Genomic DNA, 49,220 nt, shown 5'->3' with positions numbered 1-49,220 from the left:
CAGGATACGGCCGGTCCGAGAGGGTGCGGGGATTAAAGTTTTAGGTCAGGGATTCCAGCGGCTTGGCCGCCGCAATGACGGGGACATGCCCTTGCGGCGCGTCCCCGACCGCCTGGCTCCGTGCGAAACCGGGGGACACGCCGCGAGGGCGTGTCCCCGGCGGCGGGCATCGCCCCGCCCTCAGTCCTTGATCACGAAATAGCTCAGGGTCTCGGTGTCGCCCCACTGACTGCAGGTGGCCAATCCGGAGATCTCGATCCGCTTGTGCGCGGCGAAGGCGGTCAGCAGGGCCGACAGGCGCGCCTGACCGCCGGCGCCGGAGGCGTTGAACGCCCAGCGTTGCGGCAGGGTGGCGCAGGCCGGCCGGGGCGAGCGCGACCCGTCGTGATCGAACAGGATCACGCCGCCATCACCGAACGGGATGATGTTGGTGATGTAGCCCGCCTGGGCGTCGGACGCGTGGGCGGCCGGGGCCAGGGACAGGAAGGCCGCGCACAGGGCGGCGCCGAACAGACGCATGGGGTTCTCCTCCGCGCCCGGCGGGCGCGCTTCGACAGCTTGACCATTGAAGCCGATGAGGTCGCCGGATGCAATCTTGCCGCGAACCGGTCGTCAGGGACGCGGCGTCCCGGTCGGAACCGCCCCGCCCTCCCCTTGTGTCGCCACCCACCGCATCCGGTAGGCCATCATCGCCGTCTTCCCCAGGTGGGCCGTCAGCCGCCAGTTGACCACGGCCCCGACCGGGGCGCCGACCACGGGCAGCAGCTGGGCCAGCTTGGCCAGGTCGATGTGGTCGCGGTACTGCTGCTGGAACGAACGCCAGTCAAAGCCCTTCAGGTCGGTCGGATGCGCGCGCGCGTCCCAGTCGTCCATGGCCTCCAGCACCTTGACGCGGTGCTCGACGTCCGAGAAGGCCAGCTCGAAGACGTGCAGGATGTAGAGCCGCTCGCTCAGCACGCTCCCGTCATGGCCGTAGAGGGCGGCGATCTCGAACAGCAGCTTGAGCTTGAAGCTCATCAGCAGCGGAAAATCGGCCGCCGCCAGCAGGAACCCGCCCGCCCCAGCGAACCCGCCCTCGGCCCCGGCGGCGGTCTTCCAGCCCTGGATCGCGGCCGCCACCCTGGCCTCGCGCTGCTCCAGCGTGGCGTCCCGCAGCGGCGAGGCCGTGGCGAAGTCGGCCCCGGTCAGGATCGCTCGGGTCATGCCCTCCATGGCGGCGGTGATCGCGGCGTGGACCTTCTCAGGAATGATCGTGTTGATCTTCCGCTGCACGGCCCGCGAGGCCTTGCCCAGCGGCCCGGCGGGTTTGGTGATGCGGGCGCGCCAGGCGGCGAGGTCTTGGGAGGTGGGGGGCATAGCGGTCATATATGCCTGTCTCTGGCTATCATCACTCGCAACTAGATTGTCCATAGTCCTAGCAAGGCCCAAAATGGATGGTGAGATCGGAAAGATCACATCATACAGCGTCGTTGGTTGGGGGATTTAGCATGACGAACAATCCGATAGTGCCGCCGCAAGATCAACATGACGATTTATTCCAGAGGTTGATATGGACAGGAACCGCCACAAACGGCGCATCGTTTCTGGCGCTCTCTAATATTGTGGCGAATGCTCCTAATCAGGACACTGCTCTAGCAGCTCTAACAATTCCGATGTTTTTGCTCGGATCAGGCCTTGTCGTTGGTGGAATAGCCATATGGAACCTCCTGTATATGAGGGCTTTAAGAATGAGTGAGGCCATATATTTTCGAAAATCTATGAATGCCATGGATCGTTCAAAACTGATCAAGCCAGCAGTCTCCGAAATGCCTATATCCCTCGAGCTGGCCAAAATTGTATACGGCGATCAAGCGGAAGATGAGATACGGCGGCTCTACAAAAATATCGTTGATGTGCACATCAAAGGGCATGCCGAGGCTGATGCAGATTTCAAATCCGCCCAGGGTAAACAGAAAGATCTTACAGTCGAAATATCTAGGGCGAACGAAGGCGCCAAGCTTTGGCACAATATGTCGCTGGCGCTCTGCGCCGCAGGATTGGTGTGGGCGTTGGCCCAGCAGAATTTTGGCGTCTATTTGAATGGGCCAACCAAGAGTGCAGGCAAAGTCTCTCAAGAATCTCCAATCGAGAAGGAGCGTATAGAATCCAAGCCTCCATCTCAAAATGTCGGGTCGGCGCCAAAGAAGATTGGCCCCACTCCCTAGCCCATCCACACCTCCCCGCCCCTCATCCCCAGCCAAACCGTCCGCCCACCTCGCCCTGCCCGCTTCCCGGCCCTATATCTCCGGTAACCGAGTAACCCTGTCCGGACGCCGCCTTGCCTCGTCAGTTCCGACTGCCGCTGATCGTCCCGCCCCGTTGGGACCGGGAGTCGTTCGCGTCGTCGCCGACCAATGCCGAGGCGCTGGAAAGCCTGGACGCCTGGCCGGCCTGGCCCGACGGGCGGCTGGCCCTGGTCGGGCCGGCGGGGACGGGCAAGACGCACCTGGCGCGGGACTGGGCGCGGCGGACGTCGGCCGTGGTCGTCGAGGCGGCCTCCACCGGCCGCGGGCCGCTGGACCTGGCGTCCCTGCGCGGCCGGCCGCTGCTGGTCGAGGACGCCGACCGGCGCGCCGAGGGCGACCTGGTCGACGACGAGACCCTGTTTCACCTGATCAACATGGCCGGGGTCGACGGCGGCAGCCTGCTGCTGACCGGCCGCCTCTCGCCCGTGGCCTGGGAGGCGGCGGTGCCCGACCTGCGATCACGGCTCAACGCCCTGACCGTGGCCCGCATCGAGGAGCCCGACGACGTGGTGCTGGAGGCGGTGCTGCGGCGCGGCTTCGAGGCGGCGGGCATCCGGCCGGCGGCGGACCTCTATCCCTACCTGATGGCCAGGCTGCCGAGGTCGGCGCCGGCGGCCCTCGCTGCGGTGGCGGCCCTGGACGAGGCGTCCATCGACCAGGGGCGCGAGGTCAACAAGGCCCTGGCCCTGGCGGTGCTGGATTTCGGGGGTCCCGAAGACGACGAAGACTGAGGCGGCGGCGCAGCCCCCTCCGGCCCTCCGGGCTGCCTCCCCCAGAGAGGGAGTATCTACGCCGTACAGATGCTCCCCCTCTGGGGGAGCTGTCGCGGAGCGACTGAGGGGGCCTTCGGCGGCGGCAGTACAATGGAGTGAACCCCCGCCCCCTTTGTCTTGCTCCTGTCACCACCGTCCGTCACTCTGTACACAGCTGACCGGAGACCCCCATGACCGACGCCGCCGCCCTCGACCTGCCCGCCGCGCCCTCGCCGGCCGCGCCGGACCTGGCGGGACTGCGGCTGGACGAGGAGCTGCTGGCCTCGCCCGAGCGGTTCTTCAACCGCGAGACCTCGTGGCTGGCCTTCAACCAGCGGGTCCTGGAGGAGAGCGCCAACCCGCGCCACCCGCTGCTGGAGCGGCTGCGGTTCCTGTCGATCTCGGCCAACAACCTCGACGAATTCTACATGGTCCGGGTGGCCGGCCTGAAGGGCCAGGTGCGCGAGGGCGTGCGGGTGGTCAGCCAGGACGGGCTGACGCCGGGCGAGCAGCTGGCGCGGATCAACGCCTCGGCCGCCGAGCTGATGGCCGAGCAGCAGCGGATCTGGCGCGAGGTGCGGGCCGAGCTGTGGGGCGAGGGCCTCAAGCTGCTGGACGCCAAGGACATCGCCGGCCCCGACCGCGAGCGGGCCGAGGAGATCTTCCTGACCCGGATGTTCCCGGTGCTGACGCCCCTGGCCATCGACCCGGCCCACCCGTTCCCGTTCATCCCGAACCTGGGCTTTTGTCTGGCGCTCAAGTTGCGGCGGATCGCCGACGACAAGCACCTGTACGCCCTGGTGCCGGTGCCCAGCCAGGTGCAGCGGTTCTGGGAGCTTTCCCAGGCGCCGGCCAAGAGCACGCGCAAGCGCGAGCGGCGGATCGTGGCGCTGGAGAGCTTCATCATCCTGTTCCTGGGCCACCTGTTCCCCGGCTACGAGGTCGAGGGCCGCGGCCTGTTCCGCCTGATCCGCGACAGCGACCTGGAGATCGAGGAAGAGGCCGAGGACCTGGTGCGCGAGTTCGAGGCGCGGCTGAAGAAGCGGCGCCTGGGCCGGGTGGTGCGGGTCAAGATCCAGACCACCATGCCCGACGACCTGCGCGACTTCATCATCGAGGGCCTGCGCGCCGCGCCCGAGGACGTGGTGCTGGTCGACGGCAAGCTGGGCCTGGCCCAGATGGCCGAGCTGATCCCGCCCGACCGTCCGGACCTGAAGTTCAAGCCGTTCAACGCCCGCTTCCCCGAGCGCATCCGCGACCACGGCGGCGACTGCTTCGCGGCGATCCGCGAGAAGGACATCCTGGTCCACCACCCGTTCGAGAGCTTCGACGTGGTGGTGCAGTTCATCCGCCAGGCGGCGCGCGACCCCAATGTGCTGGCGATCAAGCAGACCCTGTACCGCACGTCCAAGGACAGCCCGATCGTCGCGGCCCTGATCGAGGCGGCCGACAACGGCAAGAACGTCACCGCGCTGGTCGAGATCAAGGCGCGGTTCGACGAGGAGAATAACCTCAAATGGGCCCGCGACCTGGAGCGGGCGGGCGTGCACGTGGTGTTCGGCTTCGTCGACTGGAAGACCCACGCCAAGCTGTCGGTGGTGGTGCGGCGCGAGGGCGAGGCCCTGCGCACCTACTGCCACTTCGGCACCGGCAACTATCACCCGCAGACGGCCCGGGTTTACACCGACCTGAGCCTGTTCACCTGCGACCCGGCCCTGGGCCGCGACGGCGGCAAGCTGTTCAACTTCATCACCGGCTACGCCCAGCCGCACGGGCTGGAGAAGCTGTCGTTCTCGCCCGAGACGCTGAAGCCGGACCTCCTGACCATGATCGCGGCCGAGGCCAAGAACGCCCGCGAGGGCCGGCCGGCGGCGATCTGGGCCAAGATGAACGCCGTGGTCGACCCGCAGATCATCGACGCCCTCTACAGCGCCAGCCAGGACGGGGTGCAGATCGACCTGGTGGTGCGGGGCATCTGCTGCCTGCGCCCGGGCATCAAGGGCCTGTCGGAGAACATCCGGGTCAAGTCGATCGTCGGCCGGTTCCTGGAGCACGCCCGCGTCGTGGCCTTCGCCAACGGCGGAACCATGCCCGGCCCGCAGACCCGGGTGTTCATCAGCTCGGCCGACTGGATGCCGCGCAACCTCGACCGCCGGGTCGAGAGCCTTGTTCCCGTGGAGAATCCGACCGTGCACCAGCAGGTGCTGAACCAGATCATGGTCGCCAACCTCAACGACGAGGCCCAGAGCTGGAACCTCGATCCGGAGGGCCACTACGCCCGCGACCCGGCCTGGGACCGCAAGGGCGCCTTCTCGGCCCACGAATATTTCATGACCAATCCCAGCCTGTCGGGCCGGGGCCACAAGGTGAAGGACCTGCCGCAGGCCTTCGACCACGTGGGGCCCCGCAAGCGGGGGTGAGGCGCGGGCTCGTCGTCCTGGCCGCGCTGAGCCTGACCGCCTGCGGCCCACGTCCAGCCGAGCAGGCCGACATCTGCGCGATCTTCGCCCTGCCCGCCGTTCCCGGCGACACCGAGGCGGGCGACTCGGCGGACCAGGCCTGGGCCAAGGCCCACGAGCGGGGGCTGTTCAGGTCCGGGACGGTCTACCGGCCCGGCTGGCGGATCATGGACCACGGCCGGTCCTGGGGCCGCTGCCCGGCGCGGCCCAAGCCGGTGGAGCATCTGCTGATCAGTCCCGACGGCGCTTACGCCATGACCAAGGGCGGACGCCGCGAGCACGGTCGGCCGGTCAGCTTCGGGTCCTGCTATTATCAGAAGGATCCGGCGGGTTGGCGGCTGCGGGCCTGCCGCAAGACCCTGAACGAGCCGCTGCCGATGGTCACGCCGCATCCCCTGTCCTAGGCGCATGTGGACCGGCGAAACCTTTTTGCGCGCGCCGCCTTCCCCTCCCCGCCCAATGCGCTAAACCAAGCCCATGCCTTTTGCGGCGCCGCGCGACGCGGCCGTTATCGATATCGGCTCCAACTCGGTCCGCCTGGTGGTGTACCGGCTGGAAGGCCGCGCCATCTGGACGGTCTTCAACGAGAAGGTCCTGGCGGGCCTCGGCCGTGACCTGGGCGATGGCGGCCGGCTGAATCCCGAGGGCGTGGCCCAGACCCTGGCGGCGCTGAAGCGCTTCCGCGCCGTGCTGGAGGCGGTCAAGCCGGCCGAGACCTTCATCGCCGCCACCGCCGCCGTGCGCGAGGCCAAGGACGGGGCCGCCTTCGTCGCGCGGATCAAGGCCGAGACTGGCTTTTCCACCCGCGTGCTGTCGGGCGAGGAAGAGGCCCGCTACGCCGCCGTCGGGGTCCTGGCCGGCACGCCCGACGCCACCGGCGTGGTCGGCGACCTGGGCGGGGCCAGCCTGGAGCTGATCCGCCTGGAGAGCACTGGCGCGGGCCTGGGCGTCACCCTGCCTCTGGGCCCGTTCAGCCTGGGCCTGTCGGACGGCTTCGACCTGGAGAAGGTGCGCCGCCTGTGCGCCCAGCGCCTGGCGCCGGCGGCCCAGGCCTTCAAGGCCGACGTCTTCCACGCGGTCGGCGGCGCCTGGCGCAACCTGGCCCTGCTGCACATGCGGCTCAGCGACTATCCGCTGCACGTCGTTCACCAGTACAGCATCAGCCGGAACGAGGCCCTGGAGGCCGCCCGCCTGGTCGCCCACCAGTCGAAAAGCTCGCTCGACCGCATCGAGGGCATGAGCCGCAAGCGCTCGGAGACCCTGCCCTACGCGGCCGTGGTTCTGGAGCAGCTGATCGAGAGCCTGGACCTCAAGCGCATCGAGATCTCGGCCTACGGCGTGCGTGAGGGCCTGCTGTTTGAGGCCATGCCGCCCGGCGTGCGCCGGCTGGACCCGCTGATCGAGGGCTGCGCCTCCCTGGGGGCCAGGCAAGGCGTGGCCGACGAGCTGGGCGCGGCGCTGGACGCCTGGCTGGCTCCGGCCCTGGCCCAGCTGCCGCCTTGCTTCGGCGAGCGCGACCCCGTCCTGGCCTCGGCCGCCTGCCGCCTGGCCGATCTGGGCGCGCGGCTGCATCCAGACCATCGCGCCGACCTGGTGTTCGAGCAGGTGCTGCGCGCGCCGATCGCCGGCCAGACCCACGCCGAGCGGGCCTTCCTGGCCGCCGCGGCCTTCGCCCGCCACGCCACGGCCTTCACCCCGCCGGAGATGGAGGTGCTGGAGCGCCTGTTGTCGCCCGGCCGCCTCAAGCGGGCCCGGGCCGTCGGGGCCGCCATCCGCCTGGGCTGCGACCTGTCGGGCCGCAGCGCGCCCCTGCTGGCCCGGTCGCGGCTGGCCATCGACAAGGGCGACCTGCTGCTGGCCGCCGAACCGGGCTACGCCGACCTGCTTTTGGGCGAGCAGACCGCCAAAAGAGCAGGCGCCCTGGCCGCCTTGCTGGGCCTGAAGCTCAAAATTACCGCGCTCTGAGAGCCTGACGTTGATGCATGTAAAAGGTGTATTGCGTCAGAAGAGCGGCGCTGTTCAACGCTGGCGCGTTGGCGCCTATCGACAAACGATAAGGTTGTTCATGTTTCTATCGTGAAACGATATGCCTGCATAAGTGACCGAATAACCACGTTACATTTCATTAATGCAAGGGTGCTTGACCCAGAGTCTCAATAGTCTGTAGCCCTGCTGCCCTCGGAATCAGAAAATCTGAACACCGACATTCCGCCGCGTCACGAACTGCGCGGCCATGCAGTGGGGACACGCCTTTGACGACTAAACTCCTTCGCGAGCGCCTGCTGGCGTCTTCGATGATCTGCGGCGTGGCCGCGACCCTGTTCGCCGCCAGCCAGGCCGCCGCTCAGACCGCGGCGCCGGCCGCTCCCGCCGACCAGACCGAGGTCGAGGAGATCGTCGTCACCGGTTCGCTGTTCCGTCGCACCGACACCGAGACTCCTTCGCCGGTCACGGTGATGACCTCCCAGAACCTGCAACGCGCCGGCATGACGACGGCGACGGACGCGATCCGTTCGGTCTCGGCCGACGGCGCCGGCTCGATCGGCACCGGCTTCCAGAGCGGCTTCAGCGCCGGCGGATCGGCCGTCTCGCTGCGCGGCCTGGGCGTCTCCTCGACCCTGGTGCTGGTCGACGGCCTGCGCTCGGCCAACTTCCCGATCAATGACGACGGCCACAACGCCTATGTCGACCTGAACTCGATCCCGTTCAGCCTGATCGACCGTATCGAAGTCCTCAAGGACGGCGCCTCATCGAGCTACGGCGCGGACGCCATCGGCGGCGTCGTCAACCTGATCCTCAAGAAGCAGTTCGAAGGGATTTCGGGCAGCGCCGAATTCGGCCAGAGCCAGGAACGCGACGCGCGCCATCAGCGCTTCGACCTGACCCTGGGCTATGGCGACTACGCCGAGAAGGGCTGGAACTTCTATGTCAACGGCGAGTACCAGAAGGACGGTCGCGTCACCAGCCACAGCCGCGGCTTCCCCTACAACACCCAGGATCTGCGCCCGATCGGCGGCCTGGACAACAACACCGCCGACAGCTCGCTGACGACCGCCACGCCGACCGCGGTCGTCGTGCGCACCACCCAAAGCGACCTGAATAATCCACTGTCGGGCGGCGTGCAGCCTTTCCCCGACGGCACCTATATCGACTCCAAGGGAGCCACCCAGCCCTACAGCAACTACACGTCGCTCGGCCTGGGAACCTGCCTGGCCGGGACCTACACCTCCACCAGCGGCGGCTCGCGCGGCACGGGTTGCAAGTATGATCTGGTGGATCTCTACAACCAGATCCAGCCGAAGCAGGAGCGCTACGCACTCAACGGTCGCCTGAGCTTCAAGCTCGGAGAGAACGTCGAAGGCTACGTTGCCGGCAGCTATTCGTACGACTTCGTCAGTATCAAGAACCAGCCGCGCGCCCTGCGCAACACCCAACCCTTCGGCGGGTCAGCGAGCCTGGCCTCGACCAACCCCGGCATCGTGCTGCCGGTCTGGATCTGCACCTCGGGCGCAAACTGCGCCGACCCGACGGCGGCGGGCCGTCGCCTGAACCCGAACAACCCCTATGCCGCAACCTTCGCTGGCGATCCGTCGAACGGCGCGGCCCGCATCTACTACCTGTTTGGCGACATTCCGGCCGGCAGCGACCGCACCAATGAAGTCTACCGCGGCACCGCGGGCTTGAAGGGCGACTTCGGCGGCGACTGGAACTGGCGCATCGACGCCGTCGCCGCCCGCGACAACCTGAAGATCGAGCAGTACGGCTTCCTGAACATCGCCAACCTGCTGAAGTCGATCAACACCGGCAGCTACGACTTCGTGAACCCGGGCAACAACACCCAGACGGTCCGCGATTTCATCTCGCCGACCGTGACCACGCCGTCGCACTCGACGATGTACTCGCTGGACGCCTCCATCACCAAGGAGCTGTGGGAGCTGCCGGGCGGGACCATGCAGCTGGCCGTCGGCGGCCAGGTTCGCAAGGAAGAACTGGTCAACAACAACCAGAATGCCAAGCTGAACACCTATTCGCTGACCACCTCGTCGGCGTTCGGCAAGCACACCGTCACGGCCGGCTATTTCGAAGTGCTGGCGCCGGTCCTGGACCAGCTTGAGATCAACGCCTCGGGCCGCTACGACCACTATTCGGAAGGCTTCAGCCACTTCTCCCCGAAGATCGGCGCGAAGTACACGCCGCTGCGTCAACTGGCGTTCCGCGGCACCTACTCCAAGGGTTTCCGGGCCCCGACCTTCGCGGAATCGGGCGCGCGCAGCCAATATGCCGGCTTCTCGACCTTCACCCCGCCGGAAACCTTCCAAAACGCCCACGGCGGCCTGACGGCGCCGCCGACCAGCAATACCAACCCCTACGCCCAGGCCTATTCGCTGGGCGGCGGTTATGTTGGCAACCCGGACCTGAAGCCGGAAAAATCGCGCAGCTTCACCGTGGGCGTGATCGCCGAGCCGACCCCGTGGCTCAGCCTGACCGTCGACTATTACGACGTGAAGAAGTCCGACCTGATCGTGGCTGGTCCTCTGCTGTCCAAGGCCCGCAACGCCTATTACACGGGCACCGACGTCACCAGCGCCTGCGCCGCCGTGGCGGCCGTGGGCCCGGGCTATTCGTGCAACCTGGTCGACGCCATCGACCCGCTATTCCCGACCGCCCTGCCCCGCGTGCTGATCATCAACGCGCCGTTCGTGAACGCCGACTTCTCCAAGACCTCGGGCGTGGACTTCTCGGCGACGGCCAAGGCCAACCTGCCGTTCGACGCCAAGCTGACCAGCCGCGTCGAGGTCACCCACGTGCTGAAGTACGATCTGCACACCTCCGGCGGTGTGCAGAAGTACGCTGGCACGCTGGGCCCGTATCAGCTGTCTTCGGGCAACGGCACGCCCGACTGGCGCGGCAACTGGCAGAATACGGTCGAGTGGGGTCGCTACAGCCTGTCGGCCACCGCCTACTATGTCGGCAAGATCAAGTCGGTGGCCGCTGACCAGCGGACCAGCACCGACTGCGTCACCGCCAACCAGTACGCGACCGGCGACAAGGTCCTGGGCCAGCGATTCTGCTATATCAAGAAGTTCGTCAACGTCGACCTGAACGGCACGGCGCAGATCACCGACTCGGTCCAGGTCTACGGCCACGTCGGCAACCTGTTCGACGAAAAGGCCCCGGTCGCGCCGGGCGCCTATGCCAGCGCCCCGAACTTCCTGACCACCTTCCACTATCCCGGCCTGATCGGCCGGACCTTCAAGGTCGGCGTGCGCTTCACCTACTAAGCGCTTCGACTGGAAAGATGGGCGGGCCGGTTCCGAAAGGAGCCGGCCCTTTTCTTTTGGCCGTTCGCCGCGCCGCGACACCCCGCCGCAACCGAACCACGCTCGGCGAGCACGGTTTGTTATCCACGGCCCCCGCAAGCTCGACCTCATAAACGGGGAGAGCATCCATGCAGAAGCAGCGGATCGTCGAAGTCGAACACGTCGAAGACCACATCGTCGCCTTTCCAGCGCCCCGCGCGCGGCCCGAACTGAGGCTGGCCGACGCCAGCGACATGTCGGTCGTCGGTCCGGCCCGCCGCCTGCAGAACGACCTGGCCCGCGCCTTCGCGGCCGACGCCGGCTGGTCGGTGAAGCGCACCGTGATCGTCGGCGGCGTGTTCCACGCCGTGGTGCTGGGCGCGCTGGCCATGGCGGCCAGCAATTTCATCCCGCACATCGGGCTCTAAACTCGCGTAGCTAGGCCCGGACTGGATCCAGGACCCGCGACAGGACCTGCCGCAGGGTCGCCGCCTGGAACGGCTTTTCGACCCAGTCGTCCATCCCGGCGGCCCGGCAGGCCGCGCGCTCGGCGTCCGAGACGCCGGCGGTGACGGCAATCACCGGGGTGGCGCTGTTGGGCCCTTGGGCGCGCAGGCGGCGCGTGGCCTCCAGCCCGTCCAGGCCCGGCATGTTGACGTCCATCAGGATGACGTCGAAGTGCCGCTCGCCCGCCAGGACTAGGCCGGCCTCGCCGTCGCTCGCCAGTTCGACGCGCACGCCCAGGGCGTCCAGGATGTGGCTCAGGAGCCGCCGGTTGACCTCGTGATCGTCGACCACCAGGGCCATGGGCGACCGGTCGAAGGCGCCCAGAGGGGCCGAAAGCGGCGCGAGAAGCGGCTCGGCGACGACTGGCGCGGCCCCTGTCGTCATCGGCAGGACCAGTTGGAAGATCGCGCCGCCCTGCGGCGGTGAACGCACGGTCAGATCCCCGCCCATCAGCCGCGCCAGGTCCCGGCTGATCGACAGGCCCAGGCCTGTCCCGCCGAACGTGCGCGCGGTGTCGGGTCCCAGTTGATCATAGGCCGTGAACAGCCGCGCCATCTGATCGGGCGACAGGCCCGGCCCGGTGTCGGACACCTCGACGGCCAACCGCCAGGCGTCGGCCCACTGCTCGGCCGAGACGCTCACCGCAACCTGGCCCAGCGGCGTGAACTTGATGGCGTTGGACAGCAGGTTGTTGAGCACCTGCCGGATGCGCACCGGGTCGCCGCGCAGCCAGTCGGGCAGGTCCCGCTCGCCGGTCAGGTCCAGCGTCAGCCCCTTGGCTTCCGCCTCGTCGCGCCAGAAGCGTACGGTTTCGCCGATCAGCGGTCCCGGCGCGAAGTCCAGGATCTCGACGCTCATCCGCCCGGCCTCGATCTTCGAGAAGTCCAGCAGATCGTTGAGCAGCGAGCGCATCATCGCTCCGGCGTCGGCGATCAGGGCGGCCTTGTCGCGAGCCCGCGCGTCGCCGGCCTCGCGCGCCAGGTCGCCGGCCCCGCCGAGGATGGCGCTCAGCGGCGTGCGCAGCTCATGGCTGACCATGGCCACGAAGGCCGACTTGGCGGCGGTCTGGGCCTCGGCGAGCCGCCGCGCCGACCGCTCGGCCTCGAAGGTCCGACGCGACCAGGCGAACACCAGGCCCAGCACCAGCGTGAACAGGGCGACGCCCACCAGGTAATAGGGCGCCAGCGGATCGTGGCGCGTCGCCGCCGTCAGCGGCAGGATGAACATGTAGGTCATGTGCGGCGTCGCCGCCGCCACGAAGGCCGCCACGCAACCCTCCGCGCCCATCAGGGCCGTCAGCACCGAACCGGAGACCAGGACGACGGCCGAGGCCGTCGCCACCGGCGTCCCCATCGCCCAGATCGGCAGCGCGGCCCAGCCGAACACCACGGCCAACAGCACGTCGGTCGCCAGGGTGAGGGCCACCGCCCGTCCCGGTTCGGCGCGGGCGAGGAAATAGCGCAGGGCCTGCTGCTCGGCGATCTGGGCGGCGATGCAAGCCGCGGCCCAGGGGGCCAGGAAGCTCAGGGCCGGCCGCCAGGCCATGACGACGACGATGACCAGGATGACGAACAGGCGCAGGGGAATCTGGCGCCGATGGGAAATCGCGGCGGGCCTGTAGGCCGCCGCCAGCTCGTCCCAGGCCACACGCATACGCTACGCCCCCGCCGACCGCCGGACACCAGGAGGGGCCAGCCCTCCCGCGCCCTTAGTCCGGCTTGGGCGCGCGGCGCACTTCGACCACACGAACCCGGGTTCCGTCCAGCACCAAGGCCAGCTCGCCGCGCTTGATCTTCAGGGCGTCGGACCCGAAGGCCTCCAGCCGCCAGCCCTTCAGGGCCGGCATGTTGGCCTCGTCGTCGGCGGCGATCTTCTCCAGGTCCGAGACCGTGGCGATCAGCTTGGAGGCCACGCCGGCCTCCTCGGCGCGGGCCTTGAGCAGCACCTTCAGCAGCTCGACCACCGCCCCCGCCGAGGCGGGCGGCGGCGGGCCGGCCTTCTCCAGCACCGGCGCATAGCCTTCCGGATCGGCCAGGGCGGCCTTGATCGCGGCCAGGAGGTCGGGGCCGAACTTGGAGCCGCCGAAGCCCTTGGGCACGCTGCGCAGGGTGTTGAGGCCCTCCAGCGAGGTCGGGGCCTGGGTGGCCAGCTCGTCGATGGCCTCGTCCTTGAGGATGCGGCCGCGCGGCTGGTCGCGGGTCTGCGCGGTGCGCTCGCGCCAGGCGGCCACGGCCTTGAACACCGCCAAGTACTTGGCCGCGGTCTTGCGCGGACGCAGGCGGCGCCAGGCCTTTTCCGGATCGACGTCGTAGGCGGCTGGGTCGTTCAGCGCCTTCATCTCCTCCTCCACCCAGGCCAGGCGGCCGGCCTTGTCCAGGCGGTCGCGCAGGATGGGGAACAGGGTCGCCAGGTGGGTGACGTCGGCGATGGCGTAGGTCAGCTGGTTGTCGCTCAGCGGCCGGCGGGCCCAGTCGGTGAAGCGGCTGGACTTGTCCAGCTCGATCTTCAGCATCTGGCGCACCAGGGCGTCGTAGGCGATCTGCTCGCCGAACCCGGCGGCCATGCCGGCCACCTGGGTGTCGAACAGCGGCGTGGGCATGGCGTCGAGATTGTTGAAGATCTCGACGTCCTGGCGGGCGGCGTGGAACACCTTCAGGATCGAGGGATCGCGCAGCACGTCCAGCAGCGGCGCCAGGTCCAGGCCGTCGGCCAGCGGGTCGATGCAGGCTTCGGTGTCCGGCGAGGCCACCTGGATCAGGCACAGCTTGGGCCAGTAGGTGGTTTCGCGCATGAACTCGGTGTCCACGGCGATGAAGGGCTGGCCCTTCAACTCATTACAGAACGCCGCCAGCTCGGCGGTAGTGGTGATCGTCGTCATCGGCTGCTAATAGCCTCGCGCACCCCCGAGTCTGCAAGCTAAAGCATGAGTTGGGCGTCAACTTTTCCTTGTCTAAACGGTCCCTTGGGTCGTTTTCCATCCAGAGCGAGCGCATGAGCGACCAGCAGAACGGCCTCACCTACGCCCAGGCCGGCGTCGATATCGACGCCGGGAACGCCCTGGTCGAGGCGATCAAGCCCCTGGCCAAGGCCACCCGGCGTCCCGGCGCCGAGGCGGGATTGGGCGGTTTCGGCGCCCTGTTCGACCTGAAGGCGGCCGGCTACGACGACCCGCTGCTGGTCTCCACCACCGACGGCGTCGGCACCAAGCTGCGCATCGCCATCGACACCGGCATGCACGCCACGGTCGGGATCGACCTGGTGGCCATGTGCGTCAACGACCTGCTGGCCCAGGGCGCCGAGCCGCTGCTGTTCCTCGACTATTTCGCCACCGGCAAGCTGGACGTGGCGACCGCCACCAGCGTGGTGGCCGGCATCGCCGACGGCTGCAAGCTGGCCGGCGCGGCCCTGGTGGGCGGCGAGACGGCCGAGATGCCGGGCATGTACGGCGACGGCGAATACGACCTGGCCGGCTTCTCGGTCGGGGCGGTCGAGCGCGACGGCGTGCTGCCCAAGCTGGACAGGCAGCGGGCCGGCGACCTGATCATCGGCGTCGGCTCGTCGGGCCCGCACTCCAACGGCTACAGCCTGGTGCGCCGCGTGGTCGAGCGTTCGGGCCTGGCTTGGGACGCCCCGGCCCCGTTCGCGGAAGGCAAGACGCTGGCGCAGGCCCTGATGGCCCCGACCCGCATCTATGTGAAGTCGATCTTGCCCCTGCTGCAGTCGGGCCGGGTCAAGGGCGGCGCTCATATCACCGGCGGCGGTCTGATCGAGAACCCGCCGCGCTGCATCGCCGAGGGTCTGGTCCCTGAGTTCGACTGGAACGCCTGGCCCCTGCCGCCGGTCTTCGACTGGCTGCAGCGCGAAGGCGGCATCACCGACCACGAGCTGCGCCGCACCTTCAACTGCGGCGTCGGCTTCATCCTGGTGGTCGCCGCCAGCGACGCCGAGCCGGTGCTGGCGGCCCTGCTGAACGCGGGCGAAGACGCGTTCATCTGCGGGCAGCTGGTTCAGGCGTGAGCAGGATCAAAGTCGCCGTCCTGATCTCGGGCCGGGGCTCCAACATGGAGGCCCTGGTCCGGGCCGCCCAGGATCCCGCCTGCCCGTTCGAGATCGCCCTGGTGCTGTCGAACAAACCCGAGGCCGGGGGCCTGGTCTCGGCCGCCGCCGCCGGGATCGAGGCCTTGGCCGTCGACCAGAAGGCCTACGGCAAGGACCGCGAGGCCCACGAGCGGGCCATCGACGCCGCCCTGCGCGCGCGCGGGATCCAGGTCGTGGCCCTGGCCGGCTACATGCGCATCCTGACGCCGTTCCTGGTGAACGCCTGGGAAGGCCGGATGCTGAATATCCACCCTTCCCTGCTGCCCGCCTATCCCGGCCTGGACACCCATGGCCGCGCCCTGAGGGCCGGAGAGGTCGAGGCCGGCTGCACGGTTCACCTGGTCACCGCCGGCGTCGACGAAGGTCCGATCCTCGGCCAGGCCCGCGTGCCGATCCTGCCGGGCGACACCGAGCACATGCTCAGCGACCGCGTGCTGGAGCAGGAGCACCAGCTCTATCCGGACATCCTGGCGGCGTTCGCGCGCGGGCTCTGAACGCCCGAACTTGCACGAGAGCGAACTTTCGGCCGACGGAGCGCCGTGAAAAGCGGCTCTCGTTGCGCCCGGTGGCGGCGCCCCACTCCAAGCTGCGGCCCCGTCGCCCTCCGAAATTGACGCAACCTCGGTTGCGGATCCTCCTGGGAGCGCTCTCGCGGGAGAGATCGGGCCTGGCCCGGCGCTGAAGGCGAAACCGCCCCGGAAACGCTCAAGCAGAAGGACCGCGACGGCCTCGAAACGCTGGAAAGCAGGGCGCGTCTGCGTGCGCCCTCGCCGAAGGAGCAAGGCGGTCCCGCATCGCTGAATCTCTCAGGCGCCAAGGACAGCGGGGGTGCGGAAGGCGGGCCATGACGGTTCGTCACGACACTCCTTGGCTGCCGATGACCTGAATTCACGCCCTCGCGACCACTTTTCAAACGTTCGCCCGACCTCAACACGATCACCTATGCGGTTTTCGTGAGATGCTCATTGACACTAGCAATATAGATCATTTTCGATGTTCATAATTTATACATGCATGCATAGCGCTTGAACCCTATTTTATATTGTTGCCGCGAGCAGCTTTTCTGAATTTACCGCGATAGACGAACCGTCGAGCTTGGCCCCAGTCAAAAGATTGGGGATAGTCATGACGAACACTCGCCTTGCGCCGGCCTCGCGCCATTTCCGGGCCCTGCTGCTGGCCGCCTCGGTGCTGGGGGGCGCGACGCCCGCCCTGGCCCAGGAGGCCGACAAGGCCTCGACCGTCGATGAACTGGTGGTGACCGGGGCCAGGGTGTCCGAGGCCAGCGTCGCCATCGGCACGGACCACGCCACCGCCACGGTCTCGATCACTCGCGAGGCCCTGCTGTCCGCGCCGGCCGGGGTCACGGGCCTGAAAATGCTGGAGTCCTTGCCCGGCTTCAACGTCCAGGCCAACGACGCCCTGGGCATGTACGAGTTCGGCAACTCGGTCTCGGTGCGGGCCTTCAACTTCCAGCAGATCGGCTTCCTGCTGGACAACATCCCGATGGGCCGTAGCGACCAGTTCGGCGGCAGCCCGATCTATCGCTATGTCGACAACGAGAACCTGTTGCGGGTGACGGCCTCGGCCGGGGCCGGCGACGTCTCCCTGCCCAGCTACGCCTCGCTGGGGCCGATCGTCGACTACTTCACCCAGAAGCCGTCCCAGACCGCCGGCGGCTCGGTCAGCCAGACCCTGGGCAGCGACAGCCTGCGCCGCTCCTTCCTGCGCCTGGAGACCGGCGAGCACGCCGGCTTCTCGGCCTACGCCAGCGCCTCGATCATCAAGGGCGACCTGTGGCGCGGCCCGGGCACGATCGACCGCAAGCACTACGAGGGCAAGATCAACTACGCCTTGCCCAATGGCGGGAACATCAGCTTCCAGACCGTGCACAACGACTATTTCGACTATGACAGCCCGTCGATCACCAAGGCCCAGTACGCCGGGACGGCCGGCGACGTGTTCGGCCGCAAGGGGCGCGACTTCGCCTATCTGGGCTACGTGCCGACCGGCCTGGCGCCGGCCGTGGCCACGGTCCACGGCGCCAGCGTCACGGGGCCGCTCTATTCCAACGCCAACTACGCCCAGTACTACAAGTTCGCGGTGAACAGCCGGCAGGACCACCTCTATGGCCTGACCCTGAACACCCCGATCACCGACGCGATCGACCTGACCACGACCGCCTACTATGAAGACAAGGAGGGTTACGGCGTCTCGCCCGAGGCCTGGGGAACCTCGATCGCCAGCCATACCGCCGAGGTCGACGCCGGGCTGACGGGCCTGACCGCGCCCAAGGGCATCCAGTACGGCCTGTCGGGCATCGACGGCACGCGCAAGGGCGTCACCGGCAAGGTCGCCTGGCGCGCCGGCTTCAACAAGCTCGAGGCCGGTCTTTGGCTGGAGGACGACGACTATCACCGCACTCAGGCGCGCTACAACGTGCAGAATGGCAACCCCGACGGCGCGCCGCTGTTCAACGAGCCCGTCCACCGGCAGCGCAACTATGTCTCGACCCGCCAGACCGCCCAATTCTTCGTCAAGGACACGCTGAGCCTGGTCGACGACCGCCTGAAGGTCGAGCTAGGCTTCAAGGCCACCGACATCGACTACAAGATCAGCGGCTATCGCAATCCGGCCGACTACATCAACAAGCGCCAGCCGACCCTGAAGGCCAACTGGAAGGACGATTTCTTGCCGCAGGTCGGGGCCGTCTACAACCTCAATAGCCGCGACCAGATCTTCTCGTCCTATTCGGAGAACATGGCCCTGCCCCGCGGCGCCGACGACGTGTTCTCGGCGGCCAGCCCGACGGTGGCCGGTCCCAAGCCGGAGACCTCCAAGAACCTGGAACTGGGCTATCGCGCCAACCGCCCCACCTTCAACGCCTCGTTCGTGGTCTACAAGACCGAGTTCAAGAACCGGCTGCAGCAGTTCAACGCCGAGGTTCCCGGCAGCACCACCCTGGAGAGCTTCTATCAGAACGTCGGGGCGGTGAAGGCGTCGGGCGCCGAGTTCAGCGGCCAGTGGAAACCCGACCTGCTGGGCGGCAAGATCTATTTCAACGCCAACCTGTCGTACAACAAGTCGGAATTCCAGGACAACGTCCTGAACTACAGGTCCAGCGCCACGGCCGCGCCGATCACCCTGCAGACCAAGGGCAAGTCGGTGCCGGACTTCCCCGAATGGCTGTTCCAGGGCGGGGTGACGGTCGAGCCGACGGATGGCTTCGTGTTCAACGTCTCGGCCCGCCACATCGACGACCGCTACACCAACTTCGTCAACTCCGAGGCCACCAAGGGCTACACGATCGTCAACGCCTATCTCGACCTGGGCGACGGCTTCGCCGCCGGGCCGTTCGAGCAGGTCAAGGCGCGGGTCAATGTCGATAACATCTTCGACAAGGACTATCTGGGCACGATCAGCACCACGGTGAACACTCCGGCCAGCTTCCGGCCCGGCTCGCACCGGACGATCCAGTTCACTCTCTCCGCCGACTTCTAGGTCCAAGTTCCGGCCGCTTCCGAGAGGGAGCGGCCGGACAGCGTTCGAGTACATCCATGACCCGATCCTTCCTGCTGGCCGCCGTATCGGCCCTGGCGCTCGCCACCTCGTCCCAGGCCGCCGAGACCGCCGCCTCGGCCCGCCAGATCCACGAGAGCCTGCTGACCCTCGACACCCACCTGGACACCCCCGCCAATTTCGGTCGCCCCGGCTGGGACATCCTGGACCGCCACGACGCGGCCAAGGACGGCTCGCAGATCGACTATCCGCGCATGGTCGAGGGCGGGCTGGATGGCGGCTTCTTCGCTATCTACACGCCCCAGGGGCCGCGCACGCCGGAGGCCACCCGCGCCGCCCGGGACGCGGCCCTGATCCGCGGCGTCGAGATCCGCGAGATGGTGGCCAAGCACGGCGACAAGTTCGCCCTGGCGCTGAAGGCCGACGACGCCGCGGCGATCGCCGCCCAGGGCAAGCGCGTCGTGTTCATGAGCATCGAGAACAGCTATCCGATCGACGGCGACGTCACCCTGCTGTCCAGCTTCTACGCGATGGGCGTGCGGATCTCGGGCCTGGCCCACTTCAAGAACAACGACATGGCCGACAGCTCGACCGACAAGCCCGAGTGGCATGGCCTGTCGCCGCTGGGGAAGCAGTTCGTGGCCGAGGCCAACCGGCTGGGCGTGGTTCTGGACGGCTCGCACTCGTCCGACGAGGTGCTGGACCAGTTGATCGCCCTGTCCAAGACCCCGGTGATTCTGACCCATTCGGGCTGCAAGGCGGTGTTCGATCATCCGCGCAATGTCGACGACGCCCGGCTCAAGGCCCTGGCCGACAGCGGCGGGGTGATCCAGGTCGACGCCTATTCCAGCTATCTGATCGACACCCCCAAGAACCCCGAGCGCGAAGCCGCCATGGCCGCCCTGATGGCCAAGGTCGGGGCGCGCAACAAGATGACCGAAGAGCAGCGCGCCGCCTTCATGGCCGAGCGCAACGCCATCGACGCCAGGTGGCCGGTCAGGAAGGCGACGTTCGACGACTTCATGAACCACCTGAACCACGCCTTGAAGGTGGCCGGGGTCGATCACGTGGGGATCGGCATCGATTTCGACGGCGGCGGCGGGGTCACCGGCCTGGAGGACGCCTCCGACTACTGGAAGATCTCCCAGGCCCTGCTGGCCGAGGGCTACACCAAGGCCGACCTGGAGAAGATCTGGAGCGGCAATGTCCTGCGCCTGCTGCGGGCGGCCGAGGCGGCCAAGGCGTCGGCGGGGTGAGAGGGACCTGAGTCCTGGGTCTTCGCTGCGCTTCGCCCGGGATGACAACCGGGAGGCGCGCATGGAGGGCAAGGCCTAGATGGCCCGCCGCTCCCGCCAGGCCTTGGCGGCGGCCAGGACCGCGACCAGCGCCGCCGCCGCCCACAGGGCCAGGACGCCGACCCGCAGATAGGCCGCCGCGCCCAGGGCGCCGCCGAGGCAGAGGCCCGCCCACAGCAGGGCGTAGGGCCCCCAGGCCCAATGATCGCCGCCGGTCAGGGCGGCGGCGATCCGCTGGCCGGCCTTGACCAGGGCCCCGGTCATGTAGGTCAGCCCGACCCCGACGTCGCCGTTGCGCTGGAACACCGCGTTCTCCGCGCCCATGGCCAGGACCATGGCCGCGACTCCCGCCGAATCGAAGCCGGCCGAGATCAGGGCGGCGGCGGAGGCCAGCAGCGCCGCCTCCAGCGCCAGGACCGCCGAGCGTCGCTCCTCGCCCGCCTTGCGCGCGACCAGCGCCCCCAGCACCACGCCGGCGACGAACAGGCCGACCAGCATCAGGGCCGTGCGGACCATCGCCCACTGGCCGGTGGCGATGCCCACGCCCAGCCGGGTGGAGTTGCCGCTCATGAACGAGACGAAGAACCCGCCCAGCTTCAGGAAGCCGATGGCGTCGACATAGCCCGCCACGCCTGACAGTCCGGCCGCCAGGGCGACGTCGCGGCGGCGATAGTCCTTCATGTGCTTTGCCCCAGCTTCGACGCGACCGATCGTCACCGATCCGGGGCGGCCTGCGCAAACAAAAAGGCCGGCGGATCGCTCCGCCGGCCTCCTGCTGTCGACAAGGCGAAAGCCTTAGCCAACGATCTCTTCGTCCTTGAAGAACTGGGCGATTTCGATGCCCGCGTTTTCCAGGCTGTCCGAACCGTGGACCGAGTTCTCGCCGATCGACAGGGCGAACAGCTTGCGGATCGTGCCTTCGTCGGCGTTGTCGGGGTTGGTGGCGCCCATCACTTCGCGGTACTTGGCCACGGCATTGTCGCCTTCCAGCACCTGGACGACCACCGGCTCGGCGGTCATCTGGGCGACCAGTTCGCCGTAGAACGGGCGCTCGGCGTGGACTTCGTAGAACTTCTTGGCTTGCGCCTCGCTCAGCTTCACGCGGCGTTGGGCCACGATGCGCAGACCGGCTTCTTCGATGACGGCGTTGATCTTGCCGGTCAGGTTGCGACGCGTGGCGTCAGGCTTGATGATCGAGAAGGTGCGTTCGGTCATGATCCGAAAATCTCACAGAGAAAGTTTGTCGATTGGGAGGTTGCGGGCTTATAGCCGGGCGCCTCCTCCCCGCCAACCCGCCGCGTAACCTTAAAATCAAATGCTCCAGATCAACGACCTGACCTTCGACGCCTGGGGGCGGCGGTTCTTCGACCACGCCAGCGTGAGCCTGCCGCCCGGCGCCAAGGTCGGGCTGATCGGCCGCAACGGCGTGGGCAAGTCCACCCTCTTCAAGCTGATCCTGGGCCATCTGCAGGCCGGCGACGACGAGATCAGCCTGCCCAAGAGCGCCCGCGTCGGCTCGGTGGATCAGGAGCACCCGGCCACGCCCTTCACCCTGCTGGAGACGGTGCTGGAGGCCGACGAGGAGCGCCACGGCCTGCTGACGCGCCTGGAGACCGCCGAACCCGAGGAGATGGGCGAGATCTGGGCCCGACTGATCGAGATCGACGCCGACGCGGCGCCGGCCAAGGCGTCGGAAATCCTGGTGGGCCTGGGCTTCACCCAGGACGACCTGGCCCGGCCGATGGCCGAGTTCTCCGGCGGCTGGCGGATGCGCGTGGCCCTGGCCGCGGCGCTGTTCGCCGAGCCGGACATGTTGCTGCTGGACGAACCGACCAACTATCTGGACCTGGAAGGCGCCCTGTGGCTGGAGGCCCGCCTCCAGAAGTACCCGCACACCGCCCTGATCGTCAGCCACGACCGCGAGCTGCTCAACAACAGCTGCACCCACATGCTGCACCTGGCGGGCGGTAAGCTGGAACTCTACACCGGCGGCTACGACGACTTCGAGAAGCGCCGCGCCGAGAAGGCCCGCTTGCAGCTGTCGGCCAAGGCCAAGCAGGACGCCGAGCGCGCCCACCTGCAGGCCTTCGTCGACCGCTTCAAGGCCAAGGCTTCCAAGGCCGCCCAGGCCCAGTCGCGGATGAAGCGCCTGGCCAAGATGGAGCCGGTGGCGACCACGATCGAGGAGCGCGTCGCGCCCTTCACCCTGCCCTCGCCGCCGCGCCCCCTGCCCCCGCCGCTGATCAGGCTGGAGAAGGCCAATGTCGGCTACGAGCCGGGCCGCTCGATCCTCAGGAACCTCAACCTGCGCATGGACCTGGACGACCGCATCGGCCTGCTGGGCGTCAACGGCGCGGGCAAGTCGACCTTCGCCAAGATGATCGCCGGGGCGCTGGGCGTGCAGTCGGGCGAGTTCCATCGCGACCGCAAGATGAAGGTCGGCTGGTTCCACCAGCACCAGATCGAGGCGATGGACCCCGAGGACACCCCGCTGGAGATTATCCGCCGGGCCATGCCGGACGCTTCGGAAAGCTCGCGCCGCTCGCGCCTGGCCCAGTTCGGCCTGGGCTTCGAAAAGCAGGAAACCAAGGTCGAGAGCCTGTCGGGCGGCGAGCGCGCCCGCCTGCTGCTGAACCTGGTGGCGATGGACGCCCCGCACATGCTGATCCTCGACGAGCCGACCAACCACCTGGATATCGACTCGCGCCGGGCCCTGCTGGACGCCCTGAACGACTACGAAGGCGCGGTGATCCTGATCACCCACGACCGCTCGCTGATGGAGCTGGTGGCCGACCGCCTGTGGCTGGCCGCCGACGGCACGGTCAAGCCGTTCGACGGCGACATGGACGACTACGCCAAGTTCGTGCTCGACCGCGCCAAGCAGGCGGTGAAGCCGACCCAGGTGGCGCGTGAACCGGCCAAGGCCGAGCCCGCCGCCCCGGCCAAGAAGACCGTCGCCATCGAGCCGCTCAAGCGCAAGATCGAGGCCGCCGAGCAGGTCGTCACCCGCCAGACCCGGCAGGTCGCGGAGCTGGACGCCCAACTGGCCGACCCGCAGCTCTACAAGAACCCGACCAAGGTCGCCGAGCTGACCAAGCGCCGCGACAACGCCAAGGCCAAGCTGGATGAGGCCGAGGCGACCTGGATGGGGTTGGCGGAGGAGTTGGCCGAGGCCGAGGCCTGAGGCCTACTTCCCCGCGAAGAAGGCCTGGCGCAGGGCGACGGACTTGATCTGGCCGGCGGCGATGCGCTGGCGCTTCAAGGTCTTGCGCAGAGTTGCCTGGCCGCCGAGGCCCTGGGCGTAGCGGCGGGCCGCGTCCTGGGCCAGGGCGTCCAGCGCCGCCGGCGTCACCCCGTCCTCGCCATAGTCGAACACCTCCCGAGGCGGGCCGATCAGCCGGCAGTCGCCGGGGGACCGCCGCAGCAGCACCCCGACCTTGTCGGCCTCGACCGCGGGTTCGTCGCCCGCCCGCTCCACCAGCTCGCCGCCGACGACCAGGAACTCGCCCGCCGTGGTGCTGGCGTTGCCGGTCTGGGCGAACACCCACAGCCGCCGGTCCCAGCGGGCGTTGGCCAGGGCCGGACAGGCCTGGACCAGATCGGCGGGCGCAGCGGCGAACCGCGCCTCGGCGGGCAGCTTCAGGCCTAGCAGGGGGTCGATGGAGGGCTGGGCCGGCGGCCGGGCCGCGACCGGGCCAGCCGCCAGGCTGGCCAGCAGGGCGAGGATCGCGATCCGCACCTCAGCGCCTGTAGATCACGTAGCTGGGCTTTTCGCTGCGATAGGCCGGCCCCGGCCAGAACGCCTCCTGGACGAAGTCGGAGATCCAGTTGGCGCCGTCATAGCCCTGGATGTGCCCGGCGGCGCTGCTGCTGGGGTTCTGGATCACCGCGACGTCGCCGACCTCCAGTTTGAAGCCGTCGGAAGCCACGCCCTTGCTGACTGCGTCGCCGGAGACGAAACGCGCCACGGCGGTGAAGCCGCGCGCCTCCAGATAGGGGCCGTAGTCCTTGGCCTGGCGCGGATTGGGCCCGGTGGCCATGCCGGCGGCCTCGAGAGCGATTCGCACGTACTTGGCGCACTGGCCGCTGCCGTAAGGCGGCAGGGCGCGCGTCTTCAGCGTGGCGGTGAACCGCGCCTTGTCGAAGTCCACGGACGCCAAAGCCGTCGCCTGATCACTCATCTTTGCTCTCCCTGAGGTGGCATGATGCTGGAGGGGCGTTTTCAGCTTGGCAACAGTCGATGTCGCTTTTTCGATCTCGTCAGCCAAGTTTGAGCTTGGCCATAACTTGACCGATACTCGAATTCATGGATTTCCGTCACCAAAGCTTGAGCATTCGGCAGGCCTTGTGACGGTATCGTCATGGTAAATGCGCCTAAACCACGTCTCTTATCCTTTACGTGACCCGGAGCGCTTATTCCTGTTCGCATGAGTTCAGGAACCGCATCCCGAAATCACATCGTCGCCAACCCGGAAGGCCTGTCGGCCGCCGCGGTGCTGGCGGCCTTCGGCGATTGGCTGGACCAGCGCCTGGCCGAGGCCATGCGGCTGGACATGGACCTGGCCTTCCGCGACCGCCCGTTCGACGTCGAGATCGGCCGCACGCCGCCCCTGGTCGGCTGGGAGCACCGCTATCTGCAGCCCGGCGCCCCGGCCCCGAAGGGCAAGATGTGGACGGTCTATCGGCTGCAGGATCAGAACGGCCGTCCCGCCGCCCTGCCCGTCCACGCCGACGACTACGCCGACACCCTGACGCCGCTGCTGGGCGAGCTGGGCTATCTGGGCGTGTTCGACGGCGAACCGGCGCTGTTTCCGGGCGTCGGCCGGCGGTAGTCCAGGCCGTCCCGCCTTGGATTCCGCTATTCAGGGAGTCCCTAACCGCACTTGACCTGCTGGACGACGCCGGAGTCGGCGTTGAACAGGATGTTCAGCCGGTCCGGGCGATAATCCATGGTCACCGGGCAGGTCGTGCAGGCCACCCGCCAGCGCGAGGGATCGACCGGGGCTGGCAGGTCGGTGCGGTTCTTGCCGACGAAGTCCTGGGCGTCCTTCAGGCCGCACTGGTCTTTTTCCGCCACGGGCGGCGCGGCGGGCAAGGCCACGGCCGGCGGCGCGGTCGGGGTGGTCGGCGGCGGCATGGGCGCAGGCTCGGGCGCGCCGGCGGAGCAGGCGGCCAGGACCAGGACGGCGCCGACCCACGCAAACCGCTTCATGCCTGCTTCTCCCAACCGCGTTCGGCGCCCTGGCGCCAGTACGACACGGGATGGCCCGCGCCCTTGAAGGCCTTCCACCGGCCCCGCGCCAGGCGCAGGGCCTCCTCGTCGCGGCCGTCGAACAACAGGATGCAGCGTTCGAAGGCCGAAAGATCGCCCGGCTCGGCCCCGTCGAGCAGGAACAACGCCCGGCCGCCGTTCGGGTTGTCCAACTTGTCGGTCAGCAGCACCGGCTGGCGGTCGGCCATCGGCTCGTCGTCCAGGCCGTGCGGCAGGAAGCTGTCGTCGCGCCAGGTCCACAGATGCGCGTCCAGCGCCCGCAGGCGGGCCGGATCGCCGCCGCGGACCAGGGCCCGCCAGCCACGCCCCAGGGTCTTCTCCAGCAGCCCGGGCAGCACCTCTTCCAAGGCGCTGCGCTCGAGATGGTAGAACCAGATGTCGCAGGGCGCGGCGGTCAAGGGCTAGCCTTCGTAGGCGTCGGCCACGAGGCGGTTCAGCAGCCGCACGCCGAAGCCGACCGCGCCGTCCGGGACGGTCGGATCGGTCGAGGGCTTCTTCCAGGCCACCGAGGCGATGTCCAGGTGGGCCCATGGTACGCCGTTGACGAACTTCTGCAGGAACAGCGCCGCGGTGATCGAACCGGCCGGCCGGCCGCCGATGTTCTTCATGTCGGCGATCGGGCTTTCGATCTGCTTCTCGTAGGACGCCGGCATCGGCATGCGCCACAGCGGCTCGCGCTCGGCCTTGCCGGCCGCGATAAGTTTCTCAGACAAGCCGTCGTTATTGCTGAACAAACCGCCCAAGTCGTGACCCAGGGAGATGATGATCGCGCCGGTCAGGGTGGCCAGGTCGACCATGAACTTGGGCTTGAAGCGGTCCTGGCAGTACCAGAGGGCGTCGGCCAGGACGAGCCGGCCCTCGGCGTCGGTGTTGATGACTTCGATGGTCTGGCCCGACATCGAGGTGACCACGTCGCCAGGGCGCTGGGCGTTGCCGTCGGGCATGTTCTCGACCAGGCCGAGAATGCCGATGGCGTTGACCCTGGCCTTGCGGCCGGCCAGGGCGTGCATGACGCCGGCCACGGCCGCCGCACCGCCCATGTCCCACTTCATGTCCTCCATGCCGTCGGCCGGCTTGATCGAGATGCCGCCGGTGTCGAAGCAGACGCCCTTGCCGACGAAGGCGACCGGCTGGGCCGACTTGTCCGACGCGCCCAGCCACTTGATGACCACCAGCTGGCTCTCGCGCCGGCTGCCCTGCCCCACGCCCAGCAGGCTGCCCATGCCCAGCTCGGCCATCTGCGCCTCGCCCAGGATCTCGACCTCCAGGCCCAGGGCCTCCAGGCCCTTCACGCGGGCGGCGAATTCCTCCGGGTGCAGGATGTTGGCCGGCTCGGAAACCAGGTCGCGGCTGAACAGGATCGCGTCGGCGACCGCCTCCAGCGCGACGAAGGCCCTGCGCGCCTTGGCGGGATCGGCGGCGGCCACCTTGACCACGCTGACCGATGGCTTCTTTTCGGCCTTCTCGGTCGTGCGGTACCGGTCGAAACGATAGGCCGCCAGCTTGACGCCGAAGGCCGCGCGGGCGGCCGTCTCGGCGTCGCCGCCGCCCAGCTTCAGCACCAGCTCGGTGACGCCCGAAGCTTTCAGGGCCTGGAAGGCGTGGCCGGCGGCCAGCTCGACCGCCTCGGGCTCGAACGCGCCGTCGCCGTCGACGCCGACCAGCAGGACGCGGGCGGCCTCCAGCCCGGCGGGGGCGATCAGGTCCAGAGTCTGGCCCTTGGCGCCGGTGAAGCGGCCGCCGGCGACGGCGCGGGCCAGGGCCCCGCCGGTCGCCTCGTTGACGGCCTTGGCCTCCGGCGACAGGGCGGCGGCTTCATAGGCCAGGACGGCCAGGGCGGCGTTGGCGCCGGCCTGGGTGTCGGCGGTGACGAACTCGATACGCATGACGCGCTCCTGATAACCGATGGAGCCCTAGCAGGACCTTCAGCTCGCTGGATTGACGCAAACCTGAACCGAAGAAAAGCACCAATCGTCGAGGGCGTCGGCCCGCCGGCCAACGAATGCCGGCGACCGCCACTTTCACGCCTGACTTGAGCGGTTGTGCGCACGCGAACACGCCGTGTAGAAGGGACCCTTCCTTGGGGGCGCGCCGCGCGACTCCGCCGCTTCCCATTACCCCTCGGTCCCCTGCCCCAACGTCGATGCGCCTGATCGAACGCTACCTTTTCCGCCAGCTTCTGGGCCCGACGCTGTTGGCGACGTTGGCCCTGGTGGCGCTCGCCCTGCTGGCGCGAAGCCTGTCGGAGTTCGATGTCCTGATCGAACAGCGCCAGAGCGGCGTGGTCTTCCTGAAGATCATCGCCCTGGCCCTGCCCCAGCTGCTGAGCATGATTCTGCCGATCGCCCTGTTCGTGGCCACCCTGGTGGCGCTGAACCGGCTGCATACGGAACAGGAGATCGTGGTCTGTTTCGCCGGCGGCATGAGCCGCTGGCGCGTGATTTCGCCGGCCGTGCGCCTGGCCGTGTTCGCGACCTTGCTGTCCCTGGTCATGAGCCTGTGGGCGGCGCCGTGGAGCTCGCGGGCGATTCGGGAGACCTTCTTCGACATCAAGTCCGACCTGGCCTCGACCCTGGTGCGCCCGGGCGAGTTCACCGAACCGGGCCCGGGCCTGACGGTCTACGCCCAGACGATCGACCGCGACCAGATCATCCACAACCTTTTCATCCACCAGGAAAAGGCCAACGGCGGCGCGGTCACCTACACCGCCCGCGAAGGCGTCATCGCCGAACGCAAGGGCCTGCCGGTGCTGGTCCTGCGCAAGGGCTCCAATCAGGAGTTCTCCAGTTCGGGCGTGCTGCAGTACCTGTCGTGGGACGAATACACCTTCGACCTCAGCTCGCTGTTCCAGAGCGACGAGCTGCTGCACTACAAGATCGGCGACCGCTACCCGCACGAGCTGTTCTTCCCCGACCTCACCCAGGAATGGGAGCAGCAGAACCGCGAGAAGCTGCTGTCCGAGGGCCATTGGCGCCTGGCCAGTCCGCTCTACAACCTGGCCATGATGTCGATGGCGCTGGCGGCGGTGATCGGCGGGTCGTTCAGCCGGATGGGCTATGGTCGGCGGATCGCCATGGTCGGCGCGGCGGCGGCCCTGGTCCAGATCGTGGGCTTTGGCGTCAAGGCCGCCTGCGACAACGACGTCTGGCTCAACCCGCTGCAGTACGCCGTGCCGCTGGCGGCGATCTGGTGGGGCCTAAGGCAGATCTTCCGTCAGAGAATCTCCCGCTACATCGCCATCGGCGCGCACGATGGCCTCCAGCCGCTGGGGGTCCAATGATCGGCGTCGGCATGATCGAGCGCTATGTGCTCAGGAAGACGCTGGGCGGGCTCGCCGCCGCCCTGGCGGTCGTCGCCGTGCTGGTCATGCTGATCGCCTTCGTCGACATCTCCAAGAACGTCGGCACCCGGACCGACGTCGGCTTCGCCCAGCTGCTGTTCCTGACCGTGCTGCAGGCGCCCGCCACGATCGTGGTGCTGACGCCCTTCATCTTCCTGTTCGGCACCCTGGGCGCGTTCGTCGGCCTGAACAGGCGCAGCGAGCTGATCGCCATGCGCGCGGCCGGGGTCTCGGCCTGGCGCTTCATCATGCCGGCGGCCATCGCCGCCTTCATCATGGGCCTGGTGACCCTGACCCTGCTCAACCCGCTGACCTCGGCGATGAGCGCTCAGTTCGAAACCTCGCGCAACGCGCTGATGGAAAGCTATCTGAAGTCGGCGCCCAAGGGGCTGTGGCTGCGTCAGGGCGACGAGAAGACCCAGGTGGTCATTCGCGCTCGGGCGCGCGACCAAGTCGAAGGCGCGGTCCGACTGCGCGGGGTGTCGCTGTTCGTCTATGCCGTGCAGCCCGACGGCTCGCTGCAGTTCGCGCAGCGGATCGAGGCGGACGAGGCCCGGCTGGAGCCCGGCTTCTGGCGGTTGTCGGGCGTGCGCGTGGCCATGCCGGGCGCTGGGGCGATCCGCTCCGAGACCTACACCATGCCATCCAATCTCGACGACCGCACGGCGTCGGAGCGGTTCAACAACCCCCAGGCCATCGCCGTCTGGCTGCTGCCCGAGACCATCAAGCGCACCGAGGCGGCGGGGTTCTCGTCGATTCCGTTCCGCCTGCGGCTGCAGCAGGTGCTGGCCACGCCGCTGCTGTTCGCGGCGATGTCGGTCCTGGCAGCCGCCTTCTCGCTGCGGCTGATGCGGCTAGGAGGGCTGGCGGGCCTGGCAGGCGCGGGCGTAACCTTGGGCTTTGGTTTCTTCTTCTTTAACGAGCTGTGTGGCGCATTGGGCAAGGCCGACGTGCTGACGCCGGCCATGGCGGCGTGGACCCCGCCGATCGTGGCGCTTTTGGCGGGTCTGACTCTGCTTTGTTATACCGAGGATGGTTGAGTCTGTGTCGCCGGGATCGAGGACTTTGATGATGGAGCTTCGCTGGGGGGCGAAAGAGACGGGCCGCGCGGTCCTGCTGGCCGGAGCGGCTTGGCTCGCTTTGGCCGGTTCGGCGCAGGCGCAGCAGCCGCTCGCCACGATTCCCGCCGCTCCCGCGCCCGCGCCGGCCGTCGACGACGGCCTGGGCGACACCGGCTACTACCTCGAGTCCGATCTCCTGATCCGCGACGACGCCAATCAGAAGATGATCGCCCGCGGCGACGTCGAGGCGCGCTACCAGGGCCGCACCCTGCGCGCCGACGAGGTGGTCTACGACACCAAGACCGAAGTGGTCACCGCCCACGGTCACGTGACGCTGGTCAACGCCGACGGCACGGCCGAGTTCGCCAACGACATGACCATGGACAAGGACCTGAAGGCCGGCTTCGCCCGCGGCTTCTCGGCCCGCCTGGACAAGAACATCAAGATCGCCGCCGACAGCGCCGTGCGTCGCAACGAGCAGATCACCGAGCTGAACAAGGCGATCTACACCCCCTGCGAGGTGTGCGCCGAAAAGCCCAAGCCGACCTGGAGCATCCAGGCCGACAAGGTGGTCCAGGACAAGAACAACCATCTGGTCTACTACCATGGCGCGACCATCCGGGTGTTCGGCGCGCCGCTGATGTACCTGCCGGTGTTCTGGCACCCGGATCCCCAGACCGAGCGCCGTTCGGGCTTCCTGGTGCCCAAGGTCAGCGTCTCCAAGAAGCGCGGCCTGGTCTATGAGCAGCCGTATCTATTCGTGCTCTCGCCGTCTCAGGATCTGGTTGTAACCCCTCAATTCAACACGAAAGTTAATCCGTTCCTGAAAGCCCAGTACCGTAAGCGGTTCTATTCGGGCTATGTCGAGGCGCGGGTCGGCGCCACCTACGACAAGGACTTCGACAACCACGGCGACCGGTTCGGCGAGGCGACGGCCAAGAGCTACATCCTGGCCAAGGGCCTGTTCGACATCGACGAGAAGTGGAAGTGGGGCTTCACCGCCGAGCGGGCCTCGCAGGCGCTGATCTTCGACGATTACGACATCAGCGACGTCTACCAGCAGCGTGGCCAATTCACGGCCGACGACCATCGCCTGGTGTCGCAGATCTACGCGACCCGACAGTCGGCCCGGTCCTATCTGTCGGCTTCGATGATCTCGGTGCAAGGCCTGCGGGTCGTTCAGGTCAGCTCCACCGGCCTGGCGAACAAGTTCGAGAACAGCGGCGCCTTTCCCCTGATCGGACCGTTGGTCGAGGGGCGCTGGGAACCGGAATCGCACATCCTGGGCGGCCGTTTGCGCGTCCAGGGCTCCGGCGTGGTCCTGACCCGCTCGGAATCCCAGTTCGGCGAACCGCCCTACGCCTACCCCGTCTACAAGGGGCAGGACGGGGTGGATTCCGCTCGCGGCTCGATCAAGGGCGACTGGCGGGCCAGCGTGATCCTGGGTTCGGGACTGCGCGTCGAACCCTTCGCCCAGGCCCGCGGCGACACCTATCGCGTCAGCGACGTCTTCCTTCCGACCAGCGCCATGGTCGCGGGCGACACCACCACCAACATCAACTATTCGCGCGGGCTCGGCGTCGCCGGGGTCGATCTGAGCATGCCGTTCTTCAAGCCGCTGAAGAACGGCGGCAGCGTGGTGCTGGAGCCTCTGGTCCAGCTGGCCGCCGGCTCCAACAGTTCGCGGGTGCCGATCGTCGTGGCCCGCGATCCCGCCGGCAATCCGATCTACTTCAACGAAGACAGCACCAACTTCGAACTGGACGAAACCAACCTGTTCGACGTCAACAAGGCGCCCGGCTTCGACCTCTACGAAGGCGGCACGCGCATGAACGTCGGCGGCCGCGCGACGGTGAAGTTCGCCGACGGACGGGGCGGCAGCGTCCTGCTGGGCCGGAGCCTGCGCACCAAGGTCGATCCGCTGATGCCGACCCGCGCCGGACTCGACCAGAAGGCGTCGGACTGGATCGTAGCGGCCACGGTCACCCCGATCCGCGGGATCACCGCCTTCACGCGCGCGCGCTTCGATGATGACACCAGCAAGCTCAACCGCCTGGAAGCCGGTCTCGACGCCTCAGTCGCCCGCGGCTTCGGCTCCGTGCGCTACCTGAAGGACAACCGGGACACCTCGGGCTTCCGCCAGGAAAACCTGGACTTCATCGGCGACTACAAGATCCGCGAGAACTGGGGCGTGACCGCCCTGGGCCGCCTGTCCTATCAGGACGCCCGCGCCTTCGGCCTGTCCTCCAACGCCAGCAAGTGGTCCTGGACCCGTCGCGATCTGGGCGTCTATTACAAGGACGATTGCGTCCGGCTCGACGTGATTTATCAGAACGAAGATCGTTACACCCAGACGGCAGGCGGCTTGAAGTTGAAGTCCAACGAGTCCGTGGTGCTGCGCCTAACGCTCGCCACATTGGGCGACACACTGTACAGCGATTAGAATGTCACCGCGTCGGGGGACGCGCGATCAAGCGCGCGCCTTCCTTTGGACGCGTCTAGAGGAACGACAATACCGATGCGGTCTGCGCGTAGCGTGACGAAACTGGCGGCCTGCACCGCTTCCATCCTCGCCTTGACCGTGGCGAGCCTCGGCCTGCCCGCCCTGGCTCAGGAGGCCGCGCCCGCGGCGACCCCGACGGTGGACGCTCCGGCGGCGCCGGCCGCCGCCGCTCCGCGCGCCAATCCGCTGTCGGAAAGCGTCGCAGCGGTCGTCAACGACGACATCATCTCCAGCTACGACCTGATGCAGCGCATGCGCCTGCTGATGGTGACCTCCGGCCTGCAGCCGACCCAGGAGAACCTGCCCCAGCTGGAGCAGGAAGCCCTGCGCTCGCTGATCGACGAACACGTCCAGATGCAGGAGCTGCGTCGGGTCGAGAAGGCCCAGAAGATCACGATCATCTCGACCGACAAGGAAGTCGAGGAGCAGATCGGCGACATCGCCAAGGGCAACAACTTGACCGCGGCGCAACTGACCCAGCAATTGCAGGCCCAAGGCGTCGGCATCGACACCTGGAAAGCGCAGATCCGCGCCGACAGCAGCTGGCAGGCCTGGATCAGCGGTCGCTACGGCTCGCGCCTGCGGATCGGCGACGACCAGATCAAGGCCTTCGAGCGCCGCCAGGCCGAGGCCGCCAGCAAGCCGCAGTACCAGGTCAGCGAAGTGTTCATCGACGCCGCGCGCGTCGGTGGCATGGAAGTGGCCGAGAACGGCGCCAAGCAGCTGATCACCCAGATGCAGCAGGGCGCGCCCTTCCCCGCCGTGGCCCGGCAGTTCTCGGCCTCGCCGACCGCGGCCAACGGCGGCGACGCCGGCTGGGTCAGCCCCGGCGAGATGCCGCCCGAGGTCGACGCCGCGCTCGAGCAGCTGCGCCCCGGCCAACTGTCGGCCCCGATCCCGGTGCGCGACGGCGTCTACATCGTCTATCTGCGCGAGAAGCGCTCGGGCGCGAAGACGGCCCTGGTCGACCTCAAGCAGGTCGCCGTGGCCCTGCCCAAGGACGCCGCCCAGGCCCAGGTCGACGCCGCCCAGAAGCTGCTGGTCGACCTCAAGCCCAAGATCACCAGTTGCGAGACCCTCGAGGCCACGGCCGGCAAGGTCGAGGGTGTGGTCGCTGGCGATCTGGGCGAAGCCGAGATCACCGACCTGGCTCCGGCCTTCCAGGAGGCCGCCAACACGCTCAAGGTCGGCCAGGTCTCCGACCCGATCCGCACCGACGCCGGCCTGCACCTGATCGCCGTCTGCGGCAAGCGCCAGTCCGGCGCCCAGGCGCCGACGCGCGACCAGATCGAAAATCGCCTGCGCGGCCAGCAGCTTGCGCTGATCTCCAAACGTTATCTGCGAGACCTGCGCAACTCGGCGACCATCGAGACCCGGTGAAGACCACGGCCCTCGCCCTGAGCGCAGGCGATCCGGCCGGCATCGGGCCGGAGATCATCGCCAAGGCCTGGTCGACCCTGCGCGCCGAAGGTCCCAGCTTCATGGTGGTGGGCGACGCCCAGCTGCTGGCCTCGGCCGGCGGCGGGGTGAAGGTTCGCGCGGTCACCGGGCCGGTCGAGGCCGTCAAGGTGTTCGGCGAAGCCCTGCCCGTGCTGGACATCCCGCTGCAGGCCCCCGTGGTGGCCGGCAAGCCGTCCAGCGCCCACGCCGCCCAGGTGATCCGCTGGATCGAGACCGGGGCGGGCCTGGCCCTGTCGGGCGCCGTGGCCGGCCTGGTCACCGCCCCCATCGCCAAGGCGCCGCTCTACGACGCCGGCTTCGCCTTTCCCGGCCATACCGAGTTCCTGGCCGAGCTGACCCATGTGGGCGAGCGCCAGCCGCCGCACGGCCCGATCATGATGCTGGCGGCCCGCGACCTGCGCGCCACCCTGGTGACCATCCACACCCCGCTGTCGGCCGTGCCCGCGGCCCTGTCGATCGAGGCGATCGTCAACGCCGGCCTGGTGACGGTCGAGGCCCTGCGCAGGGACTTCGGCGTCGCGGTTCCGCGCCTGGCGGTGGCGGCCCTGAACCCGCATGCGGGCGAGGCCGGCGCCCTGGGCGGCGAGGAGGCGGCGATCATCGAGCCGGCCGTCCGAGTCCTGCGGGACATGGGCGTCCAGGTCAGGGGCCCCGCCCCCGCCGACAGCCTGTTCCACGCCGAGGCCCGCGCCACCTACGACGCGGTGCTGTGCATGTATCACGACCAGGCGCTGATCCCGGTCAAAATGCTGGACTTCTGGGCCGGAGTGAACGTCACCCTGGGCCTGCCGATCGTGCGCACCTCCCCCGATCATGGTACGGGTTTCGACATCGCCGGCCGCGGCCTGGCCCGGGCCGACAGCCTGGTCGCCGCCATCCGCCTGGCGGCCGAGATCGCCGACCGCCGCGCCATCGCCTAGTTTTTTTGGCAGCCTGAACTCTCGAGACGTCCATGAGCCTCGCCGACCTGCCGCCGCTTCGCGAGGTTCTCGCCGAGCACGACCTGCTGGCCAACAAGAGCTTCGGCCAGCACTTCCTGCTGGACCTGAACATCACCCGCAAGATCGCCCGCCTGTCCGAGGTCGGCGAGGGCGACGTGGTGATCGAGGTCGGGCCCGGTCCCGGCGGCCTGACCCGGGCGCTGCTGGAGACCGGCGCGCGGGTCGTGGCGGTGGAGATGGACCGGCGGTTCATCCCCCTGCTGGAACAGCTGGGCGCCGCCGCCGACGGCCGGCTGGAGATCGTCCAGGGCGACGCCCTGAAGGTCGACATGGCCGCCGTCGTCGGCGGCCCGGCCCACATGGTCAGCAACCTGCCCTATAATGTCGGCACGCCGCTGCTGATCAACTGGCTGACGGGTCCGTTCCGGCCGCTGTCGATGACCCTGATGTTCCAGAAGGAGGTCGCCGACCGCATCGCCGCCGAGGTCGACGACGACGCCTATGGCCGCCTGGCCGTGGTGTCCCAGACCGTCTGCTCGGCCAAGGTGGTCATGGACCTGCCGGCCCGCGCCTTCACCCCGCCGCCCAAGGTGGCCTCGGCCGTGGTGCGGCTGGTCCCGCTGGCGCCGGCGCCCGACAGGGCGCTGGTGGCGGCCCTGGAGAAGGTCACCGCCGCCGCCTTCGGCCAACGCCGCAAGATGCTGCGCTCCAGCCTCAAGGGTCTGGGCGGCGGCGCGCTGTGCGAGAAGGCGGGGATCAATCCGGACGCGCGGGCGGAGACGATCGATGTGGCGGGGTTTCAGGCGCTGGCGCGGGCGGTGATGGGCTAGCCGACCGAAAACCGCTCCGCCTTGACCGTGGATCGTCAACTCGTTGCCTAAAGCAGCGCTCGTGACCATTGTTGGATAGGATGTCGAACAGCAGCCGCGAAAATCACTATGTGCCTCAGTGGTACCAAGAAGGCTTTTTCGACCAAGGCAAGACCCAGCTCGCCTATCTGGATCTGACGCCGCCGACCTTTAGGCGTTCCGACGGCAGCACCGTGTCTGGAAACTCCAGGTTCACTAGCCCAACTTCCCGCTGCTTCAAGCAGCGAGATCTTTATTCCACCTTCTTCTTTGGCGGCCTTGTAGTCGACGAGATCGAACGCAAGTTGTTCGGCGACATCGACACTAGGGGAGCCAGGGCGGTAAAAGCCTACATCGGCGCGGACCCCGCCGAATGCCACCGCCATTTCGAGAATCTTTTTAGCTACATAGATATTCAGAAGACCCGCACACCAAAGGGACTGGATTGGTTGCGGGCTCAGTATCCCGACCTCTCTCAGAACGAACTTATGTGGGAGATGCAGGGCACGCGGCAGATGCATTGCACCATCTGGACGGAGGGCGTGCGCGAGATCGTCTCGGCTCAAGACTCCGACGTGAAGTTCATCGTCACCGACAACCCCGTCACCGTCTACAATCCCGCCATCGAGCCGCGCGCCGTCGGCGACACGCTCGACCATGATCCCTCTATCGCGCTCAAGGGCTCACAGACGGTCTTCCCGCTCAACCAGGACTTCTGCCTGATTCTGACTAACCTGGAGAACGCCAGGACCCCAACCGCAACGCCGCTCGACAAGCGAACATTTGCCCGCAACTTCGGGACTTCGCTGGTGCGCACCGACACTTTCATCCGCACCCGCAAGCTCGCTGGCCCAGAGGTGAGCGCGATCAACGCGATCCTGAAGCGGCGAGCCCGTCGATACATCGCGGCAGGACGGGAAGAATGGCTGCACCCAGAACAACAAGCGCCCAGAGGCTGGCGGGAGCTTGGGGCCATCCTGCGCCCCCCCACGGACGGCCTATGGTCATTCGGCGGAGAGATTTTCGCCAAAATGGAAGATGGTAGCGTCCACTTTCAGGATGAATTTGGGCGGACAGAGAAGGCCTACGAGGCGCTGCAAAAGACGCCGCCCAAGAAGTTGCGCGGCAGCGACGCCTGCGGATGCGGCTCCAACATAGCATACCGGTTCTGCTGCCAAGCCCGACCAGAGGCTCGCAGGCCAAGCTGGACGGAGCTGAGCATTCGAGAGCGAAATCTCGCGCTCTACCGCGCTACGATCGATATCCTCGACATGGGGCCAGGTCGAACCTGGACTGACGTGCGCCAGGACCTCACCGACGACCGCATCAGTCGCCTGTATGGCGTTTTCACAGCGTTCTGGCCCCTGGAAACGGACCTTCTGCAGCTCCTGCCCAAGCCTGACGGGAGGCCGCGCGCGGTGTACAGCGGGGCAATACATCCAGAGCTCATCAACGAGTTCGCCGTCGGCGCCGGGCTCTATTTTGGCGAGTTGCTGATCGAGCACCCGTTCGTCCATGCCGGCGCCATGCGCAAGGAGTTCAGCCCGGTCGACAATCCTCAGATCTATCGGCAGGAAATCCTGAAGGCCGTTGCCCTATTAGTCGGTCTCATGCCCCTGATCGATTGCGGCCTGGTCAATCTCGTTCCCGACCCCTGCAACTTCAATCTCCATCTACGCCACCAGATGATGCAGATGGCACGCGCCCGCGCCGCCGGTCGCGACATCGAAATCGATGAAAACGACCGCACCTATAAGACCATGGAGAAAGATGCACGCAGAAGCTTTCTGCTGATGCCGCAGGAGGTTCTGGAAGCGCAATTGGCGAGCGGCATTCCAGGGCTGGAAGGCGTCGACGCCGCCGAGCTCCGGGAAGGCCTAGAAGCGTTGAAACGCGCCGATCCCCTAGTCTCCCTCCAAGCCGGAGCCTTGGCCAGCGGAAAGGATGGCGGCTTGCTCAGCATGGCAAAGCTGGCACCCAACTTCGAAATGGCGATGTATCTGGCTCAAGCCACCGGGTCGGCGATAGTCACGGACGCGGCCTATCGCTGGACCGAAATCGGCGACGCCCTGATGCGGCGGGGTGTCGATCCGCAGGGTGGTCTGCGCGGCCTTGCAAAGCGGATCGAGCAAGCGAACTTCGGCTTTGTTCAGGACGCGTTGGAGGCGGTGAGATCCTATTTCGATGGTGCCTTCAGCGCCTATCCGCCCTTGATGCAGGACGCCTTCGGGTATTTGCTTGATCGCGAAAAGCGGGGTGCCAAGCCAAACTACGAAGACGGTCTTGCGGCTCGGTTTTCCAACGGCCACGCCCGGACCCAGGCCACTCTCGCCAAAGCCGGGACGAACCTCGCCAGCGGACTGATCAAAGTCGCGATGCCGGCGCGTGGGATTCAGGACAACACCATCAACCGGTTGCTGCTGATGTCGAGCTCAGAGCATCATCTCGCCAGCGTGCCGATGGCGTTCTTCATGGCGCCAGCGGGCACGACCCCGCCTGAGATGGCGTGATGGGGACGACCTCCCAGTCGTCAGCCCTCCATTTCACTGACTATTTGGACTTCAGTCTGACCCAAAGTGGATCTTGTGAATGTACGCCTGACCGCAAATAGCGGCTCGTCCCCTAAATCTCTTCCTTCAGAAGATCCCCCACCAGATTGCCGATCCACGGGTTGCGGGCCCGCTTCTGGCGTTCGGCGTGGTAGATGTGGGCCAGGTCCGAATAGGCCTTGTCGAAGTCGTCGTTGAGGATGACGTAGTCGAACTGCTCCCAGGCGGCGACCTCGTCCTTGGCGCGGGCCAGGCGGCGGTGGATGACCTCTTCGCTGTCCTGGCTGCGGGCGTGCAGGCGGCGGCTCATTTCGGCCAGGGACGGCGGCAGGATATAGACCAGGACGCTGTCCTCGCCGGCCTGCTTGTGCACCTTCATCGCGCCCTGGAAGTCGATGTCGAACAGCACGCTCTCGCCGCGGTCCAGCGCCTCCATGATCGGCGCGCGCGGGCTGCCGTAGTGGTTGCCGTAGACCTCGGCCCATTCCAGGAAGGCGTCCTCCTGGATCATGGCCTGGAACTTGTCGCGGGTGACGAAATGATAGTCGCGGCCGTCGTGCTCGCCCGGACGCGGGGCGCGGGTGGTGGCGCTGATCGACAGGTGCAGGTCGTTGTGGTCGGCCACCAGGCGGCGGGTCAGCGAGGTCTTGCCGACGCCCGACGGGGCCACGACCATCAGCAGCAGGCCGCGCGTGCGTCCATGCGGATTATTCGACATTCTGAACCTGTTCCCGGAATTGCTCGATCGTGGCCTTCAGATCCAGGCCGTGCGTGGTCAGGGCGGTCAGCGCCGACTTGCTGCAAAGGGTGTTGGCCTCGCGCATGAACTCCTGGCTGAGGAAGTCCAGGCGCCGGCCGGCGGCCGCGTCGGCGGCCAGCAGGGCGCGGGCGGCGGCCACGTGGCTGGACAGCCGGTCCAGCTCCTCGCGGACGTCGGCCTTCACGGCCAGGGCGGCCGCTTCCTGCACGATACGTTCTTCCGACGCCGCCTCGCCGATCAGCTCGGTCAGCTTGCGGGCGTAGCGCTCCCGGAGCACGGCCGGCTGGCCGGCGGCTTCCTGGGACGCCAGCACGGTCAGGGCCTCGATGCGGGCGACGGCGCCGGTCAGGATCGGAGCCAGGGCCGCCCCCTCCTCCAGCCGCGCGGCCTTCAGCCCGTCCAGCGCCTGGCCGATCGTGGCGGCCATGGCGGCCTCGATCTCGGCGCGATCCTCGGCGGCGTCCTCCTCCTCGCGGGCGTCGACCACGCCGCGCAGGGCCAGCAGGCCGTCCAGGCTGGGCTTGGCGACCATGCCGGTGGCCACATAGGGCGCGCCGGCCTTCAGATAGCGCTCCAGCACCTCGACATTGATCTGCACGGCCGCCTGGGTCTCGGCGCGCTTGGCCTGCAGGTTGACCGTCAGCTGGCCGCGCTGGAAGCGAGCCTGGGCGGCGTCGCGCGCGGCGCGGTCCAGGCTCTCGAAGCCGGGCGGGCCGCGAAACCGGGTCTCGAGGTTGCGGCCGTTGACGCTGCGCGCCTCCACCGCCCACGACCAGACCCCGTGCGAGCCCTCGACGCGGGCGAAGCCGGTCATGCCTGACAGCGCCATCCTAGCCTCCGGAAAGCGGGGTCTTGGCCGCCTTCGATCGCTCGACCTGCCGCCACTTGGCGACATTGCGCTCGTGCGCCTCGTAGGTCGAGGCGAAGACGTGGCCGCCCGTGCCGTCGGCGACGAAATAGAGGTCGTCGCTTTTCATCGGATTGAGCACCGCCTCCAGGGCGGCCTTGCCCGGATTGGCGATCGGGGTCGGCGGCAGGCCGGTGATCAGATAGGTGTTGTACGGCGTCTCGCGCTGCAGTTCCGACTGCAGGATGCCCCGGCCCAGCGGCCGCCCGCGGGTCAGGCCGTAGATGATCGTCGGGTCGCTGCCAAGGCGGACGCCCTGGCGCAGGCGATTGATGAACACCGCCGCCACGTGCGGGCGCTCGCGGGCCAGGCCCGTCTCCTTCTCGACGATCGAGGCCAGGGTCACGGCCTGGTCCTTGGTCTCGAACGGCAGGCCCGGCTGGCGCTGGGCCCACAGCTTGTCGAGCAGGGCGTCGCGATCGTCCATCATCCGCTGCAGCACCGCCGCCCGGTCCTCGCCGCGCTGGACCTGGTAGGTCTCGGGCAGGACCGAGCCCTCCGGCGGGGTCGGGACCGTGCCGGTCAGCTCGGGCGCGCGCATCAGGATGTCGACCACCATGTCCGAGGTCAGGCCCTCGGCGATGGTCACCTGGTGGCGGACGATCTTGCCGTCGCGGATCTTGGCCAGCACCTGCCGCAGCGAGGCGTGGGAGGCGAATTCATACTCGCCGGCCTTCAGCTTGCGCGCCGCGCCGGTGGTCTGGGCGGCGGTCAGGAACAGCGAGGACGAGCGGATCACCCCCGCCTGCTCCAGGCTGGAGGCGATCTCGGGCAGGCTGGCCCCGCGCCGCAGGACGACGGTCGTCTGGTCGCCCGACCGCGCGGCCGGGCCCGGCCCCTGGTAGATCCACACCGCGCCCAGCACGACCACCAGGGCGGCCAGGCCCAGCATGGTCAGCAGACCCCCGCCCATGGCGGCGATGCGGCGTCCGACCGGCGCGGTCTCGCGCCGGCGCGGATTGGCCTTGCGGGGAGCCCCGGTCTTCTGAGCCGGGCGCGGAGCGCGGCGTTGGGGCGAGGGCTTGCGGCTCACGAGACTTTGCGGAACACGACGGAGGCGTTGGTGCCGCCGAAGCCGAAGCTGTTGGACACCGCCACGTCGATCTTGTGCGGCACGGCCTTGTTCGGCGCCAGGTTCATGGCGACGTTCACGTCCGGATTGTCCAGGTTGATGGTCGGCGGGGCGATCTGGTCGCGGATGGCCAGGACCGAGAAGATCGCCTCGATCGCGCCGGCCGCGCCCAGTAGGTGGCCGGTCATCGACTTGGTCGACGACATCACCACGTTCTTGGCGTGGTCGCCCAGGAAACGCTCGACGGCCCCGGCCTCGATGCCGTCGGCCATGGTCGAGGTGCCGTGGGCGTTGACATAGTCGATCTCCGACGGGGCGATGCCCGCGTCCCTGACCGCCGCCGACAGGGCCCGGAAGCCGCCGTCGCCGTCTTCCGACGGAGCGGTGATGTGATAGGCGTCGCCCGACAGGCCGTAGCCGATGACCTCGGCATAGATCTTGGCCCCGCGCGCCTTGGCGTGCTCGTACTCCTCCAGGACGACGACGCCGGCGCCCTCGCCCATCACGAAGCCGTCGCGGTCCTTGTCGTAGGGGCGCGAGGCCTTTTCGGGCGTGTCGTTGAAGGCGGTGGCCACGGCGCGGCAGGCGATGAAGCCGGCCATGCCGACCTTGCAGACGGCCGCTTCGGCACCGCCGGCGATCATCACGTCGGCGTCGCCATACTTGATCAGCCGGGTGGCGTCGCCGATGGCGTGGGCGCCGGTGGCGCAGGCGGTGACCACGGCGTGGTTGGGACCCTTGAAGCCGTAGCGGATCGAGACCTGGCCCGAGATCAGGTTGATCAGGGCCGAGGAGATGAAGAACGGACTGACCCGGCGCGGGCCCTTGGCCTCCAGCTCCAGGGCGGTGTCGGCGATCGTCGACAGGCCGCCGATGCCCGAACCCAGGATCACCCCGGTCCGGTACTTGTCTTCCTCGGTCTGCGGGACCCAACCCGAATCCTTCACGGCCTCGTCCGCGGCGGCGATGCCGTACAGGATGAAGTCGTCGACGCGCTTCTGGTCGCGCGGGCTCATGGTCAGGTCGGGATTGAACGCGCCCTCGACGTCCGGGCCGCCGCCGCCGCGGCCGTCGACGCGCGGCACTTCGCAGGCCACCTGGCAGGCATATTCCGTCGGGTCGAAGGACGAGATCCGGTTCGCGCCGGACTTGCCGGCCAGGATGTTCTTCCAGGTGACATCGACGCCCTGACCCAGAGGGGTCAGGAGGCCAAGCCCGGTGACGACGACTCTACGCATGGATCACTCCCAACCTTCGCATCGCGGACATATGGGGATGGCGACGACTCGGACAGCCCCCCGACCGCGAATCTCGGCCACATACGAAAACCGCCGCGCGCACGATGGCAAGAGCCCGTGCAACGCGGCGGTTGATAGTTCCGTTCGCTGAAATACGCGAACCCGACGCCTTAGGCGCCGGTCTTTTCCGTGATGAACTTCACGGCGTCACCGACGGTCTGGATGTGCTCGGCGGCGTCATCCGGAATTTCGATGTCGAATTCTTCTTCGAACGCCATGACCAGCTCGACGTTGTCGAGGCTGTCGGCGCCCAGGTCGTCGATGAAGCTGGCCTTTTCGGTGACCTTTTCCGGATCGGCGTCCAGGTGCTCGATGACGATCTTACGCACGCGCTCGAGAATGTCGGACATTCTGTTAGTCCCTCGTTTTGAATCTTGCAGTTCCGTGGACGGCGGGGCGAACCTTCACCACCCACGGGAATTGTCGGGCCACCGCCTATCACGTTCTTTTTCGAGTGACTAGCGGCACGTCCGGATAGAAATGTGGGCTTTCGTCTTTCCAAGCAGAAAGGCGAGGAGCCCAGGAAAAGACGACGCGTCAGATCATGACCATGCCGCCGTTGACGTGCAAGGTCTGACCCGTGACGTAGCCGCCCTGGTCACTGGCGAGGTAAACGCACGCGGCGGCGATATCGCTCCCTTCGCCCAGGCGGCCGGCGGGGATGGTCGACAGGATGCCGGCCCGCTGCTGTTCGTTCAGGGCGTCAGTCATCGGGCTGGCGATGAAGCCGGGCGCCACGCAGTTGACGGTGACGTTGCGGCTGGCCAGCTCCTGAGCCAGGGCTTTGGAGAAGCCGATCATGCCGGCCTTCGAGGCGGCGTAGTTGGTCTGGCCCGGATTGCCGGTGACGCCGACGATCGAGGTGATGCCGATGATCCGGCCCGAACGGCGCTTCATCATGCCCTTGGCGGCGGCGCGGGCCAGGCGGAAATAGCTTTCCAGGTTCACCTTGATCACGGTGTCCCAGTCCTCGTCCTTCATGCGGACGATCAGGCCGTCGCGGGTGATGCCCGCGTTGGCGATCACGATGTCCAGCGGCGCGCCGGCGGCCTCCTCGGCCTTGCTGACCAGGCCGTCGACGGCCGCGGCGTCCGACAGATTCGCCGCCACGGTCGAGACGCGCTCGCCGAACTGGGCCTTCAGCTCGGCCAGGGCCGATTCGCGGGTGCCAGAGAGCACCACATGGGCGCCCTGCGCGTGCAGGGCCTTGGCGATGGCGCCGCCGATGCCGCCCGTGGCGCCGGTGACGAGGGCGGTCTTGCCGGTGAGATCGAACATGATCCGTGTTCCTAGGAAATTAGAGCGACTTGGCGAAGGCTTCGAGGTCGGCTGGGCTGTTCAGGGGAACGGCCTCGGCGTCCGGCGCGATGCGCTTGGCCATGCCCGACAGCACCTTGCCCGCGCCGGCCTCGGCGAAGCGGGTGACGCCGCCCTCGCCGGCCAGCCAGGTCATGCTCTCGCGCCAGCGGACGCGGCCGGTGACCTGCTCGACCAGCAGCTTGCGGATGACGTCGGGATCGTGGACCGGGGCGGCGGTGACATTGGCCACCAGCGGGGCGCGCGGGGCGACGATGGTGGTCCTCGAAAGCGCTTCGGCCATCTCGTCGGCCGCCGGCTGCATCAGCGGGCAGTGGAACGGGGCCGAGACGTTCAGCGGAATGGCCCGCGCGCCCAGCTCCTTAGCCTTTTCGATGGCCTTGTCGACGGCGGCCTTGGCGCCGGAGATCACCACATTGCCGTTGTTGTTGTCGTTGGCCACCACGCAGACGCCGACCTCGGAACCCGCCGCCGCGGCCGCTTCGGCCAGGGCCAGGTCGGTCTTGGGACCGATCAGCGAGGCCATCGCCCCCTCGCCCACCGGCACGGCGCGCTGCATGGCCTGGCCGCGCAGCTTCAGCAGCCGGGCGGTGTCGGCCAGGGTGATGGCGCCGGCGGCCGCCAGAGCGCTGTATTCGCCCAGGCTGTGGCCGGCCACGAAGGCGGCCTTGTCGATCCCGACGCCGAACTCCTTTTCCAGCACGCGAGTCACGGCCAGGCTGACGGCCATCAGGGCCGGCTGGGCGTTCTCGGTCAGGGTCAGGTCGCCCTCGGGGCCCTCGCTCATCAGCTTGAACAGCGTCTGGCCCAGGGCGTCGTCGACCTCCTGGAAGACCTCGCGGGCGGCGGCGAAGGCCTGAGCGAGATCGGCGCCCATGCCGACCGTCTGGCTGCCCTGCCCCGGGAAAATGAAAGCGATGCTCATGAAGCCCGCGCCTCTTTCTATAGATTCAGGCGCGGAGGGTTAGGCCATCGAACGCAAGGCGGCAAGTCAGCCCAGCCACGGCCCGCCCGGCGGCCCCCAGCCCCAGGCCGGCATCGGCGGATCGTCGGTCGGCGCCTCGACGCCCGGGGCCGAGTTGATCACCGCCAGCCGCGTGCCCCATTCCAGGTAGCCGACGAAGGCGGCGCGGAACTCCGGATCCGCCGGCAAGCCGACGGCGTCGGCGGTGTCCAGCATCAGCGAGACCCAGGCGCGACGCTGTTCCTCGGTCAGGTGGCGTCCCAGGTGATGGCCGATCATCGCGGCGTGGCCGCCGCCGGCTTCGGTATAGGCCTTGGGCCCGCCAAACACCTCGGTGACGAAGGCGGCCACGTGCTCGGCGTGGCGCGGGTTCATGCCGGCGAACACCGGCGCCAGCACCGGATCGTTCGGCACGGCGGCGTAGAAGGCCTCGAACAGCGCCCGGAAACGCTCCGGTCCGCCCGCCCAGGCCGCCAGGGTTGGGATTTCCGTCTCACCGAGCGCCATGGTCGCCTCCCTGTTTCAGCCTTCGGACTTAAGGGCGCAGGTTGACGTTTGGAAGCCGGAAGAATGGCGTTATTGAAATCACGACGCAGCTGGCTGCGCCCTCGCCTTCCCCTGGAGCCTATGCATGCAACGCCTGCTCACCGGTCTCGCCCTCTGCGCCGCCCTGACGGCCGCCTCCCCCGCCCTGGCCGCCCTGAAGGTCGGCGACAAGGCCCCGGACTTCACCGCCCCCGCCGCCCTGGCCGGCAAGGACTTTTCCTTCACCCTGTCCAAGGCGCTGAAGAAGGGTCCCGTGGTGCTGTACTTCTTCCCGGCCGCCTACACCTCGGGCTGCACGGCCGAGGCCCACGAATTCGCCGAGGCGACGCCAGAGTTCGAAAAGCTGGGCGCGACGGTGATCGGCGTCACCGGCGGCAATGTCGCGCGCATCAAGGACTTCTCCAAGGAGCACTGCCGCGACAAGTTCGCGGTGGCCGCCGCCAACGCCGACCTGATCAAGACCTACGACGTGGTGCTGCCGATGAAGGACAACCTGTCCAACCGCACTTCGTACGTGATCGCCCCCGGCGGCAAGATCCTGCTGGCCTACAGCGACCTGAACTTCCAGGGCCACGTCGCCCAGACGATGGACGCGGTGAAGGCCTACAAGGCCGGAAAGCGGAAGTAATTCCGGTTTCGGCCAGCCAATTGCGAAATCGGCGCGCGCGGATCGGAGCGGTCCGCGCGCGCCCCGCCTAGGATCACGGCCATGGTCGATACGATCCTTCTCGAGATCCTGGCGCGCGGAATCGCCATCGGCGGCTTCGCGGTCACGGGCCTGGCCCTGGTGCTGGACCGGCGCACGACGCCGGCCCGCTGGGTCGGCGGCCTGTTCTTCGCCTGCGCCATCGCCCATGTGATCGAGGGCTACCGGCCGGGCGGCGTGGCCGTGGCGCCGCTGGTCGTCTGCGTCCTGTCGGTGGCCACCACCGGCCTGTTCTGGACCCTGGCCTACGCGCTGTTCACCGACGAGCGGCGCTTTTCGCCCCACCGCCTGTGGCCCGCCGTCGGGCTGGTGGCGCTGTGGGCCCTGGCCCGGTCCATGCCGCCGGCGATCTGCAAGCCGTTCTGGCTGGCCTTCAACCTGGCCTCGGTCGGACTGGTGGCCCACGCCCTGCTGATGATCTGGCGCGGCTGGCGCGGTGACCTGGTGGTCCAGCGCCGCCGGCTTCGCGGGCCGGTGATGATCGCCGCGGCCGGCTACATCCTGCTGCTCAGCCTGCGGGACATGGCCTGGATCGGCGGGCTGCCGGGCCTGCCCGCCTCGAGCCTGCTGCAGGCCGTGGCCCTGGCCGCCTTGGCGACCGCCGCCTCCGCCGCCCTGCTGCGCGCCGAACCGCTGCTGGTCGTGACCCCGCCGGCCGACGCGGCGGCGCCGCCCTCGCCCGCTCCCGTCATGGACCTGACCCCCGCCGACCGCCTGGTCCTGGCCCGGCTGGCGACCGCCATGGACGAGGACGAGGTCTGGCGCGGCGAGGACCTGTCGATCAGCGCCCTGGCGGCCCTGGTCGGCGCGCCCGAGCACCGCCTGCGCCGGCTGATCAACGGCGTGCTGGGCCATCGCAACTTCGCCGACTACGTCAACGGTCGGCGCATCGAAGCGGCCAAGGCCGCCCTCGCCTCGCCGGACCTAGCCCTGAAGTCGATCTCGACCATCGCCTACGACCTGGGCTTCGCCTCGCTGGGACCGTTCAACCGCGCTTTCCGGGCCGCCGCCGGCGTCACGCCGACCGAATGGCGGACCGCCAACACGCCCGTCCCCGCGCGGGTGAGGCTGATCGAAACCGGCGATGCTTCGCCGAAAGCCGACAAGACCGCCTGATTTCGCGATCGGCGCGACGGACGGCGGCGGCCGCGTCTTCCTCGGGACATCGCTCATTCGAGGACAATCCATGTCGTTCCTGCTCCCCTTCGCCGAAAACTGGCTGCGCGCCACGGTCATCGACGTCGGCCGCTACGTGATCTTCGCGATCGGGGTCTGGCTGGCGCTTTGGGTCGTGCTGGCCGTCCCGCTGGCCGGCCGCAAGATCCGAGAGGGCCGACCGCCCGTGCGCCAACTGCTGACCGAGTTCGCCTGCTCGATCCGCTCGATCATGATCTTCTCGACGATCGGCCTGTTGAGCTTCGGCCTGTTCCACGCCGGCCTGATGCCTGGCCCGCATATCGCCCGCGCGCTGGGGCCGGTCTGGTCATGGGCCAGCCTGGGCCTGATGATCGTCGCCCACGACGCGTGGTTCTACTGGACGCACCGGCTGATCCACAACCGACGGCTGTTCCGCGCCTTCCACCGCCGCCATCACCGGTCCAACAGCCCCTCGCCCTTCACCGCATACAGCTTCGACCTGGGCGAGGCGGCGATCAACGCGCTGTTCGTGCCGCTGTGGATGCTGATCGTGCCCACCCAGTGGCCGGTGGTCGGCCTGTTCATGTTGCACCAGATCGTCCGCAACACCTTGGGCCATAGCGGCTACGAGCTGTTTCCGGCCACGCGCGACGGCCGCCCGCTGCTGCCCTGGCTGACGACCGTCACCCATCACGACCTGCACCACGCCCAGGCCGGCTGGAACTACGGGCTGTATTTCACCTGGTGGGATCGGATGATGGGCACCGAGAACCCGCGCTATCTGGAGCGGTTCGCCCAGGCCGTGCGGCATCCCCGGCGGGAGGCGGCGGAGACCAGGGCGGCGGAAGCCGCCTGAGGCCTACCAGGTGGTGCGGACCAGCTTGACCATCAGCCGGCCGTCCTGGACCCGCTCGTCGGCGGCCCGCAGGCTGACGGTGAACTCGGCGGGGATGTCGAACGGCCGGGTCAGGCTGAAGTCGACGCCCTCGTCGCCCTGGGTGCCGCCGCCGACGGCGATCGAGGCGACCGGGCGGCCATCCAGGGTCAGTTCGGAACGCACATTGGCCCGGGTGACCGGCGTGCGTCCGCGCAGATAGACCGGCTGGGAGGCGTTCATGTCCATCGATAGCCGCACATAGTTGGCCTTGGGCAGCAGGCCGAAGCCGAACGACCGGGCCAGGGACGAGCGGATCGCCGCCTCGCGGGCGTTCCAGGACGCGCCCACCCCGACCGTCCGGTTGGCCGCGACGTGCTCGTCAGGCTTCTGGTTCAGGTTGAGGTCGAAATTGTAGGTCGGGTCATTGAGGCCGCCGGCCACCTTGGCGGTGAAGGTCGCCTTCTCGGCGTCGGTCGAAAGGTCCAGCGTCTGGGCGGCCGAATAGCCCTGAAAATGGCCGTCGGCGCCCCAGACCGCCAGGTCCGGCTTGCGCACGATGTCGCCCGCCGTCGCCGGCGCCGCGGCGGCGGTCAGCAAGGCCGCGATCAGGAAGGTCGTCCTGCACCCCATGAAAGCCCGATAGCACAAGGCGGTGCCAGGCTGAAGCCTTGCGCCGCCTAATTTATATGACAGTTGTTCGACAGCCTGTTTTCCAGGCGGGGTCAGGACTTCGTCGCCTTGGGAGCCGGCGGAGGGGCGGCGCAGGACACCTTGGCGCAAAGCTTCTGCAACATCTTGCCCTGCATTTCGGCCATGATCGCGGGCATCTGGGCCATCATCTTCTGGGTGAGCTCGGGCGTCTTGGCGATCAGGGCCTGGCCGGTGGGCGCCTCATAGAAGGCCACCAACTCGCGCAGCTCCTGCTCGGTGAAGACCTCGGCCACGGCGTCGATCATGGGCGCCTTCATCTTGTCGGTCATCTCGCGCGTGGACTCGATGACGGTCTCGCTGACCAGGCGGCTTTGCTCGTCGGTCAGCGACGGGGTCTGCGTGCGCAAGGTCTGGACCATGACCGGGATCATCTGGTCCATCATCTGGCCCAGCAGCTTGTCGTAGTGGATCGCCTCGAAATAGCGGGCCGCCAGGGCGCGGGTTTCGGGCGTGGCCTTGGACGCGGCGGCGGCCGGCGGCGACGCCTGCCGGGCCTGGGCCGCGCCGCCCGTCAGACACAGGGCCGCTGCGGCGGCGAGAACGGCGAGACGCTTCATGATGTTTCCCCCACAACAGCTCCGCCTCATCCTTGCCCCAGAGCTACCCAGGGATGCAAGCCTGCTCCGCGACTTGTGCTCGCGCGCCCTTTCCTGTATTAGCGCGCCCTCTCACGGATGGCGGTCTTGCACGCAGCCCCTCAAGGGTCGGGATTTCCCCGCTCGGCATGCAGGATCC

The 49,220-nt window shown here is 68.0% G+C and carries 44 protein-coding genes and 1 riboswitch; of the genes, 23 read left to right on the top strand and 21 right to left on the bottom strand.

The features are described 5' to 3' along the window. Positions 1-180: 180 nt before the first annotated feature. Both BM066_RS11035 and BM066_RS11030 read right to left on the bottom strand, forming a co-directional pair. Entirely contained in the window at positions 181-519 is a 339-nt protein-coding gene (locus tag BM066_RS11035; RefSeq protein ID WP_089927549.1) for a hypothetical protein, read from the bottom strand. Positions 520-612: 93 nt separating this feature from the next. Further along, entirely contained in the window at positions 613-1,365 is a 753-nt protein-coding gene (locus BM066_RS11030) for an EcsC family protein (RefSeq protein WP_255367552.1), read from the bottom strand. Between the two features lie 122 nt (positions 1,366-1,487). Between BM066_RS11030 and BM066_RS25950 the strand changes: the two genes are divergently transcribed. The 7 genes from BM066_RS25950 (at position 1,488) to BM066_RS11000 (ending at position 11,224) form a co-directional block, all read left to right on the top strand. Further along, positions 1,488-2,204, top strand: coding sequence for a hypothetical protein (locus BM066_RS25950; protein WP_143093710.1), 717 nt, complete (start codon positions 1,488-1,490; stop codon positions 2,202-2,204). Between the two features lie 113 nt (positions 2,205-2,317). Next, complete coding sequence (locus tag BM066_RS11025) at positions 2,318-3,016, top strand: DnaA regulatory inactivator HdaA (protein WP_018061098.1); 699 nt, start codon at positions 2,318-2,320, stop codon at positions 3,014-3,016. A 212-nt stretch (positions 3,017-3,228) separates the two neighbouring features. After that, the gene (locus tag BM066_RS11020) at positions 3,229-5,457 is read left to right on the top strand and encodes an RNA degradosome polyphosphate kinase (protein ID WP_018061766.1); all 2,229 of its coding nucleotides are present in this window, start codon (positions 3,229-3,231) and stop codon (positions 5,455-5,457) included. Then, on the top strand, positions 5,454-5,900 hold the full coding sequence (locus tag BM066_RS11015) for a hypothetical protein (RefSeq protein WP_018061765.1): 447 nt from the start codon (positions 5,454-5,456) through the stop codon (positions 5,898-5,900). Before BM066_RS11020 ends, BM066_RS11015 begins: the two co-directional genes overlap by 4 nt. Before the next feature lie 73 nt (positions 5,901-5,973). Beyond that, on the top strand, positions 5,974-7,461 hold the full coding sequence (locus BM066_RS11010; protein WP_018061764.1) for a Ppx/GppA phosphatase family protein: 1,488 nt from the start codon (positions 5,974-5,976) through the stop codon (positions 7,459-7,461). Positions 7,462-7,748: 287 nt separating this feature from the next. Continuing rightward, entirely contained in the window at positions 7,749-10,778 is a 3,030-nt protein-coding gene (locus tag BM066_RS11005) for a TonB-dependent receptor plug domain-containing protein (protein ID WP_255367551.1), read from the top strand. A 167-nt stretch (positions 10,779-10,945) separates the two neighbouring features. Then, the gene (locus BM066_RS11000; RefSeq protein WP_018061762.1) at positions 10,946-11,224 is read left to right on the top strand and encodes a hypothetical protein; all 279 of its coding nucleotides are present in this window, start codon (positions 10,946-10,948) and stop codon (positions 11,222-11,224) included. A gap of 10 nt (positions 11,225-11,234) precedes the next feature. Here BM066_RS11000 and BM066_RS10995 read toward each other — a convergent pair whose 3' ends face one another. Together BM066_RS10995 and rnd are read right to left on the bottom strand one after the other, a co-directional pair. Continuing rightward, positions 11,235-12,956, bottom strand: a complete 1,722-nt coding sequence (locus BM066_RS10995; RefSeq protein WP_018061761.1) for an ATP-binding protein — start codon at positions 12,954-12,956, stop codon at positions 11,235-11,237. Between the two features lie 55 nt (positions 12,957-13,011). Then, complete coding sequence (gene rnd, locus BM066_RS10990) at positions 13,012-14,181, bottom strand: ribonuclease D (RefSeq protein WP_089927543.1); 1,170 nt, start codon at positions 14,179-14,181, stop codon at positions 13,012-13,014. Between the two features lie 113 nt (positions 14,182-14,294). On the opposite strand from rnd, the gene purM reads away from it, so the two are divergent. From purM to BM066_RS10965, 4 genes are all read left to right on the top strand, one after another. Continuing rightward, positions 14,295-15,320, top strand: a complete 1,026-nt coding sequence (gene purM, locus BM066_RS10985) for a phosphoribosylformylglycinamidine cyclo-ligase (protein WP_018061759.1) — start codon at positions 14,295-14,297, stop codon at positions 15,318-15,320. Then, positions 15,317-15,895 carry a phosphoribosylglycinamide formyltransferase gene (gene purN / locus BM066_RS10980; protein WP_018061758.1) on the top strand — a complete coding sequence of 193 codons (579 nt, stop codon included), beginning with the start codon at positions 15,317-15,319 and terminating at the stop codon, positions 15,893-15,895. Before purM ends, purN begins: the two co-directional genes overlap by 4 nt. Positions 15,896-16,128: 233 nt before the next feature. After that, a riboswitch (glycine riboswitch) is annotated at positions 16,129-16,234 on the top strand. 280 nt (positions 16,235-16,514) lie between these two features. Then, positions 16,515-18,902, top strand: coding sequence for a TonB-dependent receptor (locus BM066_RS10970; RefSeq protein WP_049801070.1), 2,388 nt, complete (start codon positions 16,515-16,517; stop codon positions 18,900-18,902). Between the two features lie 56 nt (positions 18,903-18,958). Continuing rightward, entirely contained in the window at positions 18,959-20,176 is a 1,218-nt protein-coding gene (locus BM066_RS10965) for a dipeptidase (RefSeq protein ID WP_018061756.1), read from the top strand. A gap of 75 nt (positions 20,177-20,251) precedes the next feature. Here BM066_RS10965 and BM066_RS10960 read toward each other — a convergent pair whose 3' ends face one another. Both BM066_RS10960 and ndk read right to left on the bottom strand, forming a co-directional pair. Further along, positions 20,252-20,896, bottom strand: a complete 645-nt coding sequence (locus BM066_RS10960) for a YoaK family protein (RefSeq protein WP_018061755.1) — start codon at positions 20,894-20,896, stop codon at positions 20,252-20,254. A 114-nt stretch (positions 20,897-21,010) separates the two neighbouring features. Continuing rightward, positions 21,011-21,430, bottom strand: coding sequence for a nucleoside-diphosphate kinase (ndk, locus tag BM066_RS10955; RefSeq protein ID WP_018061754.1), 420 nt, complete (start codon positions 21,428-21,430; stop codon positions 21,011-21,013). 100 nt (positions 21,431-21,530) lie between these two features. On the opposite strand from ndk, the gene BM066_RS10950 reads away from it, so the two are divergent. Next, positions 21,531-23,399, top strand: a complete 1,869-nt coding sequence (locus BM066_RS10950; protein WP_089927540.1) for an ABC-F family ATP-binding cassette domain-containing protein — start codon at positions 21,531-21,533, stop codon at positions 23,397-23,399. Between the two features lie 3 nt (positions 23,400-23,402). Here BM066_RS10950 and BM066_RS26415 read toward each other — a convergent pair whose 3' ends face one another. Both BM066_RS26415 and BM066_RS10940 read right to left on the bottom strand, forming a co-directional pair. Next, positions 23,403-23,954, bottom strand: coding sequence for a hypothetical protein (locus BM066_RS26415; RefSeq protein WP_089927537.1), 552 nt, complete (start codon positions 23,952-23,954; stop codon positions 23,403-23,405). 1 nt (position 23,955) lies between these two features. After that, positions 23,956-24,396, bottom strand: coding sequence for a hypothetical protein (locus tag BM066_RS10940; RefSeq protein ID WP_089927534.1), 441 nt, complete (start codon positions 24,394-24,396; stop codon positions 23,956-23,958). A gap of 246 nt (positions 24,397-24,642) precedes the next feature. Here BM066_RS10940 and BM066_RS10935 point away from each other — a divergent pair, with 246 nt between their 5' ends. Then, positions 24,643-25,047 (top strand): hypothetical protein, encoded by a 405-nt coding sequence (locus BM066_RS10935; protein ID WP_089927530.1) that lies wholly within the window; start codon positions 24,643-24,645, stop codon positions 25,045-25,047. A gap of 41 nt (positions 25,048-25,088) precedes the next feature. Here the strand turns inward: BM066_RS10935 and BM066_RS10930 are convergent, their stop codons facing one another. From BM066_RS10930 to BM066_RS10920, 3 genes are read right to left on the bottom strand one after another with little or no spacing between them, the layout of a single operon-like run. Continuing rightward, entirely contained in the window at positions 25,089-25,427 is a 339-nt protein-coding gene (locus BM066_RS10930; RefSeq protein ID WP_177218434.1) for a peptidase inhibitor I78, read from the bottom strand. Further along, complete coding sequence (locus BM066_RS10925; RefSeq protein ID WP_089927524.1) at positions 25,424-25,885, bottom strand: DNA polymerase III subunit chi; 462 nt, start codon at positions 25,883-25,885, stop codon at positions 25,424-25,426. The genes BM066_RS10930 and BM066_RS10925 overlap by 4 nt, the downstream gene beginning before the upstream one ends. Positions 25,886-25,888: 3 nt before the next feature. Continuing rightward, on the bottom strand, positions 25,889-27,373 hold the full coding sequence (locus tag BM066_RS10920) for a leucyl aminopeptidase (RefSeq protein WP_089927520.1): 1,485 nt from the start codon (positions 27,371-27,373) through the stop codon (positions 25,889-25,891). A gap of 257 nt (positions 27,374-27,630) precedes the next feature. On the opposite strand from BM066_RS10920, the gene lptF reads away from it, so the two are divergent. The 7 genes from lptF to BM066_RS10885 all read left to right on the top strand — a co-directional run bounded on the left by lptF (position 27,631) and on the right by BM066_RS10885 (position 38,151). After that, on the top strand, positions 27,631-28,767 hold the full coding sequence (gene lptF / locus BM066_RS10915; RefSeq protein ID WP_089927517.1) for an LPS export ABC transporter permease LptF: 1,137 nt from the start codon (positions 27,631-27,633) through the stop codon (positions 28,765-28,767). After that, positions 28,764-29,867: an LptF/LptG family permease gene (locus BM066_RS10910; RefSeq protein ID WP_089927513.1), complete on the top strand. Its 1,104-nt coding sequence runs from the start codon at positions 28,764-28,766 to the stop codon at positions 29,865-29,867. Before lptF ends, BM066_RS10910 begins: the two co-directional genes overlap by 4 nt. A gap of 28 nt (positions 29,868-29,895) precedes the next feature. Then, entirely contained in the window at positions 29,896-32,331 is a 2,436-nt protein-coding gene (locus tag BM066_RS10905; RefSeq protein WP_089927509.1) for an LPS-assembly protein LptD, read from the top strand. A 75-nt stretch (positions 32,332-32,406) separates the two neighbouring features. Beyond that, positions 32,407-33,771 carry a peptidylprolyl isomerase gene (locus tag BM066_RS10900; RefSeq protein WP_089927506.1) on the top strand — a complete coding sequence of 455 codons (1,365 nt, stop codon included), beginning with the start codon at positions 32,407-32,409 and terminating at the stop codon, positions 33,769-33,771. Further along, positions 33,768-34,772, top strand: coding sequence for a 4-hydroxythreonine-4-phosphate dehydrogenase PdxA (gene pdxA / locus BM066_RS10895; protein ID WP_089927504.1), 1,005 nt, complete (start codon positions 33,768-33,770; stop codon positions 34,770-34,772). Before BM066_RS10900 ends, pdxA begins: the two co-directional genes overlap by 4 nt. Before the next feature lie 32 nt (positions 34,773-34,804). Further along, positions 34,805-35,623: a 16S rRNA (adenine(1518)-N(6)/adenine(1519)-N(6))-dimethyltransferase RsmA gene (gene rsmA, locus BM066_RS10890; protein WP_089927501.1), complete on the top strand. Its 819-nt coding sequence runs from the start codon at positions 34,805-34,807 to the stop codon at positions 35,621-35,623. Between the two features lie 80 nt (positions 35,624-35,703). Continuing rightward, positions 35,704-38,151: a DUF4238 domain-containing protein gene (locus tag BM066_RS10885; protein ID WP_089927498.1), complete on the top strand. Its 2,448-nt coding sequence runs from the start codon at positions 35,704-35,706 to the stop codon at positions 38,149-38,151. Between the two features lie 112 nt (positions 38,152-38,263). Here BM066_RS10885 and gmk read toward each other — a convergent pair whose 3' ends face one another. The 8 genes from gmk to BM066_RS10845 form a co-directional block, all read right to left on the bottom strand. Beyond that, the gene (gene gmk, locus BM066_RS10880; protein WP_089927495.1) at positions 38,264-38,908 is read right to left on the bottom strand and encodes a guanylate kinase; all 645 of its coding nucleotides are present in this window, start codon (positions 38,906-38,908) and stop codon (positions 38,264-38,266) included. Continuing rightward, complete coding sequence (locus BM066_RS10875) at positions 38,898-39,779, bottom strand: YicC/YloC family endoribonuclease (protein ID WP_089927492.1); 882 nt, start codon at positions 39,777-39,779, stop codon at positions 38,898-38,900. Before BM066_RS10875 ends, gmk begins: the two co-directional genes overlap by 11 nt. A 1-nt stretch (position 39,780) precedes the next feature. Further along, a complete protein-coding gene (mltG, locus tag BM066_RS10870) occupies positions 39,781-40,890 on the bottom strand; it encodes an endolytic transglycosylase MltG (RefSeq protein ID WP_089927489.1) in 1,110 nt (369 codons plus the stop codon). Beyond that, positions 40,887-42,167: a beta-ketoacyl-ACP synthase II gene (gene fabF, locus BM066_RS10865; protein WP_089927485.1), complete on the bottom strand. Its 1,281-nt coding sequence runs from the start codon at positions 42,165-42,167 to the stop codon at positions 40,887-40,889. Before fabF ends, mltG begins: the two co-directional genes overlap by 4 nt. Positions 42,168-42,337: 170 nt before the next feature. Beyond that, on the bottom strand, positions 42,338-42,577 hold the full coding sequence (locus tag BM066_RS10860) for an acyl carrier protein (protein WP_007672577.1): 240 nt from the start codon (positions 42,575-42,577) through the stop codon (positions 42,338-42,340). Between the two features lie 187 nt (positions 42,578-42,764). After that, positions 42,765-43,505 (bottom strand): 3-oxoacyl-[acyl-carrier-protein] reductase, encoded by a 741-nt coding sequence (fabG, locus tag BM066_RS10855; RefSeq protein WP_089927481.1) that lies wholly within the window; start codon positions 43,503-43,505, stop codon positions 42,765-42,767. A 19-nt stretch (positions 43,506-43,524) separates the two neighbouring features. Beyond that, entirely contained in the window at positions 43,525-44,469 is a 945-nt protein-coding gene (gene fabD / locus BM066_RS10850; protein ID WP_089927477.1) for an ACP S-malonyltransferase, read from the bottom strand. A 66-nt stretch (positions 44,470-44,535) separates the two neighbouring features. Then, positions 44,536-45,015: a group II truncated hemoglobin gene (locus BM066_RS10845; RefSeq protein WP_089927475.1), complete on the bottom strand. Its 480-nt coding sequence runs from the start codon at positions 45,013-45,015 to the stop codon at positions 44,536-44,538. 124 nt (positions 45,016-45,139) lie between these two features. Between BM066_RS10845 and BM066_RS10840 the strand changes: the two genes are divergently transcribed. The 3 genes from BM066_RS10840 (at position 45,140) to BM066_RS10830 (ending at position 47,753) form a co-directional block, all read left to right on the top strand. Continuing rightward, positions 45,140-45,682 (top strand): peroxiredoxin, encoded by a 543-nt coding sequence (locus BM066_RS10840; RefSeq protein ID WP_089927472.1) that lies wholly within the window; start codon positions 45,140-45,142, stop codon positions 45,680-45,682. 81 nt (positions 45,683-45,763) lie between these two features. After that, positions 45,764-46,876 carry a helix-turn-helix domain-containing protein gene (locus BM066_RS10835; RefSeq protein ID WP_089927470.1) on the top strand — a complete coding sequence of 371 codons (1,113 nt, stop codon included), beginning with the start codon at positions 45,764-45,766 and terminating at the stop codon, positions 46,874-46,876. A gap of 70 nt (positions 46,877-46,946) precedes the next feature. Then, positions 46,947-47,753, top strand: coding sequence for a sterol desaturase family protein (locus tag BM066_RS10830; RefSeq protein ID WP_089927466.1), 807 nt, complete (start codon positions 46,947-46,949; stop codon positions 47,751-47,753). A gap of 3 nt (positions 47,754-47,756) precedes the next feature. On the opposite strand, the gene BM066_RS10825 is transcribed toward BM066_RS10830, so the two are convergent. Together BM066_RS10825 and BM066_RS10820 are read right to left on the bottom strand one after the other, a co-directional pair. Then, a complete protein-coding gene (locus BM066_RS10825; protein ID WP_089927561.1) occupies positions 47,757-48,404 on the bottom strand; it encodes a hypothetical protein in 648 nt (215 codons plus the stop codon). A 92-nt stretch (positions 48,405-48,496) separates the two neighbouring features. Then, positions 48,497-49,042, bottom strand: coding sequence for a DUF2059 domain-containing protein (locus BM066_RS10820; protein WP_218150904.1), 546 nt, complete (start codon positions 49,040-49,042; stop codon positions 48,497-48,499). Positions 49,043-49,220 lie beyond the last annotated feature (178 nt).

Origin of the sequence: Caulobacter sp. UNC279MFTsu5.1 (assembly GCF_900114015.1) — a bacterium.
GTDB lineage: Bacteria > Pseudomonadota > Alphaproteobacteria > Caulobacterales > Caulobacteraceae > Caulobacter.
This window is presented reverse-complemented; position numbering and strand designations above follow the sequence as displayed.

What these genes read in the sequence shown, in the direction of transcription:
- BM066_RS11035 (WP_089927549.1), bottom strand. Translation starts at nt 519, where the DNA reads ATGCGTCTGTTCGGCGCCGCCCTGTGCGCGGCCTTCCTGTCCCTGGCC.
- BM066_RS11030 (WP_255367552.1), bottom strand. Translation starts at nt 1,365, where the DNA reads ATGACCGCTATGCCCCCCACCTCCCAAGACCTCGCCGCCTGGCGCGCC.
- BM066_RS25950 (WP_143093710.1), top strand. Translation starts at nt 1,488, where the DNA reads ATGACGAACAATCCGATAGTGCCGCCGCAAGATCAACATGACGATTTA.
- BM066_RS11020 (WP_018061766.1), top strand. Translation starts at nt 3,229, where the DNA reads ATGACCGACGCCGCCGCCCTCGACCTGCCCGCCGCGCCCTCGCCGGCC.
- BM066_RS11010 (WP_018061764.1), top strand. Translation starts at nt 5,974, where the DNA reads ATGCCTTTTGCGGCGCCGCGCGACGCGGCCGTTATCGATATCGGCTCC.
- BM066_RS11000 (WP_018061762.1), top strand. Translation starts at nt 10,946, where the DNA reads ATGCAGAAGCAGCGGATCGTCGAAGTCGAACACGTCGAAGACCACATC.
- BM066_RS10995 (WP_018061761.1), bottom strand. Translation starts at nt 12,956, where the DNA reads ATGCGTGTGGCCTGGGACGAGCTGGCGGCGGCCTACAGGCCCGCCGCG.
- rnd (WP_089927543.1), bottom strand. Translation starts at nt 14,181, where the DNA reads ATGACGACGATCACCACTACCGCCGAGCTGGCGGCGTTCTGTAATGAG.
- purM (WP_018061759.1), top strand. Translation starts at nt 14,295, where the DNA reads ATGAGCGACCAGCAGAACGGCCTCACCTACGCCCAGGCCGGCGTCGAT.
- BM066_RS10965 (WP_018061756.1), top strand. Translation starts at nt 18,959, where the DNA reads ATGACCCGATCCTTCCTGCTGGCCGCCGTATCGGCCCTGGCGCTCGCC.
- BM066_RS10960 (WP_018061755.1), bottom strand. Translation starts at nt 20,896, where the DNA reads ATGAAGGACTATCGCCGCCGCGACGTCGCCCTGGCGGCCGGACTGTCA.
- ndk (WP_018061754.1), bottom strand. Translation starts at nt 21,430, where the DNA reads ATGACCGAACGCACCTTCTCGATCATCAAGCCTGACGCCACGCGTCGC.
- BM066_RS10950 (WP_089927540.1), top strand. Translation starts at nt 21,531, where the DNA reads ATGCTCCAGATCAACGACCTGACCTTCGACGCCTGGGGGCGGCGGTTC.
- BM066_RS10940 (WP_089927534.1), bottom strand. Translation starts at nt 24,396, where the DNA reads ATGAGTGATCAGGCGACGGCTTTGGCGTCCGTGGACTTCGACAAGGCG.
- BM066_RS10935 (WP_089927530.1), top strand. Translation starts at nt 24,643, where the DNA reads ATGAGTTCAGGAACCGCATCCCGAAATCACATCGTCGCCAACCCGGAA.
- BM066_RS10930 (WP_177218434.1), bottom strand. Translation starts at nt 25,427, where the DNA reads ATGAAGCGGTTTGCGTGGGTCGGCGCCGTCCTGGTCCTGGCCGCCTGC.
- BM066_RS10920 (WP_089927520.1), bottom strand. Translation starts at nt 27,373, where the DNA reads ATGCGTATCGAGTTCGTCACCGCCGACACCCAGGCCGGCGCCAACGCC.
- lptF (WP_089927517.1), top strand. Translation starts at nt 27,631, where the DNA reads ATGCGCCTGATCGAACGCTACCTTTTCCGCCAGCTTCTGGGCCCGACG.
- BM066_RS10910 (WP_089927513.1), top strand. Translation starts at nt 28,764, where the DNA reads ATGATCGGCGTCGGCATGATCGAGCGCTATGTGCTCAGGAAGACGCTG.
- BM066_RS10905 (WP_089927509.1), top strand. Translation starts at nt 29,896, where the DNA reads ATGATGGAGCTTCGCTGGGGGGCGAAAGAGACGGGCCGCGCGGTCCTG.
- BM066_RS10900 (WP_089927506.1), top strand. Translation starts at nt 32,407, where the DNA reads ATGCGGTCTGCGCGTAGCGTGACGAAACTGGCGGCCTGCACCGCTTCC.
- rsmA (WP_089927501.1), top strand. Translation starts at nt 34,805, where the DNA reads ATGAGCCTCGCCGACCTGCCGCCGCTTCGCGAGGTTCTCGCCGAGCAC.
- BM066_RS10885 (WP_089927498.1), top strand. Translation starts at nt 35,704, where the DNA reads ATGTCGAACAGCAGCCGCGAAAATCACTATGTGCCTCAGTGGTACCAA.
- gmk (WP_089927495.1), bottom strand. Translation starts at nt 38,908, where the DNA reads ATGTCGAATAATCCGCATGGACGCACGCGCGGCCTGCTGCTGATGGTC.
- BM066_RS10875 (WP_089927492.1), bottom strand. Translation starts at nt 39,779, where the DNA reads ATGGCGCTGTCAGGCATGACCGGCTTCGCCCGCGTCGAGGGCTCGCAC.
- fabF (WP_089927485.1), bottom strand. Translation starts at nt 42,167, where the DNA reads ATGCGTAGAGTCGTCGTCACCGGGCTTGGCCTCCTGACCCCTCTGGGT.
- BM066_RS10860 (WP_007672577.1), bottom strand. Translation starts at nt 42,577, where the DNA reads ATGTCCGACATTCTCGAGCGCGTGCGTAAGATCGTCATCGAGCACCTG.
- fabG (WP_089927481.1), bottom strand. Translation starts at nt 43,505, where the DNA reads ATGTTCGATCTCACCGGCAAGACCGCCCTCGTCACCGGCGCCACGGGC.
- fabD (WP_089927477.1), bottom strand. Translation starts at nt 44,469, where the DNA reads ATGAGCATCGCTTTCATTTTCCCGGGGCAGGGCAGCCAGACGGTCGGC.
- BM066_RS10845 (WP_089927475.1), bottom strand. Translation starts at nt 45,015, where the DNA reads ATGGCGCTCGGTGAGACGGAAATCCCAACCCTGGCGGCCTGGGCGGGC.
- BM066_RS10840 (WP_089927472.1), top strand. Translation starts at nt 45,140, where the DNA reads ATGCAACGCCTGCTCACCGGTCTCGCCCTCTGCGCCGCCCTGACGGCC.
- BM066_RS10835 (WP_089927470.1), top strand. Translation starts at nt 45,764, where the DNA reads ATGGTCGATACGATCCTTCTCGAGATCCTGGCGCGCGGAATCGCCATC.
- BM066_RS10830 (WP_089927466.1), top strand. Translation starts at nt 46,947, where the DNA reads ATGTCGTTCCTGCTCCCCTTCGCCGAAAACTGGCTGCGCGCCACGGTC.
- BM066_RS10825 (WP_089927561.1), bottom strand. Translation starts at nt 48,404, where the DNA reads ATGGGGTGCAGGACGACCTTCCTGATCGCGGCCTTGCTGACCGCCGCC.
- BM066_RS10820 (WP_218150904.1), bottom strand. Translation starts at nt 49,042, where the DNA reads ATGAAGCGTCTCGCCGTTCTCGCCGCCGCAGCGGCCCTGTGTCTGACG.